Annotated in this window: 45 protein-coding genes and 1 pseudogene (1 of these 46 running past the window's edge); 25 read left to right on the forward strand and 21 right to left on the reverse strand. The window is 68.4% G+C overall.

Annotated elements, in window-relative coordinates; all coding sequences use genetic code 11:
* The first annotated feature begins 49 nt into the window (after positions 1–49).
* Positions 50–1,003 (forward strand): hypothetical protein, encoded by a 954-nt coding sequence (locus tag JM664_RS15590; RefSeq protein WP_227420863.1) that lies wholly within the window; start codon positions 50–52, stop codon positions 1,001–1,003.
* Here JM664_RS15590 and JM664_RS15595 read toward each other — a convergent pair.
* Both JM664_RS15595 and JM664_RS15600 read right to left on the reverse strand, forming a co-directional pair.
* Entirely contained in the window at positions 978–1,259 is a 282-nt protein-coding gene (locus JM664_RS15595) for a DUF2442 domain-containing protein (RefSeq protein ID WP_227420864.1), read from the reverse strand. The two genes, JM664_RS15590 and JM664_RS15595, sit on opposite strands and share 26 nt — an antisense overlap.
* Positions 1,260–1,455: 196 nt before the next feature.
* Positions 1,456–1,623 (reverse strand): hypothetical protein, encoded by a 168-nt coding sequence (locus JM664_RS15600; protein ID WP_227420865.1) that lies wholly within the window; start codon positions 1,621–1,623, stop codon positions 1,456–1,458.
* A 138-nt stretch (positions 1,624–1,761) separates the two neighbouring features.
* Here JM664_RS15600 and JM664_RS15605 point away from each other — a divergent pair, with 138 nt between their 5' ends.
* Positions 1,762–2,094 (forward strand): hypothetical protein, encoded by a 333-nt coding sequence (locus tag JM664_RS15605; RefSeq protein ID WP_227420866.1) that lies wholly within the window; start codon positions 1,762–1,764, stop codon positions 2,092–2,094.
* Here JM664_RS15605 and JM664_RS15610 read toward each other — a convergent pair.
* The 4 genes from JM664_RS15610 to JM664_RS15625 are packed head-to-tail and all read right to left on the reverse strand — an operon-like array spanning position 2,072 to position 5,612.
* The gene (locus tag JM664_RS15610; RefSeq protein ID WP_227420867.1) at positions 2,072–2,815 is read right to left on the reverse strand and encodes an SDR family NAD(P)-dependent oxidoreductase; all 744 of its coding nucleotides are present in this window, start codon (positions 2,813–2,815) and stop codon (positions 2,072–2,074) included. The two genes, JM664_RS15605 and JM664_RS15610, sit on opposite strands and share 23 nt — an antisense overlap.
* A complete protein-coding gene (locus JM664_RS15615) occupies positions 2,800–3,594 on the reverse strand; it encodes an enoyl-CoA hydratase/isomerase family protein (RefSeq protein WP_227420868.1) in 795 nt (264 codons plus the stop codon). Before JM664_RS15615 ends, JM664_RS15610 begins: the two co-directional genes overlap by 16 nt.
* An 11-nt stretch (positions 3,595–3,605) precedes the next feature.
* On the reverse strand, positions 3,606–4,394 hold the full coding sequence (locus tag JM664_RS15620; protein WP_319637548.1) for an enoyl-CoA hydratase: 789 nt from the start codon (positions 4,392–4,394) through the stop codon (positions 3,606–3,608).
* Positions 4,395–4,415: 21 nt separating this feature from the next.
* Positions 4,416–5,612 (reverse strand): CaiB/BaiF CoA transferase family protein, encoded by a 1,197-nt coding sequence (locus tag JM664_RS15625; protein ID WP_227420870.1) that lies wholly within the window; start codon positions 5,610–5,612, stop codon positions 4,416–4,418.
* 113 nt (positions 5,613–5,725) lie between these two features.
* Between JM664_RS15625 and JM664_RS15630 the strand changes: the two genes are divergently transcribed.
* The 13 genes from JM664_RS15630 (at position 5,726) to JM664_RS15690 (ending at position 33,780) form a co-directional block, all read left to right on the forward strand.
* Positions 5,726–6,400 (forward strand): GntR family transcriptional regulator, encoded by a 675-nt coding sequence (locus JM664_RS15630; RefSeq protein WP_227420871.1) that lies wholly within the window; start codon positions 5,726–5,728, stop codon positions 6,398–6,400.
* Between the two features lie 84 nt (positions 6,401–6,484).
* Complete coding sequence (locus JM664_RS15635) at positions 6,485–7,474, forward strand: Bug family tripartite tricarboxylate transporter substrate binding protein (protein WP_227420872.1); 990 nt, start codon at positions 6,485–6,487, stop codon at positions 7,472–7,474.
* A gap of 60 nt (positions 7,475–7,534) precedes the next feature.
* Positions 7,535–7,981, forward strand: a complete 447-nt coding sequence (locus tag JM664_RS15640) for a tripartite tricarboxylate transporter TctB family protein (RefSeq protein WP_227420873.1) — start codon at positions 7,535–7,537, stop codon at positions 7,979–7,981.
* A gap of 46 nt (positions 7,982–8,027) precedes the next feature.
* Positions 8,028–9,557: a tripartite tricarboxylate transporter permease gene (locus JM664_RS15645; RefSeq protein WP_227420874.1), complete on the forward strand. Its 1,530-nt coding sequence runs from the start codon at positions 8,028–8,030 to the stop codon at positions 9,555–9,557.
* Positions 9,557–9,979 carry a PaaI family thioesterase gene (locus JM664_RS15650; RefSeq protein ID WP_227420875.1) on the forward strand — a complete coding sequence of 141 codons (423 nt, stop codon included), beginning with the start codon at positions 9,557–9,559 and terminating at the stop codon, positions 9,977–9,979. The genes JM664_RS15645 and JM664_RS15650 overlap by 1 nt, the downstream gene beginning before the upstream one ends.
* Before the next feature lie 66 nt (positions 9,980–10,045).
* Positions 10,046–11,491, forward strand: coding sequence for a mannitol dehydrogenase family protein (locus JM664_RS15655; protein ID WP_227420876.1), 1,446 nt, complete (start codon positions 10,046–10,048; stop codon positions 11,489–11,491).
* Between the two features lie 121 nt (positions 11,492–11,612).
* Entirely contained in the window at positions 11,613–12,530 is a 918-nt protein-coding gene (locus JM664_RS15660; protein WP_227420877.1) for a methylenetetrahydrofolate reductase, read from the forward strand.
* Between the two features lie 220 nt (positions 12,531–12,750).
* Positions 12,751–13,254 (forward strand): invasion associated locus B family protein, encoded by a 504-nt coding sequence (locus tag JM664_RS15665; RefSeq protein ID WP_227420878.1) that lies wholly within the window; start codon positions 12,751–12,753, stop codon positions 13,252–13,254.
* A complete protein-coding gene (locus JM664_RS15670; protein ID WP_227420879.1) occupies positions 13,251–14,771 on the forward strand; it encodes a ShlB/FhaC/HecB family hemolysin secretion/activation protein in 1,521 nt (506 codons plus the stop codon). The genes JM664_RS15665 and JM664_RS15670 overlap by 4 nt, the downstream gene beginning before the upstream one ends.
* A gap of 18 nt (positions 14,772–14,789) precedes the next feature.
* Positions 14,790–15,380, forward strand: a complete 591-nt coding sequence (locus JM664_RS15675) for an invasion associated locus B family protein (RefSeq protein WP_227420880.1) — start codon at positions 14,790–14,792, stop codon at positions 15,378–15,380.
* A gap of 74 nt (positions 15,381–15,454) precedes the next feature.
* Entirely contained in the window at positions 15,455–32,473 is a 17,019-nt protein-coding gene (locus JM664_RS15680) for a leukotoxin LktA family filamentous adhesin (RefSeq protein WP_227420881.1), read from the forward strand.
* A gap of 75 nt (positions 32,474–32,548) precedes the next feature.
* Positions 32,549–33,142, forward strand: coding sequence for an exopolysaccharide biosynthesis protein (locus JM664_RS15685; RefSeq protein ID WP_227420882.1), 594 nt, complete (start codon positions 32,549–32,551; stop codon positions 33,140–33,142).
* Positions 33,143–33,276: 134 nt separating this feature from the next.
* Positions 33,277–33,780 carry a YciE/YciF ferroxidase family protein gene (locus tag JM664_RS15690; protein ID WP_227420883.1) on the forward strand — a complete coding sequence of 168 codons (504 nt, stop codon included), beginning with the start codon at positions 33,277–33,279 and terminating at the stop codon, positions 33,778–33,780.
* 18 nt (positions 33,781–33,798) lie between these two features.
* Here JM664_RS15690 and JM664_RS15695 read toward each other — a convergent pair whose 3' ends face one another.
* Both JM664_RS15695 and JM664_RS15700 read right to left on the reverse strand, forming a co-directional pair.
* Complete coding sequence (locus JM664_RS15695; RefSeq protein ID WP_227420884.1) at positions 33,799–34,917, reverse strand: AbrB family transcriptional regulator; 1,119 nt, start codon at positions 34,915–34,917, stop codon at positions 33,799–33,801.
* Positions 34,911–35,111: a SlyX family protein gene (locus JM664_RS15700; protein ID WP_227420885.1), complete on the reverse strand. Its 201-nt coding sequence runs from the start codon at positions 35,109–35,111 to the stop codon at positions 34,911–34,913. Before JM664_RS15700 ends, JM664_RS15695 begins: the two co-directional genes overlap by 7 nt.
* Before the next feature lie 109 nt (positions 35,112–35,220).
* On the opposite strand from JM664_RS15700, the gene hisS reads away from it, so the two are divergent.
* Genes hisS through hisG form a run of 3 tightly spaced genes read left to right on the forward strand, consistent with a single transcriptional unit; the run spans position 35,221 to position 38,508 of the window.
* Complete coding sequence (gene hisS / locus JM664_RS15705) at positions 35,221–36,705, forward strand: histidine--tRNA ligase (protein ID WP_227420886.1); 1,485 nt, start codon at positions 35,221–35,223, stop codon at positions 36,703–36,705.
* 19 nt (positions 36,706–36,724) lie between these two features.
* Positions 36,725–37,816, forward strand: a complete 1,092-nt coding sequence (locus JM664_RS15710; RefSeq protein ID WP_227420887.1) for an ATP phosphoribosyltransferase regulatory subunit — start codon at positions 36,725–36,727, stop codon at positions 37,814–37,816.
* Positions 37,813–38,508: an ATP phosphoribosyltransferase gene (gene hisG, locus JM664_RS15715; RefSeq protein ID WP_227420888.1), complete on the forward strand. Its 696-nt coding sequence runs from the start codon at positions 37,813–37,815 to the stop codon at positions 38,506–38,508. Before JM664_RS15710 ends, hisG begins: the two co-directional genes overlap by 4 nt.
* A gap of 3 nt (positions 38,509–38,511) precedes the next feature.
* Here hisG and JM664_RS15720 read toward each other — a convergent pair whose 3' ends face one another.
* Positions 38,512–38,940, reverse strand: coding sequence for a DUF1489 family protein (locus JM664_RS15720; RefSeq protein ID WP_227420889.1), 429 nt, complete (start codon positions 38,938–38,940; stop codon positions 38,512–38,514).
* A gap of 99 nt (positions 38,941–39,039) precedes the next feature.
* On the opposite strand from JM664_RS15720, the gene JM664_RS15725 reads away from it, so the two are divergent.
* Positions 39,040–41,550, forward strand: a complete 2,511-nt coding sequence (locus JM664_RS15725; protein ID WP_227420890.1) for an adenosylcobalamin-dependent ribonucleoside-diphosphate reductase — start codon at positions 39,040–39,042, stop codon at positions 41,548–41,550.
* A 138-nt stretch (positions 41,551–41,688) separates the two neighbouring features.
* Here the strand turns inward: JM664_RS15725 and JM664_RS15730 are convergent, their stop codons facing one another.
* The 3 genes and pseudogenes from JM664_RS15730 to JM664_RS19050 all read right to left on the reverse strand — a co-directional run.
* The gene (locus JM664_RS15730) at positions 41,689–41,898 is read right to left on the reverse strand and encodes a hypothetical protein (RefSeq protein WP_227420891.1); all 210 of its coding nucleotides are present in this window, start codon (positions 41,896–41,898) and stop codon (positions 41,689–41,691) included.
* A gap of 216 nt (positions 41,899–42,114) precedes the next feature.
* On the reverse strand, positions 42,115–43,395 hold the full coding sequence (locus JM664_RS15735; RefSeq protein ID WP_227420946.1) for a tetratricopeptide repeat protein: 1,281 nt from the start codon (positions 43,393–43,395) through the stop codon (positions 42,115–42,117).
* Positions 43,396–43,464: 69 nt separating this feature from the next.
* Positions 43,465–43,758: pseudogene (locus JM664_RS19050) on the reverse strand (winged helix-turn-helix domain-containing protein); the annotation flags it as partial.
* 91 nt (positions 43,759–43,849) lie between these two features.
* Between JM664_RS19050 and JM664_RS15745 the strand changes: the two are divergent.
* Positions 43,850–44,425, forward strand: a complete 576-nt coding sequence (locus JM664_RS15745; protein WP_227420892.1) for a nickel-binding protein — start codon at positions 43,850–43,852, stop codon at positions 44,423–44,425.
* 404 nt (positions 44,426–44,829) lie between these two features.
* On the opposite strand, the gene JM664_RS15750 is transcribed toward JM664_RS15745, so the two are convergent.
* Positions 44,830–45,633 (reverse strand): class I SAM-dependent methyltransferase, encoded by an 804-nt coding sequence (locus tag JM664_RS15750; RefSeq protein WP_227420893.1) that lies wholly within the window; start codon positions 45,631–45,633, stop codon positions 44,830–44,832.
* A gap of 126 nt (positions 45,634–45,759) precedes the next feature.
* Here JM664_RS15750 and JM664_RS15755 point away from each other — a divergent pair, with 126 nt between their 5' ends.
* The gene (locus JM664_RS15755) at positions 45,760–46,533 is read left to right on the forward strand and encodes a winged helix-turn-helix transcriptional regulator (RefSeq protein WP_227420894.1); all 774 of its coding nucleotides are present in this window, start codon (positions 45,760–45,762) and stop codon (positions 46,531–46,533) included.
* 156 nt (positions 46,534–46,689) lie between these two features.
* On the opposite strand, the gene JM664_RS15760 is transcribed toward JM664_RS15755, so the two are convergent.
* Positions 46,690–47,070, reverse strand: coding sequence for a hemerythrin domain-containing protein (locus JM664_RS15760; RefSeq protein ID WP_264465754.1), 381 nt, complete (start codon positions 47,068–47,070; stop codon positions 46,690–46,692).
* On the opposite strand from JM664_RS15760, the gene JM664_RS15765 reads away from it, so the two are divergent.
* The 4 genes from JM664_RS15765 to JM664_RS15780 all read left to right on the forward strand — a co-directional run bounded on the left by JM664_RS15765 (position 47,035) and on the right by JM664_RS15780 (position 52,681).
* On the forward strand, positions 47,035–47,391 hold the full coding sequence (locus tag JM664_RS15765; protein ID WP_227420896.1) for a hypothetical protein: 357 nt from the start codon (positions 47,035–47,037) through the stop codon (positions 47,389–47,391). The two genes, JM664_RS15760 and JM664_RS15765, sit on opposite strands and share 36 nt — an antisense overlap.
* Before the next feature lie 74 nt (positions 47,392–47,465).
* Positions 47,466–47,909 (forward strand): hypothetical protein, encoded by a 444-nt coding sequence (locus tag JM664_RS15770; RefSeq protein WP_227420897.1) that lies wholly within the window; start codon positions 47,466–47,468, stop codon positions 47,907–47,909.
* A 96-nt stretch (positions 47,910–48,005) separates the two neighbouring features.
* Positions 48,006–49,082, forward strand: coding sequence for a hypothetical protein (locus JM664_RS15775; RefSeq protein ID WP_227420898.1), 1,077 nt, complete (start codon positions 48,006–48,008; stop codon positions 49,080–49,082).
* Between the two features lie 692 nt (positions 49,083–49,774).
* Positions 49,775–52,681, forward strand: a complete 2,907-nt coding sequence (locus tag JM664_RS15780) for an insulinase family protein (protein ID WP_227420899.1) — start codon at positions 49,775–49,777, stop codon at positions 52,679–52,681.
* Here the strand turns inward: JM664_RS15780 and JM664_RS15785 are convergent.
* The 7 genes from JM664_RS15785 to JM664_RS15815 all read right to left on the reverse strand — a co-directional run.
* A complete protein-coding gene (locus tag JM664_RS15785; RefSeq protein WP_227420900.1) occupies positions 52,659–53,609 on the reverse strand; it encodes an alpha/beta fold hydrolase in 951 nt (316 codons plus the stop codon). The two genes, JM664_RS15780 and JM664_RS15785, sit on opposite strands and share 23 nt — an antisense overlap.
* The gene (pqqE, locus tag JM664_RS15790) at positions 53,606–54,769 is read right to left on the reverse strand and encodes a pyrroloquinoline quinone biosynthesis protein PqqE (protein WP_227420901.1); all 1,164 of its coding nucleotides are present in this window, start codon (positions 54,767–54,769) and stop codon (positions 53,606–53,608) included. The genes JM664_RS15785 and pqqE overlap by 4 nt, the downstream gene beginning before the upstream one ends.
* Positions 54,766–55,077: a pyrroloquinoline quinone biosynthesis peptide chaperone PqqD gene (pqqD, locus tag JM664_RS15795; RefSeq protein ID WP_227420902.1), complete on the reverse strand. Its 312-nt coding sequence runs from the start codon at positions 55,075–55,077 to the stop codon at positions 54,766–54,768. The genes pqqE and pqqD overlap by 4 nt, the downstream gene beginning before the upstream one ends.
* Positions 55,074–55,820 carry a pyrroloquinoline-quinone synthase PqqC gene (pqqC, locus tag JM664_RS15800; RefSeq protein ID WP_406675823.1) on the reverse strand — a complete coding sequence of 249 codons (747 nt, stop codon included), beginning with the start codon at positions 55,818–55,820 and terminating at the stop codon, positions 55,074–55,076. Before pqqC ends, pqqD begins: the two co-directional genes overlap by 4 nt.
* 8 nt (positions 55,821–55,828) lie before the next feature.
* A complete protein-coding gene (gene pqqB, locus JM664_RS15805; protein WP_227420903.1) occupies positions 55,829–56,743 on the reverse strand; it encodes a pyrroloquinoline quinone biosynthesis protein PqqB in 915 nt (304 codons plus the stop codon).
* 38 nt (positions 56,744–56,781) lie between these two features.
* On the reverse strand, positions 56,782–56,862 hold the full coding sequence (gene pqqA, locus JM664_RS19055; RefSeq protein ID WP_227420944.1) for a pyrroloquinoline quinone precursor peptide PqqA: 81 nt from the start codon (positions 56,860–56,862) through the stop codon (positions 56,782–56,784).
* A gap of 188 nt (positions 56,863–57,050) precedes the next feature.
* Positions 57,051–57,671: the 3' portion of a LysR family transcriptional regulator gene (locus JM664_RS15815; RefSeq protein WP_227420904.1), read on the reverse strand. Its footprint extends 435 nt past the window's final position; 621 of the gene's 1,056 nt are visible here — the last part of the coding sequence; the start codon falls outside the window, past its right edge; its stop codon occupies positions 57,051–57,053.

Genomic DNA, 57,671 nt, shown 5'->3' on the forward strand with positions numbered 1-57,671 from the left:
GATGCGCTCGCCTCGCGAGTTCATCGCAGCTCAAACCGCAACCGCCTGAGTGTCCGGCGAAACGGGGGCAAGATCAGACGCCATAAACAGAGAGTTCTCATGCAACCTTTGGTATGAAGATAATACACAACTTACGGTTTCGACCTATGATCAATTCTTCGCTACTGAAGAGCCGACACACGAAGACCCAAGGGCGTTGGAAGCAACGATCTCGTATCTGATTGGCTTCAATCGGGAAGGCGACCAGAAAAGCTACGAGAAGCAGATAATCACACTTATCTTCATTTCTGGCGATACCGGGTCAGCTCGCATTGGCGTAAGGTCCACTGACATTACTTGGCCTACAGGCGTGATTAGTCTTTTGACTTCAGAAATCCTCAAGCTTGAGAAGAAAACTACTGGGAGTAATGCGCCGAAGATGAGGCTTCTCTTGGCTCCCGCTGCGTTCTTTAGAAAAGAGATCCTCGCAGGAATCACAGAGGGAAAAATACTGCGATTAAAGATCGCTGGCCATGTTGGTCTCATCCTGACTCTGTCTATCTCAATGATAGCAATGCTACTCATGATCGGGAGCGTTCGGGCGCCGGCCATCTATGATCCAGCGACAAATGCGCTCATTACGGCAGATGTAGTCCAGCTAGTAGAAGAACACGGTGTAGACAGTGCGGTTGAGATGCTCCGGGCAGGAAGCACATTGAGAGTGGCTGGATTGAGCTTCGCGGACGGCCATAGTCCCTTGGTCGGCGCGGTGTTGGGTCTGATCGAATATGCAGGAAGGGTGTCCGCAGTAGTCGGCTTAGTGACCTTTCTGTATTGTCTTGTGTGCTTTCGTCATGCGCGCGCGCTGGACAGCCATTACTTCGCTCGGATCCTGTTCTCTGGTGATACTCCTCCTCCGAGGCCAAGAGTCTCGGCTAAAGACGGGGTGCTTACCTCAGTCGCATTAGGGGTGACAGGAAGCTTGTTCGCAACTTTGATCATGGGTCTGCTAGGTTTCCCTTGATCGTTGTGCGCGAGGAGACAAGATACTTGCCCCCGGCGCTGTCTGCCTTCCGCCCAGCGAGAACGCTCACGACGGAAACGCCCTCGTCCAGCGTCTCCCCTGGGAGGCCGAAGGCGCTGATCTCCACCGCCTCCCGCGCCTCCGCCGACGCCCGCACCAGCCGCGGAAACCACGCGAGCGGCACCCCGAGCCGCCGCCCGTCGGAGAGCGCCACCCACAGCCGCTCCGCATCGCACCACGCCGCCGCGATCTCCACCGCCGACACCTCCCGTAGGGCGGGCTTCAGCCCGCCAGCCCCAACCGGGGACCGGAAGCGCCCGCGCCCCGCGCGCCCCTCATGTTCCCCGAAGGTTCCAAAATGTACATGTCATGCAAGACCGGGATTTCTTGCATGAACTTGTAAAACCGGGGGTCGAGACTTGCACGAACTTGCAAAAATCCGTGCACCGACCCTACCGCCGGCGCTTGCCATCCCGCGGCATCCAGGGGAACCAGAAGGCCATCCAGGCCTCCATCATCGCCTTCTGCTGCCGGCTCGCCTCCGCCGCCATCTGCCCGCGACCGGCCGAAGTCGCCGTGTTCGCGGCCGAAAGCCACGCGCTCATCCATGGATTTTTCATGCAAGACTCCAGTATCCTGCGGAGCACCGGCCCCGCTTCGAGCACGATAACGCGTAGCCACCGCCGGCGGTTGCGACATCGTTAACCCTCTGGAACTAAGACAAATCTTGGCGACATCCGCCGCCCGGAGGACGTTTCTTGCTCATCCCGCTGGCCCTCTTCGCCGTTCTTGCAACTCCAGCCGAGGCGCAGGCCGCACACTGCGACGCCCGCGCAACGCTCGCCGGCCGGATCATGGAACTGCGCCAGAACCGCACCCCCCGCGAGGACGTCGCGCTGCTGGCCGGCGAGACAGCCGACCCCGCCCTCGCCGCCAACCTCATCGCCCGCGCCTACGCCGAAGCGCCGGGGCAGGGGGCCGACGCACGCGCAGCACAAAGCTTCCACTTCGCCGCCCGCGTGCATGAGGAATGCATCCTGGGCAACTCACTGGCCACAAAGGGGGAATTCAGGTCTGTCCGCCGCCGTTGACCGCGATCATCTGCCCGGTGACGAAGCGCCCGCCCTCGCCGGCGAGGAAGCCGACGATGCCCGCGATGTCCTCCGGATCGCCCTTGTGTCCAAGCGGCACCGGCGCCTCGCCCCCCGGCGCCTCGTCTTCCTTCCGGATCGGACCGGGAGAGATGGCGTTGACGGTGACGCCATGTGGCCCAAGCTCTTTCGCCAGCGCCTTGGTCAGCCCCCAGACGCCGTGCTTTGCGGCCGAGATCGGCGCACCCTCGAAATAGCCGTGCATCGCCTTCATTCCGGTCATGCCGATGATCCGCCCCCAGCCGCGCTCCACCATCGCCGGAGCGAAGGCGCGGCAGGTGAGGAACGAGGCGTCGAGGTCAAGGGCTAGCACCTTGCGCCAGTCCTCAAAGGTGTTCTCGAGGAATGGCTTGTGGGGGCGGACGGCCGCGTTGTTGACGAGGATGTCGACTGCGCCGAAGCGCTCCACCGCTTCGCGGGAAATGCGCGCGACGTCCTCGGCCCGGCTCACGTCGCCCATCGCGACGAGGGTCCCGGCGCCGGTGGCCGAAGCGGCCTCGGCCGTCGCACCGCAGGCTGCGCGGTCGGATGAGCCGTTGACGATGACGTTGCACCCCCGCCGGGCGAGCTCCAGCACGATCGAACGGCCGATGTTGCGGCCGGAGCCCGAGACGAAAGCCGTCTTTCCTGCGAGATCCCGTTCCATCACGTCCCTGTCCATTGCGGTGGCCGCTTGGCGAGGAACGCCTCCATGCCTTCGCGGAAGTCGTTGCTGTTGTAGCAGAGCCGGACCAGATCCTCGCCGGCGCCCTTGGGCATCCGCACCTGGAGCCGCAGAAAAGCCGTCTTGGCCGCTTGCAGTGTCAGAGGCGCCATCGAGGCGAGATGCCGGGCGAGTTCGTCGGCCCGTGTCATCAGCGCGTCGTGATCAGGCAGGATCTCGGTGAGGAGGCCCAGGGCCAGCGCCTCGTCGGCCTGCATCAGTCGCGCGGTGAAGATGAGCTCCTTCGCGCGGGCACTGCCGATCAGGTCCTTCAGACGCGCGAAGTTGTTCATGGAGAGCGTGTTGCCGAGCGTGCGGGCGACCGGATAGCCGATGCGCGTGCTGGCGGCGCCGATCCGCAAGTCGCAGCAGGCAGCGATTGCGGCGCCGCCGCCGGTGCAGGCACCCGATATGGCGGCAAGGGTCGGCTGCCGCACCGTTTCGACAGCCTCGAGCACCCGGTCGATCCGCGCCTCGTAGTCGAAGACGTCCTTCTCGGTCTTGAAAGCCCGAAATTGCGAGATGTCGGTGCCGGCGGCGAAGGCCTTCTCGCCCGCGCCAGTGATCACCAGCGCCTTCAGCGTCTTTGACCCGTTGGCGCCCTCGCAGATCTCGGCCAGCCGCTCGTACATCGCGAAGGTCATCGAGTTGCGGGCATGCGGGCGGTTGAGGGTGATCCAGCCGATGCCGTCCCGCTCCTCGTAGAGCAGTTCGTCTGCGTGATCGGTGTCCGTCATGAACGGCCCTCCTAGTGCCCGGTGAAGACCGGCTTGCGCTTTTCGGCGAAGGCGCGGCGGCCCTCGGCATAGTCGTTGCTCTCGAAGCAGTCCTGCACGAGCCGGTCGCAAAGCGCGAGGTCGCGCTCGCTCTCCGGTTTCAGTGCCTCGTGGACCGACTGCTTGATCGCCTTCATCGTCAGCGGCGCATTGTCCACGATGGTCCGGGCGATCTCCAGCGTCTTCGCCTCCAGCTCGTCGTGCGGGACCACGCGATTGACGAGGCCCATCGCCAGCGCCTCCTCGGCCGTGAAGCGGCGTGCGGTGAAGAAGATCTCCTTGGCATAGGCCGGTCCCACGAGGTCCATCACGCGGCGCACGCGGACGAAGTCATAGCCGAGGGCGAGCCTGGCGGCCGGGATCGCGAACTGCGCCCGGTCGCTCGCGATGCGCATGTCGGCGCAGACGGCAAGGTTGGTGCCGCCGCCGATGCAGTAGCCCTGGATCATCGCGACGGTGGGCTTGGGCGAGGTCAGGACCGCCTGGTAGGCGCCCTCGGTCGCGTCGTTGTAGCGGGCGACCGCGTCGGCCTCGGCGCGCTCGTCGTCGAACTTCGAAATGTCGGCGCCAGAGACGAAGGACTTTTCACCGGCGCCGGCGATGATGATGACGCGCACGTCGTCGTCCGAAGCGAAGTCGCCCATGATGTCGATGGCGGCCAGCCACATGTCGAGCGACACGGCGTTGTGCCGCTCAGGATTGTTGAAGATCATCCAGCCGAACCCGTCGGCCTTCTTCGCGATCATCTTATCGGTCATCAGTGGCGTCTCCTCACGCGTCGTTCAGACGACGCCGTTCTCGTGGAAGCGGGCAATCTCTTCCTCGCCGTAGCCGAACTCGGCCAGGATCTCGTCGGTGTGTTCGCCGCATTCCGGCGGCGGCACCGCGATCCCGCTCTCGGTGCGGCTCATCCTCACGGGCTGCGCCACGAGGTCGATCTTGCGGTCGAGCGCCGGCGATTGGACCGACCAGGACATTCCGAGATGCTGCACCTGCGGATCGGCGAACATCTCGTCGATCGTGTAGATCGGGCCGCAGGGCACGCCAGCCTCGTTGAAGATGTCGACCCATTCCTGCGAGGTCTTCTGCGCCGTCTTCTCGCCGATGGCGGCGTTCAGCGCCTTGCGGTTTTTCGACCGCGCGGCGCCGTCTGCATAATCGGGGTCGCCGATCAGTTCCTCGGCCTCGATCGCGCGGCAGAGCCGCTCCCATATCCGCTGGCCCGTCGCGGCGATGTTGATGTGGCCGTCGGCGGTGGCGAAGACGCCGGTGGGGATGCTGGTCGGATGGTCGTTGCCGGCCTGCCTCGCGACCTCGCCATCCATCAGCCAGCGGGCTGCCTGGAAGTCCAGCATCGCGATCTGCGCCTGCAGGAGCGAGGTGTGCACCCACTGACCCTCCCCCGACTGCTCGCGCTCTAGGAGCGCGACCATGATGCCGTTCGCGGTGAAGAGCCCGGCGGTCAGATCGGCGATCGGGACACCAACGCGGACCGGCCCCTGGCCCGGCAGACCAGTGATCGACATGAGCCCGCCCATGCCCTGCGCGATCTGGTCGAAGCCGGGGCGGCGTGCGTAGGGTCCGTCCTGCCCGAAGCCAGAGATCGAGGCGTAGACGAGGCGCGGGTTGATCTTGCTAAGCTCTTCATAGTCGATCCCGAGCCGCTTTTTCACGTCCGGGCGGAAGTTTTCGAGCAGCACGTCCGCCTTCTCGACCAGGCGCAGGAGCACCTCGCGCCCTTCCGGCGCCTTGAGGTTCAGCGTGAGGCTGCGCTTGTTACGGTGGAGGTTCTGGAAGTCCGAGCCGTGGCGCGGGCCACCAGGACCGTCGCCCCCCTCGATCGCCGGCGGCATCTCCACCCGGATGACGTTCGCGCCCCAGTCGGCCAGTTGACGGGCGCAGGTCGGGCCGGAGCGTACGCGGCTGAGGTCCAGGACGGTGAAGCGGGACAGCGCCGTTGCGGCGGGCTTGAATGACACGGCCGATCCTCCCTTGGGTTTTGGGGAGAGTGCGTCAACGGCACGAAGATTGTCAACAACATGCAGTCTGAAAACCGTTGACAACGTCCCATCCGAAGCGGGAGAGTTGGCGCATGTCGAGCGAAAGCATCCTCGAGGCGATCTCGCAACGCCGCAGTCAGTCCCTGACGGCGCTGGTGCGTGACGAGTTGGAGCGGCTGATCCTGAGCGGCGAACTCAGGGGGGGCGAGCGCCTCAACGAGGCTGCGCTCGCCTCTCGGCTTGGGGTCAGTCGCGGCCCCGTGCGCGAGGCGGTACGCCTGCTCGAGCGCGACGGCCTGGCGACCAGCGTCATCAACCAGGGCGCCTTCGTGCGCCAGGTCTCGATCGAGGAAGCATCCGAGCTCTACGACCTCCGCGCCGTGGTGGTCGGCTATGCCTGCGGCCGCCTGGCGGAGCGGATCACGCACGAGGAGGAGCATGAGCTCGAGGTGCTGGTCGACGCGATGGACGAGGCTGCGGAAAACGAGGCGCCGGAGGATTATTATTCGCTGAACCTCACGTTCCATGACAGGATCATGGAGGTGTCGGCCTGCCCACGTTCGACGCTGCTCTACCGGTCCATCGTGAAGGAGGCGCACCTCTTCCGGCGGCGCGCGCTAACTTCTGCAGACGCGATGCGCGAATCGAACGCCGAGCATCGGCGCATCGTTGCCTCGTTGAAGCGGCGGGATGCGGAGGCGGCGCGCGAGGCGGCAGAGCGCCACCACATCAGCGGCAAGCGCAGGTGGCTGAGGACGATGGACTGACGAAATGCCGGCGGTGCGGACGGCAAGATCGGAGAGATGCGACACCGGATCCGCACGAAACCAGAAACTCAAGGGAGGATGAAGATGATCGGAATGACCGGAAAGGCTTGGAGCCTCATCAAGGCCGGCGCCATGGCGGGAGTCGTCGCCGCGCCGCTGGCGCTGCCGCAGCAGGCGGCGGCGCAGGAGGACTACCCCAGCGAACAGCTCGAATGGACGATCGCCTTCGGGCCGGGCGGCGGCAACGACATCATGTCCCGCACGATCGTCGACATCCTGCAGAAGTACGACATCTATCCGGCCGAAATCGCGGTCGAAAACCGTGCGGGCGGCAGTGGCGCTGTTGGCTGGGGGTATCTCTACTCGCAGGCGGGCAATCCCTACGCCATCTCGACGACAAGCGGCAGCTACATCACCACGCCGCTGCAGGCCGACACGCCTTGGGGCCCGAGCGACTTCACGCCGGTCGCGCTCCTCGCGTCGGACGACCTCGTGCTGCTGGTCAACGGCGACTCTGAAATCGACAGCTTCGAGGAGTTCATCGAGAGCGCGCGCGAGAACCCGCCGACGATCGGCGGCATCGGCACCATCAACGTCGACTTCATCGTCGCCAAGATCCTGTCGGATCAGGCTGACTTCGACTTTGACTACGTGTCGTTCAACGATGCAGGCGAGATGAACACGGCCCTCCTCTCCGACGCGCTCGACGCGATGATGGCGAACCCGGCCGAGATCCTCGGCCTCGTCGAGTCGGGCGACATGAAGGCACTGGCCTTCAGCGGCGACACACCGCCCAGCGCGCTGGGCGACGTGCCCACTATGGCCGAATCCGGCTACGAGATCGGCGTATCTCTTCCGCGTGGACTGATCCTCGCACCGGACGTCTCGGAAGAGGCGCAGAACTGGTGGATCGAGGCGATGAAGCAGGTCGTCGAGACCGAGGAGTGGAAGAACTACATCGAGACGAACCAGCTGACGGAAAACATCCAGTACGGCGACGAGTTCGAAGAGACGATCCTCAGCACACAGGAGAACTTCGAGACGATCCTCCGGGAGCAGGGCGTCATCGACTGATCTTCAAGACAAGCGAACCGGCGGCATGACGCCGCCGGTCATTCTGGGGAAAAGCGTCAGATGCGCATCGGCTTTCTATTCGCGCTGCTCCTGATCAGCGCGTTCTACACGTACGTGGCGTTTGTCGAGCTGTCGTTCCTGACGGTGAGCGGCCGCCTCGGACCAGGCTTCTTTCCCAGGCTCATCGGCGTGGGGCTGATCCTGCTCTGCCTCGTCAGCCTGCCGCAGGATCTGCGGCGGATGCGGCTCGACGATGTGATGACCGGGTACTGGTCCGTTATCGCGATGATGGCGCTGCTGTCCGGCGGGCTCGTCATGCTCTTCTCGATCGTCGGCGGCACGCTCGCCATGGCGATCTTCCTCCTGGTCACGCTCTCGATCCTCAATCGTGGGCACCACCTGCAGAACCTCGCGATCGCGGTGCTACTACCGGCAGCCATCTACTACCTCTTCGATGTCTGGCTGAATGCCTCGATGCCCGAGGGCATGATCTCGCTTCCGATCTGAAACCTGTCGTGGCGCCCTTGCGCCCTGCCACTGGAGTCCCCGCCTGATGGACCTCTTCGCCGACCTTTGGATGGGCTTCTCCGTCGCCGTCAGCCCGATCAACATCGCCTATCTGCTGATCGGCGCGATGGTCGGCATGATCGTCGGCATCATTCCCGGCTTCGGGCCCTCCGCCGGCCTCGCGATCCTGCTGCCGATCACCTTCGGGATGGATCCGATCGGCGCGGTGATGATGCTGGCCGCGATCTATTACGGCTCGATGTACGGTGGCACGATCACGTCGATCCTGCTCAACACGCCTGGCGAGTCGGCGACGGTGGCCAGCACCTTCGACGGGTTTCCGCTGGCGCAGCAGGGTCGGGCGGGGCCGGCCCTCGTGATGCAGGCGGTCGCCTCCTTTGTCGGCGGCACGATCGGCGTCATCATGATCACGCTGCTCGCGCCGGCCTTCAGCCAGGTTGCGCGCAACTTCGGTCCACCGGAGTATTTCCTGCTCGCCATCATGGGCCTGCTGACGCTGGTGGTGATGATCGGCGCCAATTGGCGCTATGGCCTGATCTCAGTGTTGATCGGTTTCGCGCTCGGCACGGTCGGCGTTGACCTCGAGACGGGGCAGGGGCGCTTCACCTTCGGCTCGGCCGAATTGATCGGCGGCATCGACTTCATTCCAATCGCCATCGGCCTCTTCGGCCTCGGCGAACTCTACTATGCCTTCTATCAGGGCCTGCACGCCTCGGGCTCGGGCTCGATCGTTCAGTACTCGAAACAGAGCCGCTTCTGGCCTGAGGCCCGGGACTGGGTAGAGACGCGCGTGACGATGTTCCGCGCCTCGTTACTCGGCTTCGTGGTCGGCGTCATCCCTGGCGCCGGCGCGACGATCGCCTCTCTCATGGCCTATTCGGTAGAGCGTTCGGTCTCCAAAACGCCCGAAAAGTTCGGCAAGGGTGCGATGGCAGGTCTGGTGGGGCCGGAGTCGGCGAACAACGCCGCCTCGTCGGGCGCGATGATCCCGCTCCTGACGCTGGGGATCCCCGGCTCGGCCTCGACGGCGGTGCTGCTGGCAGCGTTCCTGCTCTGGGGCCTGCGGCCGGGCCCGCTCCTGATGGAGCAGAACCCCGAATTCGCATGGGGCCTCATCGCCTCCATGTACCTCGGCAACATGGCGCTGCTCGCCATCAACATCTTCGCCATTCCGCTTTTCGTCTGGCTGGTGAAGATCCCCTACCGGGTGCTGGCGCCCGCTGTCGTGGTGGTCTGCACCATCGGCACCTTCAGCGTGCATGGCTCGATCACCGAGACCTGGCTGATGTTCGTGGCCGGCATCGTCGGGTTCTTCATGCGTCTCTTCGGCTATTCGCCGGCCGCGCTGGTGCTCGCGCTGGTGCTTGGGCCGCTGGCCGAGGAGGCGCTGCGCCAGACGCTGACGATCTCGCGCGGCAGCTTCTGGATCTTCCTTGAGCGTCCGGGTTCGCTCTGGATCATCGCCATCACGATCGGCATCCTGCTGCTCGTTCCGCTGATGCAGCGGCTGGGCCGCCCGCCGAAGCTCGACGCCGCCTCGGGCGAGGAGGACTGATGGACGACGCCGCAGTACGAGCGATTTTCGAAGACGCGCTCGCGACACAGGAACCGGCCTTTGGCCGGTTCTTCCTCGCGAAATTCCTCGGCTTCGACATCACCTTTCCCGACGAGACCTGCGTCGTCGCCTTCATTGTCCGCGACTACATGTTCAACCCGCAGGGCAGTCTGCATGGCGGCATCGCGGCCGTGGCGCTCGATGTGTCGATGGGGCACCTCATCCACCATGTCGCCGGGAGTGGTGGCCTGACGCTGGAGATGAAGATCCAGTACATGCGCCCGGTGCGACCGGGGCAGGTGCGCTGCACGGGTCGGTTCCTCAAGCGCGGCCGATCGCTGAGCGCCATGGAATCGCGGATGACGGACGAGAACGCGAAGCTTCTCTCGATGGCGACGTCGACCTGGAAGATGCCCGAGTAGCCTGTCACGGGTCCACTGGTGTCCGCGCGCCACCCTGGCGTAGGGTCGGCCGCGATGGAGGCAGCCATGACAGACTTACCACGCCTGATCCGGAGCGGACTTCCGCATTCGGATGTCGGCATTGTCCACGTCGGGCTCGGCGCGTTCTTCCGTGCGCACGGCGCACTCTACGTGGCCGAGGCGATGGAGGCGGACGGCGGCGACTGGGGCATTGTCGGCGTCAGCCTGCGCAGCCCCGGCATCCGCGACCGGCTCTCGCCACAGGATTTCGTCTACACCGCGGTCGAGCTTGGCCCGGACGGGAAGCATCCGCGCGTCGTCGAGGTCGTTCGCGACGTCCTCGTCGCGCCCGAGGACCCGGAGGCGGTGCTGCGGCGCATGGCGGATCCCGGCGTCCGCATCGTCTCGCTGACCGTGACGGAGAAGGGCTACTGCCACCATCCCGCCAGCGGACGGCTGAACCGCGAGCATCCCGATATCCGGCACGACGTGGAGCACCCGAAGGCACCGCGCTCCGCGCCGGGTTTCCTCGTCCGGGCGCTCGAGCGGCGCTGCGGGAAGAGGGAGCGGCCGTTCACGGTGCTCTGTTGCGACAACCTACCGAAGAACGGGCCGCTCGTGCGGGGCGTGATCCTCGAACTCGCGGAGATGGTCTCGCCGGAGCTGGCGGACTGGATCGCGCGCGAGGTGAGGTTCCCGGCGACGATGGTCGACCGCATCGTCCCGGCGGTCACGGATGAGGACGTGCGCCGGATTGCGGACCTGACCGGGCGCTACGACGCCGCGCCGGTCCTGCACGAGCCGTTCCGGCAGTGGGTGGTCGAGGACGACTTCGTCGACGGTGCGCGGCCGACTATCGAGCGGGCAGGGGCGCAGATCGTCTCCGATGTCGAGCCGTTCGAGCTGATGAAGCTGCGCTGTCTCAACGGCGCGCACTCGGCACTGGCCTATCTAGGCTTCCTGGCGGGGCACGAGACGATTGCCGACGCCGTGGCGGATCCCGTGCTCGCCGATTTCGTGCAGCATCTCTGGCGCGAAGAGGTCATTCCGACGCTACAGCAACCCGAGGACGTTGATCTCGCCGCTTATACCAAGACGCTCCTCGAGCGCTTCGCGAACCCGGCGATCCGTCACCGAACTTCGCAGATCGCGATGGACGGCTCGCAGAAGCTGCCGCAACGCATCCTCGGCCCGATCTCGGACAATCTGGAGGCGGACCGATCCATCGACGGACTCTCGCTCGTCGTTGCGGCATGGATGCGCTACGTCGGCGGCGTCGACGAAGCGGGCGGGCCCATCGAGGTGAGCGATCCAATGGCCGCGCGACTGAGGCAAGCCCTGGATCACGCGTCGACCGGTCCGGCGAAGGTCGACGCGCTTCTCGGCATCGCCGACATCTTCTCGCCGAAACTCGCGGAGGACCGCGGCTTCCGCACCGCCGTCACGGCGGCCTACGACCGGCTGACCGCGCGAGGCGCAAGGAGGACGGTGCAGGATTTCGCCGCTCGCTGACGGAGCCGCGCCACCTGTCCGCCGCTTCTTCGCAGAATCTTCCACGCAGCTTCCACGAGTCGTTGAGCGAAAAGCGCGTCCTGTATATAGAGGCGGTCGCGGCCCTCTCCTGGAGATTGCGATGGCTCTGTTCGACCTGATGTCCTGGAGGGCCAGGCGCGCCCCTCGCACTGATGCATTGAACGATGTGCTGGAAGGCTTCTCGATCGAGGTGATGCCGCGCACGGCGGCGAAGGTCGAGCAGTTCGCACAGATCTTGCCCCGCGGAACCAGAGTCTACATCGCGCACATCGACGGGACGCCGATCGATGAGATGGTGTCCACGGCGCGCCGACTGCGGGACGAGGGATTTCCGGTCATGCCGCACTTCCCGGCGCGGATCATCCCCGACGCGGCGACGCTTGGCACGTGGATCCGGCGCTATCGCGAGGAGGCGGGCGTCGACCAGGCGCTCCTGCTGGCGGGCGGGGTGAGCACGCCGAGGGGTGACTTCCACAGCTCGATGCAGCTTCTCGAAACCGGCTTCTTCGACGGGTTCCGGCGGATCCACGTCGCCGGTCACCCGGAGGGCAACCGTGACATCGACGCCGACGGTTCCTCCCGGATGGCGGACGACGCGATACTGTGGAAGCAGGCCTACGCAGAGCGCACCGATGCCGAGATGGCGATTGTAACGCAGTTCGTTTTCGAGGCGCAGCCGGTGATCGTCTGGGCGGAGCGGCTGCGTGAGATGGGGGTCGCGCTGCCGGTTCACGTCGGCATCGCCGGCCCGGCCAAGCTCCAGACGCTCATCAAGTACGCTGCGGCCTGCGGTGTCGGCCCGTCGATGAGAGTTCTGCAGAAGCGCGCGCGCGACGTGACGAAACTGGTTGTCCCGTGCGAGCCGACCGACGTCGTGGCGGACCTTGCGGCCCATTGCGCAGCGAACCCTGAAAGCCTGATCCGGCAGCTGCATTTCTTCCCGCTCGGGGGGATCACGGCCAGCGCGGATTGGGTCAGGAGCCGCACCGGAAAAACGGGTATTGCGGCCACGGCCTGACGGAACGGCCATAGGCTCATTTGACGCGGCCGGCAATAGCCGAGCCACCTCGCGTGGCTTCCCCTCCCGATAGTCATTGAGAAAATCATCGACAGGCGCAGCTTGCTCCGCCTACGATGATCGCAGTTCATGCTGTCGAGGCGTAGTCTCACGCGTCCGGCCATTTAGCGATATCCCTGTTGTCCTGATCCCAAACTCATTCTCCCGGGAAGGAAGCTTCATGGCATCGCGGCTACGGGCATCCGTCTTCGGCGCCGCATTTGCCTTTCTTTCGGCACCTCATACGGCGAGTGCCCTGGAGACGGTCGAACGGGTGGAGATCCATCGCGACTGGACGCTCGGCTGCCCCGGCGCAGGCGATCCTTGCATTCTCTCCACCACCACGTTTGCCGGCGATCGGACCTGGCTTGCCACCCTCCGCCTTCAGCCGGCGCAACGAGCGGACGCTGCGGCCGAGGTCCAGCTGCTGGTGCCCCTGCAGGTGCATCTCGCGTCCGGCATCTTCGTGAAGGTTCCGGGGGCCGAGACGTCGGCGGGTCGCTTCGTCCGTTGCGTAGAAGGCGCCTGCGAGGCGCGGCTCGCGCTCGACGCTTCGGCACTCGCGGCATGGAAGCGGGCGCGAGAGGCGCGGCTGGTCTACCGGCCGCGTGCGCAGGGGCCGCCCATCGCCTTCGATGTCTCGCTCATGGGGCTGACGGCGGGGCTGGAGGCGATGGCGCAATGATCGTCCCGCTCAGTCGCACGCTGGCTTTCGTCTTCGCTCTCTGCCTCGGCGTCCTGCCGGCGACGGCGCAGACCTTCTTGATCGACGCAGTCGCATTCGAGGACTCGACTTACCTCTCTGAAGACGAGCTTCAAGATGTGGCGCGCCGCTACGTCGGCCGGCCGATCACGTTTCCCGACCTGACGGAGATGCTTGACGATGTGGAGCAGCTCTACCTGAGGCGCGGCATCCCGACGGCGCGGGCGGTGATCCCGCCGCAGGAGATCCGCGACGGCACGCTGCGCGTCTCGCTGGTTGAGGCGACGATCGAGTCAGTCGAGTACGAGGGGCTCGACCGAACCGATCCTGACTTTCTCTCACGCACGATCTCGCTGGTGCCGGGCGAGCGGCCGGACTTCGAGCGGATCGCCACCGATTTGCGGATCTTCGACATCTCGCACGACGTCTCGCCGTCGCTGAGGTTCGCACCCGGTACCGCCGCGGGCACGACACGCGTCACCGTGACGGGCGAGGAAACGCCGCGCTGGGCCTGGACTGTATCGGCCGACAACTTCGGGCGCGAGGAGACCGGCGAGACCCGCGGCTCGCTCTTCTTTCGCTGGTCGAGCGTCACCGGCGTGCGCGACACGCTGTCGTTCCAGTACCAAGCGTCCGAGGGGGCGTCGTCCGCGTCGTTGGGCTACTCGCGCCCCGTTGGGCCGGCCGGAGGACGCGTGTTCGGCACGCTCAGCTTCAGCGAGAGCCAGATCATCGGCGGCGAGTTCGCCGACGTCCAGATCGAGTCGAGCACGCAGGCGGTGACGCTGGGCTATCGCCGCGCGTGGCGGGTGCGCCCGTCGAGCCACTGGGTGCTGGAGGGCGGGCTGTCGGCGGAGCAGTCCGAGTCCGAGATCCTGGGTCTGGCCTTCGCGGACGTGGACCTGACGGAGGTCTTCGGCCGCGCGCAGCACAGCCGCCGCTTCGGCCGGGCGGCGCTGGGGCTGACCTTCGGTCTGCGCGTGGGCCAGCTCGAAGCGATGGGCACGACCGAGACGGAGGGCACCTATTACCTCGCCTTCGGCGGTGCGACCTACAGCCGACTCCTCGGCGAGCGGCTGGTCTTCGACGCCGCGCTCAACGCGCAGCTTGCGCCAGACCAGAACCTGCCGGTTGCGCGGCTGATCCTGGCGGGCGGGCCGCAGACGGTGCGTGGCTACCCGAACGACGTGCGGGGTGGGGACTCGGGACTTATCGCCAACTTCCAGCTCTCGCCGCGCGAGGCGTGGCGGCCGGTGGCGGAGAACGAGGTGGAGGTGCGGCCCTTCGGCTTCGTGGATGCAGCGCTGATCGTGCCGTTCCGGCAGGATGGCGGGATCAATGCGGACCAGGACTACCTCGCCTCCGTCGGCGTCGGCGCGACGCTGACCTGGCGGGACAGCGCCGCGCTACTGGCGATGGTGGGACAGCCGCTGATCGAGACGCTGGGCTTCGAGGAGACCGAGCCCCGCTTCTACGTCGGCATCGACTTCAGCTTCTGAGGGAGGAAGAGGGCAGGAATGGGACGACTTGCAAAGATCGCGGGAACGGCGGCCGTCATGGCATTTCTGGCGGGCAACGCGCTGGCGCAGGACGACGCGGCCGGTGCCGCCGCGCCCGAGACGGAGGCCGGAACCGAGACCGCATCGGAGGGAACGGCACCCGCCGACATCCCGAACAACACCGCGTTCGGCGACTGGATCCTGTCCTGCGATGCCGTCACCACCAGCCGCACGAGCTGCCGCCTGGTGCAGGAGCAGTCGCTGCGCGAAAGCGGGCAGCTGGTGGCGCGCTTCATCGCCGTGCCGGTCAGTGACGGCGCGATCCTGCTGGCCCAGGTGCCGATGGGCGTCTACCTGCCTGGCGGCGCGGTCTACCGCTTCGAGGGCGATGACGCCCAGGAGCAGCGCGAAATGATCTGGCAGCGCTGCGCCGGCGAGGTGTGCGAGGCCGCCGCGCCGCTCGACGAGGAGGAGCTGGCGCTCTTCGCCGAGGTCGAGGCGCTGCTCTTCGGCTTCCGCATGGCGCCGGAGGCCGAGCCGATCGTGCTCCGCGTCGACATCAGCGAGTTCGCCGAGGCGATGGACGCGATCCGCGACACTACCGGGTGACGCGAAGCGCCGGCGCGCCGTGCCGCGCGCCGATCCATGAGGGCCCGACCGGGCCGGACTGACGAGGTGGCGACATGACGCGCAGACCCACACGCCGGACGGGACCTTCGCTTGCCAGCAGACTGGCGCGAAGGCTGATTGCAACTGTCAGCGCCACGGCGGTCGCAGTGCTGCAGGTGGCGCCGGCCTATGCGCAGGTGGTGGCGGACGGCGCGACCGCCACCGACGTCGCCACCTCTGGCGCGGTCATCAACGTCACCAGCGGGACGATCCGCAACAGCACCGCCTTCAACAGCTTCAGCCGCTTCGACGTCGGCGCCGGGTCCACGGTGAACGTGTATCAGCCGGGCGGCGCGGACCGGCTGGTGAACGTCATCCGCAACGGCGGCTCGACCATCGCCGGCACGCTGAACGCCAAGGTCGGCTCGCCGCTCGCGGACCTCGGCATCGGCGGCGACGTCTACTTCGTCAATCCGGATGGGTTCGTGGTCAGCGCGGGGGGCATCATCAACGCGGGGCGGCTGACGCTTTCCACGCCGACCGGCGCCTTCGCCGACCAGCTGGTAGCGGAGCTCGGTGGCCAGTCGGCCGCGCGGCTGTTCGCGGGGACCGAGCCGATCGATCCGGCCGCCGGCATCACCATCGGCGGCACGATCAACGCGGAGCGGCTGGAGGTCCGGTCGGGCAGCCTCAACATGATGATGAGCGGCCGGATCGCGGTGGACGCGCCGGGAACCAGCGGCACCATCGCGCCTGCCGTCAACACCGACGGCATCCCGACCGCGGGCGGGGCGACGGTCGAGGGCGGCGTAATACGCCTCTTCGCCTCGGGCGACATGCAGCTTCGCGGCCAGAGCTCGGCCAAGCGCGGCGGCGGCAGCGGCGGCCTCGTCGAGGCGCAGTCCGGTGGCGAGATGACCGTGGGCGGCACGGTCGATGTCGCGGCCAGCGGCGCCGCCGGAGGCGGTTCCGTCGTGCTCTTCGCGCAGGGCTCGGCGATCATGGAGGAGGCGCTCCGCGTGGACGCACGCTCCGTCGCGGGCGACGGCGGCTTCTTCGCGCTCGGCAGCGCGGGCGCGGTGACGGCGGCGGGCACGCTCGACACCGGCTCGGACAGCGGCGCGTCGGGCGAGGCGTTCGTCACGGGCGAAAGCGTGAGCGTGACCGGCGACATCGTGACCGGCGGCGGCGACCTCGCACTCGTGGCGGCGCAGGCGGTGACCGTGGCCGAGGGCGTCGGCCTCTCGACCCGCGCCATCGTTCCGGGCGGCGGGCAGGACGCATTCGCCGGAGCGGCGGGCGCGGGTGCGGCAGGCGACCTGCTGATCGCGGGCACCAACGTCACGGTGTCGACCGGCGCGCGGCTGAGGGCCGACAGCGCGGCCGCGGAAGGTGGCGGCCTGATCGGCATCTTCACCCGCAGCGAGAATGAAGGGATCGCCTGGGCGATCAATCCCGACGCAGAAGTCGCGAGCGTCTCGATCGACGGCGCCAGCGTCACCGGCGGGGCGGTGGCCATTACCGCGGTCGCCAGGGTCGCCAACGCGCTGGGCAGCGACGACGAGGCGGTGGAAGGGGCGCAGGTCGACGCGGCCGAGAGCTCGGCCACGGAAGAGCAGATCCAGCAGCTCCTCGACCAGGCGGTCGATACCGTCACCGGCGTCTTCGAACGCACCCTGCAGACCGCGAACGGTTATGTCCCCCTGCAGGTGCAGGTGCTGACGGCGGACGCCAAGGTCACCATCACCGACAGTCAGATCGAGGCGCAGGGCAACTGGACCGACGCAGGCCAGGCGCCGGAGACGCCGGACGACGCCACCGCCTTCGCCGTCAACGGCCAGCTTGCCTCCACCGGCCTGCGCGAGGACGGCTATCGCTTTCTCGGTGAGGGTGTCTATGCGCTGAACGCGAAGCTGCCGACCGCGTGGGACAGCGCCAGCGACAGCCTGCTGATCCAGTCCCATGCGGACACTTCGCTGACGATCGCGCCCAAGGCCTATCTGCTGGGAATCGGCATCGCCGCGACCGAGACGCACTCGCGCGTGGAGGTCGCGAACAGCTCGCTCACCACGCGCGCAGGCGGCGTCCGTTTGGCGAGCACGGCGTTTGAGAACCACAACGTGACGGTCGCTTCCACCGCCGTCGCCAACCTTGCCGGCGCGCTGATCGTCACGGTGCGCGACCTGACGAACCAGGTTCTGGTCCGCGGCGGCACCCTCAACTCGGCAGGCCCGCTGCGGATGGCGGCGCTGACGGGCAAGTCTCACGCCAACAGCGCTACGGCCAACGCCGGGATGCAGGGCACTGCGGCGGTCGCGGTCAACATCGGCGTCTCGCAGGCATTGACCGAGGCGGCGCTGGGCGGCACGACGACGGCGGGCGGCGCAGTCGCGCTCGATGCCGAGACGCTCTACTTCAAGAAGTCGCACGCGACCTCGGCGACCATGGGTCTCGCCAACGTCGAGAAGCTGATCCGCAGCCGGGTGCTCAACAAGGCACCGCTGACCGGTTTCGCCGCCACGATCCGCGGCAAGGCCACGGGCAAGCCCGCCGACCCCAACCGCAAGCCGAGCTTCGGCTTTGGCATGTCGGTCGACGTGCAGGTCGACGACGACGACACCTTCGCCAGGCTGGGCGGGGGCTACCACGACCTGAGCGCCGACGCGCGCCCGCTGACGCAGCTCGGCACCACCAGCGTGACCGCCATCGGCGCCAACGTAGCCGTCAACGCCGCCTACCGCTTTGCCGACGACGACGGCGAGGGAGGCGCCGGTCTGAAGCGGGCGACGAGCGCGGCGTTCGGCGTGCTGACTCAGGTGCTCAAGCGCCAGGTCCAGATCCACAACCAGGCCAACCCGAGCGACCCGATCACCGAGGACGAGATCCTCGGCCGCTACTCCAATGCCACGATGATGAATGTTGGCGTCTCGACGATGCTGGGCGAGACGCGCGCCGAGATCGGCGCCGACGCGACGGTGACGGCCGGCAGCCTCGACGTCCACGCCGTGACGCGCTTTCCGAACGCGGACCCGCTGAACGAGATCCGGCAGGAGTGGCGCGACTTCACCGCCCAAGTTTCGGACTACAACCCGCTCGGCCAGCTCAACGACGACCCCGACGACGACCAGGTGCCCGAGGTCTCGGAGCTGATCGCGGCCGTCAATCCGTTGACCTACCAGACGAGCGACGCCAAGGCGAAGGGCGAGGCGGCGCGTCCTGGCGACGATTCACGCGCCGTCGTGCCGGGCGAGGAGCAGAAGCTCGCGCTGGGCATCACGGTCATCTACTTCAACACCGACAGCGAGACGAGCGCCGTGATCCGCGACGGCGCCAAGGTGACGCTGGACGCGCGGGCGGACGTGACGGCGCGGCAGGAGGCGCTGTTCCTGCACATCGCCAACCTGCCGAAGAGCCTGCCGCTCTTCGGCGAGGCCAAGGTCAATGACGCCATCGGCGGAGCCATCAACATCGCCCGCGTGCGCAGCCGGGTGGAGGCGCTGATCGAGAGCGGGGCGGAGGTCACCGTCACCGGCGGCGACCTGACGCTGGAGGCGACCACGCGCAACTTCGTCGGCAACCTCGCCTATTCCGGCGGCAACGGGGCCGAGGTGGCGATCAACGCCTCGATCTCGGCCAACATCGCCGAGGCCGAGACCATCGCCCGCATCGGCGAGGCCGCCACGGTGTCGGCGGGCGCGGTGTCGCTGACGGCGCGCGACAGCTCGATCGACTGGGCCGCCGCGGGCGCTGTATCCGCGTCCGAGAACATCGGCGTCGGCGCGTCGGGCAACGTCAACTTCGCGACCCGCCGGATTTACGCCGGCATCGGCCCGGCCGAGGGCGTGGAGCCTGTGGCGCCGGACGGCCACACTGTCGTCGACGCCGGCTCGCTCACCATCCTCGCCGAGAACGACACGCTGGAGATCGGCGTCGCGGTCGCCGGCTCCAAGGTCGCCGGCAAGCCCACGACTGAGCCACCGCCGGAGGAGAACGAGGAGGACATGATCATCCCCTCGTGGTTCTTCGACGAGGACGAGAACGACGCCATCGGCCAGCAGGCGGAGGTCGACACGCCGCCCGATGCCGAAGGCAACCAGCAGAAGGCTGGCTGGTCGGTCTCGGCCGCGGCGTCGCTGAACCTGATCCTCGGCAACTCCACGACGGCGGAAATCGCTACGCCGGCGCGGGTCGACCTGCCGGGCGCGATGGGCGTCACGGCGCGCAACCGCGGCGTCGGCGTGACCGTGGGCGGCGCGGTCGCCGCTGGCCTAGGCAAGACGCAGGACACCAACGCGCTCGCGGGCGCCTTCGCGATCCACGTCGACACGCGCGAGATCGACGCCCGCGTCTCCGGCGCCGCGGTCGAGGCCGGCGGTGTCGTGACGCTGCACGCCGACGACCAGGCCACCGTGGTCAACGTCGCCGTCGGCGGCGCGGGCACGTCGCGCGGGGGCATGGCGCTCGCCGGGTCGGTCGCGGTCGCGGTGCTGGAGGGCGGGGCCGAGGCCGAGGTAGCCGACGCTGGCATCACCGCTGAGAGCGTGAGGGTCGAGGCGGACGACGCCTCGCTCACCGTCGGCATCGGCGGGGCGGTCGGCATCAACATGGACAAGACGCAGGGCTACGGCGTCGGCATCGGCATCGCTGTCAACACCGTCGACCGCAGCGCCACGGCAGGCGTCACGGGCGCGAGCAGCGTCACGACAGGCGCGCTTTCAGTCCTCGCCGACACGACGCAGTCGATCTACGGCTTCGGCGTCTCGGCGGGCGTCGGCAAGACCGGCATCGCGGGATCGGTCGCGGTCAACACCATCACCGGTGGCGCGAAGGCGGCGGTCGTCGGCGCCGAGGGCGAGCGGGTCGAGCTGCGCGCCTCTTCGGTGAATGTCGACGCCACGGAGACCAACACGATCTTCTCGCTCGGCGGCGCGCTGACCGGCGGCCAGACGGCGGCGGTGGGCGGCGCGGCGACGGTCAACGTGGTGACGGCCGACACCGCCGGCCGGCTGGAGCAGGTGGACCTCGCCCGGCGCGACGGCGGGCCGGAGCTGGGCGCGGTCAAGGTCGATGCCGACAGCACCAGCGACATCTTCAGCATCGCCGTCGCCGGCGCGGCGGCGCGCGAGGGCACGGCGGTCGGCGTCGGCCTCTCGGCCAACGAGATCACCGCCGACGTCACCGTCTCGCTCGCAGGCAGCACCGTGGCCCAGGCGGCGAGCCTGACCGCGCGTGCCGACGCGACGCGGATCATCAAGAGCATCGGCGGCGGCGCAGCGGCCTCCGGGCGCGGGGCGGGCGGCTTCGCGGGCACGGTGAACCTGCTCCTGGCGAACAACACGCGCGTCCTGCTCGACGGCGCCACGCTCAGCACCCGCGATGGCGGCGACATGACCGTCGAGGCGCTGGCGGGTGGCGAGTTCGCGTCGCTGGCCGCCGCGCTCAGCGCTTCGCGCGACCTGAGCCTCGGCGGTGCGGTGACGGTGAACGTCACGACCGCAGAAACGTTTATATCGGCTGTGGGCGCGGACCTGACGGCCGGCGGCGCGCTGGCGCTCAGGGCGCGGGACACGGCCAGCGTCGAGAGCCTGGCGGGCGGCGCGGCGGTCAGCGTTTCGGGCACCGGTGTCGCGGGGGCGGTGGCGGCGAACTTCATCGCCCACGAAACCGCAGTGACCGCGGACGGAGCGATGCTCGAGGGGGTCGGCGTCGAACTCCATGCCGGCAACGAGAGCGAGATCGACAGCATGGCCGTCGGGCTCGCCGGCGGCGGACAGAACGCGGTGGCGGGGTCCATCGCCATCGGCGACATCGGCAACACCACGCGAGTGCAGGCGGCGAATGCGAGCCTCGACGCCGGAACCGGCGCCGCGGTGCTGGCCGCGAGCCGCAGCGGGTCGATCGAGATCCTCTCGGGCTCGGCCGCGATCGGCGGCAACAACGCGGTGGGCATCGCGCTGACGGTCGCCACGATCCACGGCGGGGTGACGGCGGACCTGGTCACCGCCGCGCCGGTGACGGCGGGGTCGCTGTCGGTGCAGGCGACCAACGCCGCCACGATCGACGCCATCGCCGCCGGGGTCGCGGGGTCCGGCGCCACCTCCGTCGCCGGCTCTATGGTCTACTCGCAGATCGGGCGGCCGGGCGATGACGGCCCGTCGGTCGAGCCGCTGCCGGGTCCTGCCGAAGAGGACCCGTTGAGCGAGGCGCAGGACACCGCGGCAGATCGGCGCGACACGGCCGTCTCGGACCTCGTGGGATCTACCGCGACGACCACGGCCGACAGCCTCAGCGCCGACCAGATGACGCTGGAACTCGACAGCGACGACATCGTGCGGGCGCGGGTGCAGCTGACGGGCGCGTCGCCGGTGCTGCCGGCCACGACGATTTCCACCTCCGAGACCGGGGCGACGCGGGCGCTGGCGGGGGCGGCGGCGATCGGCGGCTCGAACGGCATCGGCGCGGGGATTACGGTCAACCTGATGTTCGGCAAGCTGGAGGCCGAGCTGGTGCTGCCGGCGGGCCAGGAAACGCGCGCGGCCGGGGAAGTCAATGTCAGCGCCACGCAGCTCGGCTCGATCCGGACGGCGGGCGTCTCGGGCGGAGTCGGCGGCGCGGTCGGCGGCGCGGGATCGATCACCGTCAACGTGATGAACCGGCAGGCGGACGCCCGCATCGTCGGCGCCGGGACCGGCACCCGCGCCGCGCTGCGAACCGATCGCGGCGCGGTGAACGTGTCGGCATTGCAGACGGGCACGATCAAGTCCTTCGCGGGCGCGGCCGGAGCCAGCGGCACGGCGGGGGCGGGCGGCGCCATCGTCGTCAACGTCATGTCCGACGACGGGGAGGCGGCGATCGAGGACGCGACGGTCCTGACGCGGCGCGAGACGGAGGACCCCGGCGCCCCGCTTGCCGCCGCGGGTGCCGTCGCCGTCACGGCCACGCAGACCATGACGCTCGAAGCGCTCTCCGCCGCGGTGGGCGGCGGCGCGACCGGCGCCTTCGCCGGCAGCTTCGCGCTCAACGTCGCGGACGGCCTCGTGACGGCGGCGGCGCGTCGCTCCGGAATCCAGGCGAGCAGCCTGACGCTGGCCGCGTCGGCGGCGCCGAACCTTACCGCCAATGCAGGTGCCGTGGCGGCGGACGGCGGCGCGTCGGTCGGGGTCGGCATCTCGATCAACGCGGCGCGGCAGACGGTCCGGGCCGACTTCGACGCGAGCAGCCTGCTGGCCCATGACGCCGTCAGGATCACCGCCGACGCCGTCACAACGCTCGCCGCCAACGCCATCTCCGGCGCGATCTCCGGCGGCATCGCCGTGACCGGCACGGGCATCGGCAACACGGCCGCCAACGTCGTCGAGGCACTGGTGCGTGATAAGGACAACGCGGGCGGACCCGAGCGGTCGGACATCGTCACCCGCGGTTCCATCCTGCTGAGCGCAATCGGGCGCAACAGCATCTCGATGCTCGGCGGCGAGGACGAGCTGCCGGGCGCGAACCTGTCGATCAGTGGCGGCGGCGCGGCTGGAGTCGGCGCATCGGCCTCCGTCAGCACGCTCGGGAACCGGGTTCGCGCGGCGGTGCTGGACGACGCGCGGCTGATCGGCCTCGGCCACTCCACGCTGAGCCACGTCGACGCCGACGGTGCCACGCAATTCGTCACGGGCCTCGCCGTCAATGCGCAGGGCCGCAGCGACATCACCATGCTGACCGCGAATGGGTCCGTGGGCGGCGTCGCCGGTGTCTCGGCCCTCTTCAGCTTCAACCTGATCGACGACAGCGCGCGGGTGGAGATCGGGTCCGAGGGCGACCTGACGCTCCAGCGTCTGAATCCGCAGTTCGACACCGACTACGCCAGCGCCATCGGCACGACCGACGCCGCCGCGGCGCAGGACACGGTCCTGAACGCCGACATCGACAACCGCGCCGAAAGCTATGCGGTCAACGTTGCGATCGGCGGCACGGCCGGCGTCGGTGCGGCCGCTGGCACGACGCTGGCCACGAGCGCCGCCGAAGTGGCGACATGGGCCGCCGACATCGCGGCGCGGCGGGACGTCCTCGTCTCCGCCGGAGCGGACACGGAGGTCGAGAGCTATGTGGCGGGCGCCGGTGGGGGCTTCGTCGGGGTCGCGGCCAACGCCAACGTCACGACCATCGGCGCGGACGCCCTGGTGACGCTGGCCGGCACCGACGTGTCGGCAGGGCGACACCTGCGGCTCGACACGCTGGTCGACAGCGGCGTCACCACCTTCGCGGGCGGCGCGGCAGGCGGCGCGGTCGGCGTCGCGGGCGCGGTGCAGGTCACGGTGTTCGACGGCACGTCCCGCATCGCGATCGGCTCGGCCGGGCCGAACCGCCAGAGCGACCTTTCCGCGACCGATGAGCTGACGGTGGACGCCAGGACGCAGATCGGGACCGACACCGGTTCGGCGGCGCTCGCGGGTGGCGCGGGCGCACTCGCGCTCAGCGCCAACGTCTCGCTGGTGAAGGCGACGACGGCGGTCGACGTGGGCGCGGCGCAGCGGCTCTCCTCCGGCGACGCCATGCGGCTCTCGGCGCAGGACACCGTCACGCTGCGCGGCAAGGGCGGAACGGTCGGCGTCGGCGCGGTGGGCATCGGCGCGGCGCTCGACTACGCCAGCTTCGCCGGGACCACGCGCGTCACGGTCGGCGCCGGCTCCACGCTCGCCGCCAACGCTATCGGCGCGCCGACCGACGGGGGACTGACGCTTTCGGCGAAGTCGGTGCGCGACATCTCTTCGGGCGTCGTCGCCGCCGGGACCGGGGCCGTCGCGGTCGGCGCGGCGATCAGCGTCGTGGAGCTCGGCGCACGGGCCGAGGACGACGAGGGCGAGCGCGATGGTCTGCTGGGCGACGTCGAGGGCGAGCTCGCCAGCGACCAGTCCGGCGAAAGCGGCCTCGACGGCTCGGCCAGCGCCGAGGACCGGCAGAATACCGGCGGCAGCCTCGTCGGCTTCGCCGGCGGCGCCGACACGCAGGAGAAGGTGGTCGACCGGCGCCGGTCCACGGACCTGCTGGGCGACGTGGGAGAGGACGTGGTGCGCGTGGATGTGGGCGATGGCGCCAGCCTCGCGACCCGCGGCGACCTCTCGGCCACCGCCGGCGCGGAGACGAAGGTCGTCCAGCTCGGCGGCGCCGGCTCCGCCTCGCTCGCGGGCGGCATGTCGAGCGGCACGGCCGTCTCGAATGTGGGTACGGGGGCGGCGGTGGAGCTCGGCACGAACACGCGCGTCGCGGCGGACGGCGCCGTGACACTGAATGCCGGGACCGGAGGCATTGGCGGCGAACCCGCCGTTGCCGCTCGCGCCGCGACGCTCGGTGCCTCGTTCGGCTACAATGCCGGGGTGGGCGTTGCCTTGGCACGTGTCTCGGGAACCGCCACGGTGGACGTCGGCGGTGGCGCGAGGATCGGCGGCCTGACGCGGACCCGCGCCGCCTCGGTCGACTTCGGCGCGACACGCAGCGATCGCATCACGGCCGACGTCTTCAACGTCTCGTTCTCCGGCGTCGCGGGCGCGGGGCTGGCGGTGGCGGAAACCGCCATCGAGGGCGGAACCGGCATCACGGTCGGCGCGGCCGCCATCCGCGGTGAAGATATCCGCCTGACAGCCGCCGACACGACCGACGCCGAGGCGGTCGGCGAAGGCAGCACCGGCGGCATCCTCGGCGGCCTCAACAGCGTCGTGGTCACGGCGCGCAATGCGGCGACGGGCTTGATGAACGTCAGCGGCGCTGCGCTGATCGGTGACACGGTGACGCTGTCGAACCGCAGCGCCGGGCGTGCCGACGCGACGGCCAAGGGCATCGCGGTCGGCGCCGTCGCGGTCGGTGCCTCGGTCGCCCGTGCGCGGGCCGAAATGACGCTGCAGACGACGGTCGACGCCTCGATCATCGCGGACACCGACATCGACATCGCGACGCGCCTGGCGCGGCCCGCCGCGCTCCTCGGCGTGGAGCGGGCGAATGCGCAGGCGCGGGCGAGCTCCACCTCGGGCGGGTTGCTCGCCGGGAACGGAGCGGAGGCCGAGGCATGGTTCGACTATGACGTCGAAACCTCCGTTGCGGGCTTCCTGCAGGCCGGAAACGCCATCGCAATCGCGGCTGAGGCGCAGGAGGTCTCGGCCGACGCCTTCGCCACTGGGCGGGCGCTGGCGGCGCTGGCCTTGGGCGTGACCATCGCGCGGGCGGGGCAGGAGGACGGTGCCTCGGCCCGGGTGGCGACGCTGGTCGACGGCGCGACGCTGGCCTCGACCGACGGGACCGTCGACATCTCCAGCGGCAACGCCCCGGACGTGGCGGCGCGCGCGCTCTCCGGCTCGGGCGGCCTCGTCTCCGGCGCGGGCGCCGAGGTGCGGGTCGATACCGACGCGACCACGCTGACCGACATCGCGCGGAACGCCGCCGTCCGCATCGACGTCGAGACCCTCAACATTGAGGCGGGCCACGCCGCGACGCTGGCCGGCAAGGTCGATACGACCAGCGCCGCCGCGCTCGGCGTCTCGGGCGCCGACATCCGCAGCACGCTCGGTTCGGACGTGGACCTGGGCATCGGGAGCGGCGCATCGCTTAACGCGCGCAACTTCGAGATCGCCGCGACCAACGCGATGACGCGGCCCGAGGACGGCTTCAACGTGCGCTCTGGTTCGGGCGGCGCGCTCGATGTGGCGGCGATGGTCAGCCGGGTCGACGCCTCGTCCAGCACCGACGTCTCGGTCGCTGGCGGCGCAGAGCTTATCCAGACCGACCTGCGGGACGCCGGTCAACGCTTCCGCATCGGCGCGTTCTCGGACCTCACGCTGATCGACCGGCTGAAGCTCGACTCGGGCGGCGCGATCGCGGTGCCGATCGGCGACAGCGAGGTCAGGGCCAACAGCAACACGACGAAGGTGACCGTCGGCGCAGCCCGACTCTTCGGGATGGATACGATCGAGATCTATTCGGGCGGCGACAGCGACATCGTCTCCGAGGTCGACACCAAGTCCTACGGCGCGGCGGGCGCGGCCTCGGCGCTGTCCGAGGCGACCTACAACGCGCGCAACGACATCGTGCTGCTCTCCGGGGCACAGATCGAGTCGATGAACGACGTCGAACTGCAGGCCGGATACGGCGCCGCAGCGGCGCAGCGCGTCGCGGTCAAGGCGGAATCGCGCGTCTTCAACAAGACCGCGTTCCCCATAAGTACGGACCCGAAGGCCGACGCGACGGCCGACACCGCCTCGCGCGTGACGGTGGGCGAGGGCGCGCGGGTGCTGGCGGTGCGCGACGTCTATCTCCTGGCCGAGGAGGGCGGACGCGAGGTGAAGGGCTACGGCCGCGGCAAGGATCTCTATCGCCAGGTGCTGGCCGAGATCGGCTCGGCGATTAGCGAGGCGTTCGTCGGCGAGCCGGTCAGCCTCGACATCGAGACCGGCACCACCGTGGATCGCAGGACCAACGACGGCATCAGGGTCAACGGCTACGTCCGCGCGGGCTCGCGCAACCGGCAGGTCCTGATCCTCGACGAGAACGACCGGCTCGCCAACGGGCTGGAGACTGACCCGCTGACCAGACAGCCCTATTCGAACGAGCTCGCCGGAGACGTCGAATTCTCGATCCGCGAGAACGTCAACCTCAGCAGCGAGATCGCGGCGCGGATCGCGACGCTGAACGAGCTGATTTCCGACCCGATCCTGAGCCAGGACCAGCAGGCGGTGATCGCCTGGACGGCGGAGCGGGATCAGCTGGTCGCGCGGGCGGCCACCATCAGCGGCACCGCGAACTTCGTCGACCTCGGCGACATCGTCGCGACCGAGGGCAACATCGTGATGCGGGCGGACTTCGTGCAGGGCGCCGGCACCGGCACGCTCGAGGCGCCGGGCAATGCGCGGATCATCGTGCACCTCTACTCGGACTCGTACCTGACGACCGCGGGCATGGCGATCCCGGAGAACGAGGGCGGGCGCATCCACTTCAACGACATCGCCGTCACGAATACGGGCGAGGTGCGCGCGCTTTCCGGCCAGCGGCCTGGCAGCTACGACTACGCTATGATCTCGGGCGACCAGGCGGGCGAGCCGGTGATCGAGGTGGTGACCTACGGCGACGGCTCGATCATCGTGGACGGGCCGATCGAGAACCGCGACGGGCTGATCGACATCAACTCGAACTTCGGCGACCTCGACGTGCGCGACGACGTCTCGGGCCGCACCGTGCGCCTCAGCGCCGGGCGCGACTTCGTGCAGGGCTTCACCTGGGGCTTCACCAACGTCGACGGCGAGCCCGATGAGATCTACGAGAGCTACTTCGCCCGCAACGATCGCATTGCGCGGGGTTACACGCTGGCCGGCGTCTCGGTCAGCGGCCGGGCCGGTGGCAACTTCTCCGCCCCGTTCCTCGGTCCGGTGCCGAGGTTCCAGCTGGCGCCGCGCCGGGGGCAGATCCGCGCCGGGCGGAACGTCTACATCACGGCCGACAAGCTAAACATCAACGGGCTCGTGCAGGCGGGGACGGGGCACTACGACATCGCCATCAACGCAGGCTTCGACGGCTTCGTCCGCGACAAGCTGGGCTCGGGCGACCTGCCGCGCACCGGCCGGACGCTGGTCTACGACACGGCGACGCCGGTCACCGACAACGTGGTGCGCAACGCGCACATCACCTCGAACGTACGCATCTATTACGATGCCGGCGACGGCACCCTAGGCGACGGGCGTATCGTGGTCGACCCGATGGTGGTGCAGGGCGGCCGGGTCGAGCTGACCGGGCAGCTCCTGTCCACCGGCTCGGGCGAGATCCAGTCGCTCGACGGGTTCGGTGCCATCGACGTCGTGAACGACTCGAGCCTGCCCATCGTCTTCGACCGCATTGACCTGGGCGAGTCGGGCGAGGGCCAGCAGGGCATCGAGGGCGTGGTGCGGATCAGCGACACGGATCCCTCGCGGATGCTGTCGCCCACCCGGCCGCTGATCACGGAGTACCGGCGCATCGGCGACCGCCTCGAGGTGCGCGACAACAGGTCGTTCGAGCTCGACGAAATCGACTTCGACGACGACGGCGTGACCGACGTGACGCGCGAGATCCCGACGCGGCTCGTGTCGACGTCGGAGGCGGCGGAGGGGCGGAACGGCTCGTTCCAGCCGGTCGCGAACCGCGACTTCATCGTCGTGCGCGGCGAGACGGTGACGCAAAAGACGAACTACACCCAGAAGACATTCTACTTCTGGGCGCCGCTCAGCGACAGCGTCAATTCGCGGACCGATCCAGCCGTCGCGACGCCGCTCGACCCGGTGACGACGCCGGGACTCGACGGTCCGTACCTCGGCGCGAGTCTCGGCGGCGGCGACTACCCCTATGCCTTCAGCAGCCGGCGGACGAAGAACTCCAACTCGGGCCGTCAGGAGGAGAAGACCGACGACGGGCGCTTCCTAGGCATCGGCACCGTCACCAAGACCTGGTCCGAGACGCAGACGGCCGAGCACCTCTACACTCACCGGCTGAAGGCGGACTACCCGATCGCGATCACCTTCCAGGGCGCCGACACCGGCAAGCTCGACATCCAGAGCGTGGGCGACGTGATGTTCGGCGATCTCGTGAGCAACCAGATCGGCGACAGCGAGATCCGCTCGACCGCAGGCTCGGTCATGACGACCGACAGCTCGGTGACGCTGGCGGTCGCAGACCTCGACCTCGCGTCGAACGTCGGCAGCGTGCGGTCCCTGGCGAGCCCGATGCGCATCGACCAGGCCGAGGGCGCGGTCCTGTCGGTCGTAGCTCGGGAGGAGATCGACATCTACGAGGTGTCGGGCAACATGCTGGTGGGCGAGATCCGCACGACGGAGCGCAGCGCGAACCCCAACACCGACCCGGTGGGCGAAGTGCGGCTGCAGGCGCAGGACTCGATCCTAATGGCCGACGGCGGCGCTGGCGTTACGGGCTCGGAGATCGAGCTGAGGGCTCATGGCGGCACGATCGGCGCCGACGGCGCACCCCTCCGCGTGAACGTCGACGATCTGAGCCTGACGGCCCGGGCGCGCGGCGACGTCTTCATCGCGGAGACGAGCGGCGACCTGCCGGTGCGCGAGGTCGTCTCCGACACCGGCAGCGTGGCCCTCTTCGCGCCCACCGGCTCGATCACCGATCGCAACGACGTCGAGGTGCGCGACATCCGCAGCGAGGCGCAGCTCGTCTCGCTCTGGGGCGACCAGCTCGGCCTCTATGGCGACGAGGCGACGGATGCGCGGCGGGCCGAGCAGCTCGGCGCGCTGAAGGAGGAGCGCGAGCGGACCTACGACGACTACTGGCAGGAGCGCCTGGCGGACGGCAACGCTTCGCAGACTTTCGCGCTCGACGCCGCGACGCGGCAGTCCCTGGCCGACGCCGGCTGGACCGAGGCTCAACTCGACGCCTACGTCGACGACCGGCAGAGCCTCTACGACCGCTGGAACGCCGAGGCAGCCTACGATCCGGGCTACGAGTACCTGCCCTCCGCGGACGAGGCGGCGAAGGTGCTGGACGGTCTGGAGTGGAGCCAGGACGAGCTGCAACAGTGGGTCCGCGCCGGCCTGATCCGCGGCACCGGCGACACGCAGGTGCGGATCGAGGACCCCAACGTCTCGGCCTTCGGCGACATCAACCTCTACGCCCGGGACCAGGTCGGCGAGCTGCTCGAGCCCTATACGCTGGGCGAGGGCAGCGGCCTGGCAGAGGACCTGCGGGTGCTCGCTGGCGCCGAGCGCACGGACCTCAGCTTTGAGGGCGACAAGGTAATCGTGCGGCGCGACGAGGACGTGAACTTCGCCTTCACCGGCGTCGTCGAGGGCGTCGCGCAGGGCAACCTCAGGGCGCGGGCGCAGAACTTCGAGGTGTTCCTCGGCGCCGAGACGCCGGCGACGATCGCCGAGGTCATCGGCACCAGCGACGTCAGCATCAAGATCGACGGCGAGATGCGCGACAACCGCGACGGCGCCGCCGCAGTGACCGGCAGCGCGATCATCGTCGAGAGCGGCGAGGACGCCTCGATCGGAACGGGCGACGATGCGCTGACGGTGGACGTGCTGCCCGGCGGATCGCTCATCGCCCGTAGCGGGGTGGAGGTGAACGTCCGCGCGATCGGCGACATGCCGCTGGCCGAGATCTTCGCGGGCGACATCGCGCGGCTGACGGCGGCCGGTGCGATTACCGACCAGGTCGGCTCAGGCGCGGTTCGTGTGCGGGCCGGAGACCTGGAGATCGACGGCGGCTCGGCGGGCACGGAGGATACGCGGCTCGTCGTCGAGCTGACGGACCTCGAGAACGGCCGGCTCAACCTCGAGACCCGCACGGGTGACGCATGGCTGCACGGCATTGGCGGCCTGCCGGTGGAGCGGTCGCGGATTGCGGCGCGCGGCGGTCTCTCGGCCACCGGCGCGCTGACGGTGCACGAGGGGCCGGGCGTGGTGAGCCACGGCGACCTCTGGGTCGACGCGGCGAGCCTGCTGCAGCGGGCGGATATCCTCAGCAACGGCGGCGCGATCACGGCGCGCACCGTTGGCGAGCTGCGGCAGGTGGCCGACACACGCATCTACTCGGGCACCGGCACGATCGCCGTGGAGACCGGGGCGGAACTGATCCTTGCGCGGCTCGAGACGGAGAACGCCACGGCGCGCGCACTTTCGGTGACGACGGGCGGTGCGCTGACCGTCGCGCCGGGCGAGGCGGGACAGGGCCTCGTCGCAAACGAACCGGGGGCCGGCGCGACGCTGCGCCTCGCGTCGTTTGAGCCGATCGGGCCGGAGGGGCTGCGCGTGGCGCTCGCCACGCTCGACGCGGAGGTGACGAGCGGTGCGCTGCACCTGCAGGAGCAGGACGGCCTGATCCTTGAGCGGGTGGTGACGAGTGACGCGCTGATCGACGTCGTCACGAACGGTGACACGGTCGTCCGCACGCTCGATTCCGGTACGGGGCCGTCGGTGATCTCGGCTGTCACGGGCGACGTCATGGCCGACGCGGCCAGCCTCGCGGGCGGCGACATCCGCCTCTTCGCCTTCGGCGGGGCGCTCAGGGGTGAGAGCGGCGCGACATTCACCGGTGATGCGGTGCCTGGCGCGGCGCTGCACTTCTACGCGCGCGATAACGTGCGCTACAGGGAGACGGCGGGCGACCTCCGCGTCGGCTTCGCGCTCTCCGAGACGGGCGACGTGGCGCTTGAGCCGGGGCCGGGCCGTGCGCTGGAGGTGGGCGTCCTCGGCACGCCGAACGACCTGACCCTGACGGCGACGGGCGAGCTCCGCCTGAACGTCGTCGGGTATGCGCTGGTCGACCTCGCCGACGAGGTGGCGCTGCAGCTGGTGCGGCCCGAGCTCTATGGCACGCGCGAGGCGCAGTCGCCGGACGAGGCGGACCTGACCGTGCTGGGCGATCCGGGGCGGCTCCATGTCGGTCTCATCAGCCTGCGCGAGAAGCTGGGGCTGCACGCCGAGGATATCGACGTGAACTTCTACGACCTCACGGCGGCGGACGGGATGGACCTCGTGGTCGAAGACCCCGAGGGCGACTTCGCCGACAGGGTCGACGTCGACGGCATCGGCGACGGGCCGCGCCTCTTCATCGCGGACTACTTCCGCGACATCCGATCCCGGCTGCGCGGCCGCGACCGCTCGGGCGGCGAGCTGCGGCTGACCTATGGCCGCATCGGCACCGGGCAGATCAGCCATGCCGGCCCGCGCTTCATCGGTCAGGACGTGGTGATCGACGGCGACGTCTGGTTCCGCCAGCGCAGCTTCGACCTGCTGGCGCAGGTCGAGTTCGACCGCCTGAGCACCGTTGCCGACGCGCAGGTGCTGGCCAACCAGGGCGGGCGGATCGGGTTTTCGATCAGCGACGAGATCGTGCTGGTGACCGAGCATGTGCTGGTGCTGAACCGCCGCCTGGGCGGGGTGGACCTGAACGGCGGGCAGGGCTTCGCGTTCGGCGTGGGCGTCGAGACCGACTTCCTCGGCTTTCCCTTCACCTTCGAGGAGGACGAGGGCGGCGTCACCCGGACCGCCGCCATGCCGAAGGTGTCGGTCGGTGCAGGAGACGCAGTGCGCGTCCCGCTGATCCACTCCTCGGCGGACTGACGCACCGGCATCTCGCGTCTGGAACGGTCCCCGGTGGTGCGGGGTTGTACCCCGTCGCGGCACGGGACGGTCAACATGGCAAACCGGGATCAGCATGCCGTCGAGAGCATCCTCGACGAGCTGAAGGGCACGGCTAAAGAGGGGGACCGAATCTCGGTGGGCGAGAGCGTCGAGGCGCTGGGGCACAGGGGGTATGGTCCACTGCTCTTCGTCCCCGCCCTGATCGAGATCTCGCCGATCGGCGGCATTCCGGGGGTGCCGACCATACTCGCGCTGATCATCTTGCTTTTCGCCGTGCAGATCGCCTGGGGCCGGGATCACATGTGGCTGCCTGGCTTTCTCGAGCGCCGAAGTGTGTCGACCGATCGCATGAAGGGAGCGGTGGACAAGTCCCGGCCGGTGGGACGCTGGCTCGACCGCTGGTTCCACGGGCGCCTGCCGCGCCTGACCGGCAAGCCCGCACGCCGCATTGCAGCTTGCGTCGTCATCCTGCTCTGCCTGTCGGTTCCGCCGCTTGAGCTGATTCCGTTCGCCAGCACCGCGCCGATGGCGGCGATCGCGGCCTTCGGCCTCGCCATCACGCTCAGGGACGGCCTGCTCATGATGCTGGGCTTCGCGCTGACAGTGGTCGCGGCGGGCGTGGGCCTCGGAATGCTGGGGGGGTCGTAACGCTTGGCGACCAGGCGCCGACGCGAGCCGATGCGACGAGGACGTCGCGGAACTGGCGACCGGCGCATTCGTTGACTGACCAACGACGCCGAGGCCGAAGGGTCGGTTGAGGCAAAAGATAAATGGAGGGCCACATGGCACTGTTTTCCAAAGACATCCAGACGATGAACGATCTCTTCGTGCATACGTTGCAGGACGTCTACTACGCAGAGCACCAGATCACCGAGGCGTTGCCGAAGATGATCGAGAAGGCGACCTCGCCGCAGCTTCGTCAAGGCTTCGAGACCCATCTGCGGGAGACCGAGGGTCAGATCCGCCGACTGGAGCAGGTGTTCGAGATGCATGGTGAGAAGCCGAAGCAGGTGACCTGCCCGGCGATCAACGGCATCATTAAGGAAGCGAACGAGATCGCGGGCGACGTCGGCGACAAGGACGTGCTCGACGCCGCACTCGCAGCGGCCGCGCAGGCGGTGGAACACTACGAGATTTCGCGCTATGGCTCGCTGGCCGCATGGGCGAAAGAACTTGGCCGTCACGACTGTGCCCAGCTGCTGGAACAGACGCTTGCCGAGGAAAAGGCGACCGACGCCAAGCTGACCGAGATGGCAGAGGCGCGGCTGAACCGCCAGGCGGCCTAGGTCACGCGCAGTCGAAAGTCAGGGCCGTCCCGCGGGGCGGCCCTTTTCATTTGCCAGCACCCGCGCAGAGAACACCTTCGCGATCCCGATCGACAGCACGATGCGCAAGAGGTGGTGTGCGGTAACGTAGAGCACCGCGATGTCGAGCGACAGCGCCACCAGCGACATCTCGGCGACGCCGCCCGGTGCGAAGGCGAGCACCACGGCCTGCCACGGCTCGCCGGTCAGCCGCGGCAGGACCAGCGCGGCGACGGCGGCAAGCGCCAGCACCAGGGCCACGTTGGTTCCCGCAAGCCGCGCCGCCCGCAGCACCGCGGCCGGTGCGCTGCCGGCAAAGCGCGTTCCGAGGCTGACGCCCACGACGAGTTGCACGATCTGGATGAGCCAGCTGGGTGGCGCACCCTCGACCAAGCCGACGAGATGGAAGATGGCCGAGATCAGGATGGGACCCGTCAGGAACGCGGCGGGAAACCGCAGCCATTGGCCGACGAAGTACCCAATGATTCCCGCAAGCGCGAGCACCGCCCAGTCCAGCAGGGCCAGCGCCGCGCCGTTGCCCATCTCGACGCCCGCCGAGGATCCGACGGCGTGGCCCGTCACCAGTGTGAAGCCGAGGGGAACCACGATGATGCAGAGGATCAGCCGCAGGAACTGCAGCATCGTCAGCATGGCGACATCCGCGCCCGCCTCCTCGCCCATCATGACCGACTCGATCAGGCCGCCTGGGACGGAGCCCCAATAGGCCGTGACGGGCTCGATCCCGCCCTGCCTGAGCATCGTGAAGCCGATGCCGTGGGCGAGCGGAACGAAGAAGAAGAGCGCGAGGAGGCTCGGCCACCAGCGCCCGATGTCGTTGAGTATCTCAGCCGTGAAGGCAGAGCCGATAGAGACGCCGATGATCGGGATGAAGAAGGTCCGCAGTCGCCCCGGTATCGACGGCAGCAGTCCCCCCGGTAGCGGACCGAACATCGCGGCGGCGCCGACGGTGACGACCGAACCAAGCAGCATGGGCAGCGGCAGGCCGATGAGCGCCGCCGCGAAACCACCAGCCGCGCCGAGGGCGAAGGCATAGAGGAACGAGCGCGTGTTCCATCCCGCGCCGCCTGGCCGCGGGAGACAAAGGCGCAGGCCTACCAATGCGGCGGCGGCCGGTCCGCGATCGGTTCGGCTCCTGCGTTGGCCTGACGCTCGGCCTCTCGCTCCATCAGGAGCAGGACGCGCTGCTGCAGCCGCTCGATCTCACGCTCCTGCCGTGCGGCGACGTCGGAGAGATCCTCGACGGCGCGGGTCAGGTGGGCAATGCGTTCTTCGAGCGCGAGAAGGTCGTTCATCGCGTGGCCCGTAGCACGACCGGAGCGCGTCTGCCAGACGGCCGCTTGCTCCGTCCCGGGGGTTGGTCTAGACCCCGCGCCGACTGCAGACCCCCGAGGGACACGGCGCATGGCGAAGGACAGGAAAGGCCGCCCCAGGGCTGAGACGCCCAAGGGGTTCCGCGACTATTTCGGCGCTGACGTGACCGAGCGGGCCGAGATGCTGCGACGCGTTGCCGATATCTACCACCGCTACGGCTTCGAGGCGCTGGAGAGCAGCGCGGTCGAGACGGTGGAGGCGCTGGGAAAGTTCCTCCCCGACGTCGACCGCCCGAACGAAGGCGTCTTCGCCTGGCAGGAAGAGGACGACTGGCTGGCGCTGCGCTACGACCTGACGGCGCCTTTGGCTCGCGTGTACGCCCAGCACCGCAACGACCTGCCCACGCCCTACCGCCGCTACGCCATGGGTCCGGTCTGGCGCAACGAGAAGCCGGGACCGGGCCGCTTCCGCCAGTTCTACCAATGCGATGCGGACACCGTGGGGGCCCCCTCCGTGGCGGCGGACGCAGAAATGTGCGCCATGCTCTGCGACGCGCTCGAGGCGGTCGGGATCGAGCGCGGGGACTACGTTGTGCGGGTGAATAATCGCAAGGTGCTGAACGGTGTAATGGAGGCCGCCGGCGTCCTGGACCCCGCCGATCGTGACCGCTTCAAGCACGAGCGCGGCATCGTCCTGCGCGCTATCGACAAGCTCGACCGTCTGGGCGACGCGGGCGTCCGCGCCCTGCTTGGAGAGGGGCGCAAGGACGAGAGCGGCGACTACACTGCGGGCGCAGGATTGAGCGGCGATCAGTCGGACATCGTGATGGCGTTCATGTCGGCGAAGCGGGCGGACGCCGCGACGACGGTCGCGCGTCTGCGTGAGCTTGTCGGCGGGTCGGGTATCGGCGCTGATGGCGTGGCCGAACTGGAACTGATCGGCGAGCTGTCGGCGGAGCAGGGCTATGCCGATGACCGGATCGAGATCGACCCTTCGGTGGTGCGCGGCCTTGGCTATTACACCGGGCCGGTATTCGAGGCGGAGCTGACGTTCGAGATCACCGACGAGAAGGGGCGGCCGCAGCGGTTCGGGTCGGTCGCGGGCGGGGGGCGGTATGACGACCTCGTCAAGCGCTTCACCGGGCAGGCGGTGCCGGCGACGGGGGTGTCGATCGGGGTGGACCGGCTGCTTGCGGCGCTGCGCGCCAAGGGTCGCACGGGCGGCGCAGCGCGCGGGCCTGTGGTGGTGACCGTGATGGACCGGCAGCAAATGGCCGAGTATCAGAAGATGGCGGCCGATCTGCGGGCGGCGGGGGTCCGGGCGGAGGTCTATCTTGGCAACCCGAAGAACTTCGGCAACCAGCTCAAGTACGCGGACCGGCGCGGCAGTCCAGTCGCAGTGATCCAGGGCGAGGACGAGGCGGCGCGCGGCGTGGTGCAACTCAAGGATCTCGTGCTCGGCGCGCGTCTCGCGTCCGAGGCTACGCATGAGGAGTGGAAGGCGCAGCCGGCCCAGCGCGAGGTGCCGCGCGGCGAACTGGTCGCCGAGGTGCGCCGCCTGCTCGACAGCCACTGATGCGCGAGAGGCCCGACGGATGATCGCCCCCGGCACACAGAAGGCCGCCGCGCGGGTCGAAGCGGCGCGTCTGCTCGACGCCTTCGCGGCGGCGGGCGCGTTGTTGGTCGAGGCTGACATCCTGCAGTCCGCCGACACGCTCCTCGACCTTTACGGCGAGGAAATACGGGCCCGCGCCTTCACCACCTGGGACCCGCTCCGCGGCGAGATGATGTTGCGGCCGGACTTCACGGTGCCGGTGGTGCAGGCGCACATGGCCGACGGCGCGGAACCCGCGCGCTACACCTACGCAGGCGAGGTCTTCCGGCGGCAGGAGGTCGATCCCGAGCGCGCGGCCGAGTACCTGCAGGTGGGCTTCGAGATCTTCGACGGCAGCGACCCGGCGGCCTCTGACGCCGAGGTTTTCGCGCTCTTTGCCGAGCTGCTGGCCCCGCTGGGGCTGAGGGCCGCGACGGGCGATATCGGGCTGCTGGCCGCGGTCGTCGGCGGCCTGCGGACCACGAAGCGGCGGCGAGCGGCGCTCCTGCGGCATATCTGGCGGCCGCGGCGCTTCCGGGCGCTGCTCGACCGCTTCGCCGGGCGGGCGCCGCCGGTGTCGGGCCGGGCCGCGCTGCTGGCGGTGGCCGACCCGTTTGAAAAGGCGGGACCGGAAGTAGGGCTGCGCGATCGCGCGGAGATCGAAGGCCGCCTGGCCGTGCTGCGGGAAGACGCCGCGCAGCCGCCGATCGGCGCGGGCGAGGTCGCGCTTCTCGACGACATCCTGCATCTGCGCGAGGCGGCGCCCGCAGCGCTGGGCCATCTGCGCGACCTGCAGGTGGATGCGCCCGCCCTGGCGCCGGCGGTCGACCGTTTCGAGGCGCGGCTCGCGGCGCTCCAGGCGCGCGGGGTGGACGTGGAGACGCTGGACGTGGAGGCGAGCTATGGCCGCACGTCGCTCGAGTACTACGACGGGTTCGTCTTCGGCTTCTACGCCGAGGCGCGGCCGGACCTGCCGCCGGTGGCGACCGGCGGGCGCTACGATGCGCTGACCCGCGCGTTGGGCGGCGGGCGCGGCATACCGGCGGTCGGGGGCGTGATCCGGCCCGGACTGGTGCTGGAGGTGCGGCGATGACGCTGAAGCTCGCGGTGCCGTCCAAGGGCCGGCTGATGGAGAAGACGTTCGCCTGGTTCGGCGAGCGCGGCATCCGGATGGAGCGCACCGGGTCCGAGCGCGAGTACGCCGCCGCCGTCGAGGGCGCGCCGGTCGAGATGGTGCTGCTATCGGCGGGTGAGATCCCGCGCGAGCTGGCGGCGGGGCGTGTGCATCTCGGCGTCACCGGCTCGGACATGGTGCGCGAGCGGCTGCCGGCATGGGAGGGCCGCGTGACCGAGATCGAGCGGCTGGGCTTCGGCCACGCCGACCTCGTGATCGCCGTGCCGCGCTTCTGGGTCGATGTCGAGACGCTGGACGACCTCGACGCCGCCGCCTGGGACTTCCGTCGCCGGCACGGACACCGTCTGAGGATCGCGACGAAGTACCACCGGCTGGTGCGCGAGTTCCTCAAGGAGTCGGGGGTGGCGGACTACCGGCTGGTCGACAGCCAGGGCGCGACCGAGGGGACGGTGAAGGCGATGACGGCCGAGGCCATCGCGGACATCACCTCGACGGGCGAGACGCTGCGGGCGAACCACCTCAAGGTTCTGCGGGACGGCGTCGTGCACCGCAGCCAGGCAACACTGTTCCGCTCGCTCAACGCGGATTGGGACGATGCGGCGCGCGAGGCGCTGCACAGGCTCGAGGCGCGGATTGGGACGCGGCGCTGACGCTCAGCGCACGCCGATATCGGCGAGCGCGGCGGCCAGGGCAGGGGGCAGGGCCGCCTCGGACCACCGTGCCGAACCGAGGTCTGGCGGCGCGTCGGCGGCAGCGAAGTAGCGCCAGCCCTGGAACGGCCGCCGCGTACGCGCCTCGGTCCGCACCACCTCGGGGTCGAGCACGAGCGCGCAGCGGAGCACGCCGTCGCCCCGGTCGATCTCGTCCATCCTGAGGATGCGCTGGCGCGCCATGAGCACGCCCTTGAAGACCCAGTAGATCGAGCCACCGTCCAGCACCTCGTCCGCGCGTTTCGGCCGGACTCGTGTGACGTGGCGCGGCAGGCCATCCGGGCCTTGCGCCTGCGGCCGCTTCTGCCAGTCGAGCAGGTCCTCGGGCGTCGCCGCGCCCACGCAGAGCTTGATCAGGTGCAGATTCCCCATGTCGGGCAATTTCGGACAACCCGTTGTAGACGGCAAGGGCGCTTTACGCGACATCTTGGCAAGGCTATCTTGGGAACTCCCCGTCTTCCGGAGAACCGAATGACCCGCTTCGCCGCACCCATCGCCGAGCAGATCTGGGACATGAAGTACCGGCTGAAGCGGCCGGACGGCACTGTCGCGGACGCCACCGTCGCGGACACCTGGCGGCGCGTCGCCCGCGCGCTTGCCGCGGTCGAGGCGGAGCCCGAGGCGTGGGAGCAGCCGTTCTACGAGGCGCTGGAGGACTTCCGCTTCCTGCCCGCGGGCCGGATCACGGCGGGGGCGGGGACCGGTCGCGCGGTCACGCTCTTCAACTGCTTCGTCATGGGCACGATCCCCGACAGCCTCGAAGGTATCTTTCAGGCGCTCAAGGAGGCGGCACTGACGATGCAGCAGGGTGGCGGCATCGGCTACGACTTCTCGACCCTGAGGCCCAAGGGGGCGGCGGTGCATGGCGTGGCGGCCGACGCCTCCGGCCCGCTGTCGTTCATGGACGTCTGGGACGCGATGTGCCGCACGATCATGTCGGCAGGCTCGCGCCGTGGCGCGATGATGGCGACGATGCGCTGCGACCACCCGGACGTCGAGGACTTCGTGGCGGCGAAGTCCGATCCGCAGCGGCTGCGCAACTTCAACGTCAGCGTGCTGGTCACCGACCCGTTCATGGAGGCGGTCAAGGTCGACGCGCCGTGGGACCTGGTCTTTGGCGGCGAGACCTACCGCACGATCCGCGCCCGCGACCTCTGGGACCGGATCATGCGCGCCACCTACGAGTATGCCGAGCCGGGGGTGATCTTCATCGACCGGATCAATGCGATGAACAACCTCGCTTACGCCGAGACCATCGCTGCGACCAACCCGTGCGGCGAGCAGCCGTTGCCGCCCTATGGCGCGTGCCTGCTCGGGTCGATCAACCTCACGCGGCTGGTCGAGCGGCCGTTCGAGGCGGACGCGCACATAGACGAGGAAGGGCTCGAGCGGCTGGTCGCGACGGCGGTGCGGATGATGGACAACACCGTCGACGCCTCGCGCTTTCCTTTGCCGCAGCAGGCGGAGGAGGCGCGGGCCAAGCGGCGGATCGGCCTCGGCGTGACCGGGCTGGCGGACGCACTCCTCATGGTGGGCGAACGCTACGGCTCGGAGGGCGCGGCGCGACGGACCGAGCGCTGGTTGCACGCGCTCGCCCGCGCCGCGTATCGGGCGTCGGCGCATCTGGCGGCGGAGAAGGGGGCGTTCCCGCTCTTCGACCGCGACGCATATCTGACGAGCGGGTCGCTGACGCACATGGACGAGGACGTGCGGGCGGCAATCGCCGGGAACGGCATGCGCAACGCGCTGGTGACCTCGATCGCGCCGACGGGAACCATCAGCCTCTATGCCGGGAACGTGTCGTCCGGCATCGAGCCGATCTTCGCGCCGGCCTACACGCGAAAGGTGCTGCAGAAGGACGGGACCCGCGTGGAGGAGGAAGTAGTCGACTATGCGGTTGCCGCCTGGCGCGCTCACGCTGGGGAGGAGGCGGACCTGCCGGACTGGTTCGTGACGGCGCAGGACCTCTCGCCGCTCGACCACGTGCGGATGCAGGCGGCGGCGCAGAAATGGGTGGACTCGTCGATATCGAAGACGATCAACTGCCCGGCGGACATCGCCTTCGAAGACTTCAAGGACGTGTACATGGCGGCCTGGGACAGCGGCTGTAAAGGCTGCACAACCTATCGGCCGAACGCGGTGACGGGCAGCGTGCTGAGCGTGGCGGAGTATCCGGCTCAGAGGATCTCGGCCTCGGACGTCTCAGCTCTTGAAACAACCAGCTTTAGGGAAGCCCTTCTCCGGCACATGGAGGCAGCAGAAACGAAGACTACGGAGCTTGCGCTCAAGTCGGGTGTAAGCGTCGATGTGATAAAAAAGCTCCGGACTAGGGCGAGTTCATCGACTCAGGCAGAAAACGCGGTCCGCCTGGCAGCGGCGTATGGGAAATCGGTTGAGGAGTTCATCAGGGCGGAGAAGTTGGAAGCCGTGCCATTGAGCCCGGCGCCAGTGCAGAGCGGCGACGTCGTCTACATGACCGAGCCGCTGGACAGGCCGCAGGCGCTCGAGGGGCAGACCTACAAGCTGAAATGGCCGGGGTCCGAGCACGCGATCTACATCACCATCAACGACATCGTGACGGAGGGGCGGCGGCGGCCCTTCGAGGTGTTCATCAACTCCAAGAACATGGAGCACTTCGCTTGGACCGTGGCGCTGACGCGGATGATCTCCGCCGTGTTCCGGCGCGGCGGCGACGTCTCGTTCGTGGTGGAGGAGCTAAAGGCCGTGTTCGACCCGCGCGGCGGCGCGTGGCTCGGCGGCAAGTACATCCCGTCGATCCTCGCCGCGATCGGCGGCGTCATCGAGCGCCACCTCATTGCCATCGGCTTCATCGAGGGCGAGGGCCTCGGCCTCAAGGCAGACCCCCGCGCGATGGCCGCCGCTCCGTCAGGGCTGCCATGCCCGAGCTGTGGTCAGTACGAGATGCACATGGTCGAAGGCTGCATGACCTGCGCGGCCTGCGGCCACTCCAAATGCGCATGAGCTTTTCCTCCGCCACCATTGTTCCGCCAAGCAATATTTGGCCATTTTCGGGGTTAGCCTGGCCATTTTACAGCCACAAGCTGGCCATCTCCCGTTTTTCGGCGTCGCGGGGCGTGGTGTAGCGCCTCGAATCTGCCGTCAGCGGAAGAGGTGGCCCTGGATGTCGATGAAGGCGTTGCGGATGTTCCCGACGGAGCCTAGGGCACGCTTAGCGTCGTTCGTTCCGACGTACCGGATGCGCAGGAAGTCGGCGAGCTTGCTCGGCGCCAGCTCGTCGATGCCGTGAGTTTCGTAGGCACGGCCGGCTCCGGGAAGGCGCGCGCACGGCCCAAAGCCGACAGTCGGCACCGTCCGGCGCCGTCCGGCGCCGCCGCGCGGCAGCGGCGACTGCGGACATTGGCGAGTGGCGCAGCGAGAGCTGGGGTTCGACGCGCTCTCCGCGGACGCGGAGCTGACACAGGTCGCGGAGGAGACGACGATCGTATATCTTCGTTCGATGCCTCTGGCTCGGCTACACTGATCAGTTGGGGGAGCGGAGCTCCTCCGCTTGAATCCACTCGCGGCTCACCCCTCGAGCCCGGCCACCTTTAGGCCCTCAGCAAGCCGTTCGCGTCGTGCGGCGAATTGGTACTGGGCCTTTTCGGCCTCTCCGCTCAACGTGATGTCCGGATTGATGGTCCGGGCTTCCGCCAGCACGGCGGATGCCGCGGCGCGATCCGACTGCTGCCCGTAGTTCGCAGCCAGGGTGATCAGTCCCCGGTAGAAGCCGGGGTTGCCGTCGGCGACCCGCTGAAGGAGCGGTTGCGCCTTATCGTAGTGGCCGAGTTGAAACAGCGTATGGCCCTCGATCCAGTCGTACCAGAACGGATAGCGCGGGTGGAGGAGCTTGGCGTGGCGGATGGCGGCGAGGGCCTCGTCCAGGTTGCCGCCATGCACGCCCACTTCGGCAAGAAGCGCATAGCCGTCCGAGAAGTTCTCGTCCAGGCGGATCGAATGACGTGCCGCCGCCAGCGCGTTGTCATGCTCTCCGATGACCATGTTCAGGACGCCGAGGGCGAAGTAGGCGTCGGGGAGGTTGGGGTCCAGCCGGATGGCGGTGATCGCCGCCTCCAGGCCTCGGGTCACGGACTCCGGAGCAGGCTCGTCGGCGTAGAGAAAGACGTACTCTCGCCCGTACGTGATGGCGATGTTGGCGTGCGCCCGGGCGTACTCGGGGTCGAGTTCCAGCGCGCGTTCGAAATATTCCCGCGCTTCCAGGTTGCCGGCGGCCGTGTGCGCGCGCAGCGGCTCCAGGCCGCGTAGCAGCATGTAGTACGCGTCGGTCTCGACGCGGCGCTGAACCCCGTCCTCGGCGCCGAGCGTGAGCGAGAGTGCGTCGACGATCTGCCGAGTGATCTCCTCCTGCACATCGAAGGGATTGCGGCTGTCGCCGTCAAATCGCTCCGCCCACAGGTTGGCTTCGCCAACCGGGTCGACCAAGGCCACGTTGATCCTGACGCGGTCAGCGTGGTGCCGCACGGTTCCGCGCACCAGGTAGCGCACGCCGAGGTCATCCGCGATGCTTGCGAAGCCGCGTTCCGCGTCCCGGAAGTCGAAGCTCGAAGCATGCGAAATGACCGTCAGTCCCTCGACCTTGGAGAGGTCGGTGGTAAGATCCTCGCTCAGCCTGTCACTGAAGTAGCGCAGGCCAGGGTCTTCGCTCAGGTTGACGAATGGAAGGACCGCGAGCGGTCTTCCAAGCTCGACGGTCGGCGGAACGATAGGTTCAGAGAGGGCAGTGACCGGGCTGCGCTGGAAGGCGAGGAACGCCGTGGCCGCCAGAGCTGCCGCAAAGCCCGCGGCCAAGCCAGCCCATCGCCATCTTGCGGAGCCCGAGCGCAGAAGCGGCGATGCGCCAGGACGCAGCCGGTAGCCCTTCTTGGGGAAGGTCTCGACGACATCGCGGCGGAGGTTCCTGCGGATGTCCGCGATGCACTGGATCAGGGAGTCATCCGTCGTCGCTATTCCTGGCCAGACAGCCTCGATCAGCCGCTCCCTGCTGACGATCTCACCTGCGTCTTCCGCGAGGACCGAGAGGACCGATTCCGACTGCCGGCGAAGGCGCACGATCTTCCCATCCGCGTCGGTGATCTGGCCGCTGGCCCGATCGTAGAGAAACGCTCCGACAGCAAGGACTTCCTGTCTTTTCGGGTCTTCTTCGTGTTTCATTCAGGACGCTCCGCGGCCCTGGTGGCAGGATTCTACACGTCAGCAGCCTGCTGGCCCAAGCGCGAAGCGCTTCACGACTGGAGGCACCGACATGCACAGAGCCCTTCCGCCGTTCCTCGCCGCCCTGTTCGCGGCCAACGCCGCCGTCGCCGGACAGTTCGTTGTCGAGCTGGATGCGCCGCTCGTCGCGCCGTCGGCCGACCTGCTGGCGAGCCATGGGGTTTCCTTTGACGAAAGCCTGTCGGCGGGCGCGGATTCCTATGCGGTCTTCACTGCCGGCGATTCCGACGCGCTTGCCGGGTTCTTCGCGGAAGCCTCGGTCCATCCGGAGAAGGTCATGGAGGTCCTCTTCGTGAACTCCCCGACCGTGGATGGAGGAGAGCCCGTGTCGGCCGAGCTTCGCCCCGGCCACCGGGTCTACGTCATCGAGCGTCTGATCCCGGGCGTCGGTTTCTTCGGCCTTGAGAAGAAGCAGGCAATTTCGGCGAACTCCAACTCCGCGATCACCAAACTCGGTGAGGCCATCGAGTGGGATCACTCGTACCTGACGAGCGAGGGGACGTACTGCGTGTACCGCGCAGACTCGCCGGAAACGCTCCGCGAGCACGGCGCGCTCGCAGGGGCGCCGATCGGCAAGATCACTCCGGTCGAGCAGCAAGTCCACTGAACATCGAGGACTGCTCGAAGCCTTCAGGCTCGGCAGTCCGCCTCAAGTACACGAAGATGCAACGGGCCTCGGCTCGGACGCTCCAACGGCTTCGAACAGCGGGTCGTTGACTTGCGTGTCGTTCAAGGCGAGGCGTAGCGACTTGCGGAGACGCAGACCTCTGCTGCCTTGTGCAGTCGGTTCAGAGCCGGCGTTCCCAAAGCAGCAAGATGCTGCACCGCGGCGGCGGAAGCCGACGTTCTACTGGAGCGTAATCGGCGCTCTAAGTGCACTGGGGGCGCAGGAGGGTGTGCAGGACGGCGCAACGATCGCGCGCCTGCCTCGCGCGCCGCCACGACCTGTGGAGAGCTCGCGCCTCTCCAATCAAGACCGCGGCGAATGTCCTTCAAGTGCCGGCGATTGCGTCAAAGCCTCAAACCTCGCACGAGCAAGGCGCTACGGGGAATGACGAGACCTACTGCCGTCTGGTACGGTCGGTGAAGGGCTTCGAACGCGGTGCGGAACTCCTCGCGTCGATCCTGAGGTAAGGCGGCGTGGGTGGCTGCCACCGGGCCGAAGCCGCGCAGGTACTCCTCCCAGACGGTCGCAGGGTCAGGCGCGTAGAGCACGGTAGTCTGCTCGCGGCAGGCGATCTCGAACCGCCCTGCCGTCGTCTCGGTCAGCCAGTCGGCCCGGCCCCAGTCGAACGGCGAAGCCGCTGGCGGTGGAGCCTCGGACCAGCGCGCGAGCAGGCCGAAGAACTGGGCGATGTAGCCGTCAGGCTCGTCGGCCCAGGTCGCGAGCGCCATCCGGACGCCGGGCCGCAGCACCCGGGCCATTTCGGCGACTGCGGCGGCAGGGTCCTCGGCGAAGATCACGCCGTAGGTCGAGATTACGCCATCGAACGCGGCGTCGTCGAACGGCAGCGCCTCCGCCGATGCCCGGATGAAGTCCGGCCGCGGCTCGACGCCCTGCGACAGCCGCTCGGCCGCCTCCAGCATGCCCGGAGCTATGTCCACGCCCGCGGCCCGGGCGCCGCGGCGCGCCGCAAGACGCGCGGCCCATCCCGTGCCGGTGCCGATGTCGAGCACCCGCTCGCCAGGGCGCGGCCAGAGCAGCTGCACCGCGTGCGAGATCGTGTCGGAGAGACCGAACGAGATGCCGTCGTAGGCCGCGCCCGGGTCGCCCCACATGCGCGCCATCGGGCTGAGATCAATTGCGGTGTCCATGGCCGCCTCCTCTCTGTCGTTCGCAGCAGACCCTGCGCGGCGAAGACGCTGGCGGATACTCCACGATCTGGAGTATTCGACCGCCCCCCACCTGCGCTATTCTTGCGGCAGTCGAGGGAGGTGCGGATGAAGGGCTACGGCCAGTTCTGCCCTGTCGCCAAGGCCGCCGAGATCTTCTGCGAGCGCTGGACCGCGCTCGTCATCCGCAACCTCGGCGCCGGCGCGGAGCGCTTCAACGACATCCACCGCGGCGTGCCGCACATGTCGGCGACGCTCCTGACGCGCCGGCTGCGCCAGCTCGAGGCAGAGGGGCTGGTGACGCGCCGGCGGAGCGCCAGCGGCAAGAGCTGGACCTACCACCTGACCGAAGCCGGCGCGGAGTTCCTGCCCCTTGTTGGCGCCCTCGGCGTCTGGGGCCAGCGGTGGACCCGACGGGATCTCGCGGAGGGCGAGATCGACCTCGGGCTCCTGATCTGGGGCCTTGAGTACTCGGTCGACCCTGCGGCATTCGGGCCGGAGCGGCATGTCTTACGCCTCGACGTCATCGACCAGCCTGAAAGCAAACGGCTCTACTGGTTCATCTGCGATGGGGGCGATCTCGAGCTTTGCGTGTCCGACCCCGGCGGCGAAACGGACCTCTTCCTGGCCGCGACGCTGCGCGATCTCATCCACATCTACCGCGGCGAACTGTCCCTCGCGGTGGCGCTCGGAACTGGTCGACTAATCGCCGACGCCCCGCCGCGTCTGGCCCGACGCCTGCCGGCGTGGTTCAACTTCGACACCATGGCCGCGACGCCGCCGGCGCCTGGAGGGCCCGCACGACGGCAGTCACAGCGCGACGCGGGTACGGCTCAGTCCGACCCGCCGGCAGCACAATCAGCGAACGAACAAGCCTCATGAGCCTGAACAGAGCGATGCGACCGAACGGCCCAGAGCTTCATTTCGGCAGATGCTACGGCTGCCGCGTCGCAGCGGCCGAAGCCGCCGTTGTTGCGCGCCGCAGCGACAGAGATCAGAGGAACCGCATCCCGCTGCTCCGCCGTCTTCCGGACAAGTTCAAGCGCCTTCGAGCAGGCGGATCTTGAGGTCGCGGAAGGCACTGCGAGCGCGCGACTCGCGCTCGTGGTCGAGCATCGCCTCGATCTCGGCACCGAGATGGCGGAGGCGGGCGTCGCCGAGGCGTTTCGCTTCCTTGAACATCGAGCGCTCTTCCGAGCTCGCGTGGTGGTCGACGGCCTGGTGGAGGGCGCGCAGCTGCTCCTCGAACTCCGGGGTCGAGGGGCCGAGGCGCAGAGTGACCGCAAGCATGTCGGCGAGTTGCTGGTGCTCGGCGTGGGCCACGGGGACGTCCTCGCTGACCGGGCGGACGGCGGGATAGAAGATCTCGTCCTCGACGTGTTCGTGGATCTCGAGCTCGCCGGCCAGGAGGCGCATCATGTCGCGACGCTCCGGATCGTCTGGCGCCATCGCCTCGAGGCCCACGTCATTTCCTGCGGTATCTACCTCGAGACGGCGAGCCACGTCGGCGGCGAGATCCGGCGCGATCTCATGGCGATCCACCGGTTGCTCCGCCTTCACGACGTCGGCGATGCCGACCTGCTCGAGACCGACCTGTTCTCTCAGATCGATCCTGCATCGCCGGAAGTGGAAGAGATGTGCCTGCTCGCCGATCTCCTCGAAGACCTGCTCCAGGTCATCGACGAGAGCCCGACCGACATCGGCGTCGCGGCAGAACATCGCGGAGCCTTCGCCGCCTGAGCCTCGCTCGATCCCCCCGGGGGTCGAGCCTTGACGCCCGGTGATCGTGGCCCGGGCAAACCCGTGAGGTTCACATGAAGACTACATTACCAGACCCGCCGTCGCTCGACGACCTGGCGAGCACTGCCGTACGCCTCGGGCGCGAGCTCGAACGGACGGCGCATGCCGTCTGCGCCGGCGGCAATACCGGCGATTTCGGGATCGTCGCCCGGACCCTGCGACGGATCGGCGAGCGCGAGGCTTTCGAGGTTCGCGACGATGCGTCCCTTCAGGCGCTCCGCGGCATTCTCGAGGCCGACCTGCGCTCGGAGATCGTCGGGCAGGAGCGGCGTTTCATCGAAACGCATTACGACGCCGACGGACAGCATGGCGAGATCCGCGACTGCCCGATCTACAGCGAGAGGGGTCAGGAGCTCCTCCTGGTGCGCGACACCCTGTCCCGGTTCATGGCGGCTCGAGATGCGACGCTCGAACGGATCGCCGCGGAGCGCGCCGTACTTCGGCTGTTGCGGGCGTAGGCGCTCTCGGCCGCTCATCTCTCGTCCTCGGAATTTGAGCGGCCACATGCGGCTCGCGCAGGCCAAGTCTGTAGGCTGGAACAAAGGCTTCGGAGATTGTTCGAGATTTTTCTTCCGGTCGAGCCGAACGCGCCAAGCTTCTCCGCAGGACGAGTGCCGAGCCGCAACGGGATCGAGAGCCTCAAGAGATGCCCTGCGCCAGTGAAGAGTACCAGAGCGACCAACGGGACTTCAGCGGTCCTGACGGAGATGGAGTGCTTTCGCCATCAAGCCTCGCCGCGCCCGACACTCAACAATCCGACCAGGCCCGAACCTGATCGACGCTTCGAAACGGAAACCCCGACCATGTACGAGACCCCGACCGGCGGCATCCTGTTGCCGCAGCCGCCCTCCGCCGCCCGCAGCATCAAGATGGGTGTCCAGAAACACTTCACCGGCGCGCTGGTCTGCGGCGAGGACGAGGGCCGGGCGATGGAGATGGAAAGCCACACGGAGATGCAGATCGCGCTGATCATGCTGGCGCGCCGCGAGGTCGTGGAGGTCGAGAACCAGGTTCCTTTCCCTTGGAAGGACGAGGAGGGTGCGCTACGCACCCACTTCTTCGACCTCCGGGTCTCGCTTCGCGACGGCACTCGCGTCGCCATCTTCGCGAAAAACTCGCGGGACGCGCAGTGCCGGAAGTTCACGAATGAAAAGCGCCAGATCGTCCCTCAGGTGACGGCGGACTTCGCGGACCGCGTCTGCCTTATGAGCGTCATCATCGAACGCACCTGCCTCGTACTTGTCGACGCGCCGAATGTATACGTTCGACCGGATCAGGTTCCGGGAGATATCGTGACGCTTCGCCAGCCCGTGCAGGGTCTCGCCGGCCAGGCACTCCTGCGCGACCTGCCGCTTGAACTCGACGCTGTGGGATCAGTGCTTTGCCATGGCTTCCGTCCTTCGAAAGCCCGGCGCACCCGGTCAATTCTTTCCGCTCCAACCGTCCGCCCCCAGGGGCCCACTCCAATAGGAGGTTCCGATTGGGAGCCGATTGACGACAGGGCTCGGTCGTTCGGCGGACGCCTGTCAGTGAGCTCGGCAAGGCCTCGGGCTCCGCCCGCTGCCGGGCCAGCTTTCCACGAACGCCTCTTGCTCTCGATTGCGGGCGGAACGAGCGCGGCTGCAGCTTGAACTTGGAAAGGCGATGACGATCGGGAGATAGAACGCTTCCTCGGTGCGCAGGAGGGAATGCAAGGGACGGCATGGCTTTACAACCGACTATCGAGCAGGCGTGCGGAGCACGGAGATGCTCGGGATGCGGATCGAGTTCGGGTCCAGGCTGCGCGCGTGAAATCTGCGCCGCCTTGCTCCAGATCCAGAGGAATCCCGGGGGGAAGGGCGGAAAGCCCGGCTGCCGGAAGATTCTCGAGCCGTTATACGACACGATTACCTTTGAAAAGGCCAGAAAGATCCAGGCGACATCAAGCGGATCTTGCGGGAGCAAACCTTCGGCGCGGTGGACTTCGCCCCTGGTAAGAGGTTCTCGGCGCCACCCTGACCGAGCGTCGATTGCACAGCGTGCGGTCTCTCGCGCGCGAGTCCGGGCTCAACTCTCGGACCCTCCGGAATGTTCTCGCGGCCATCGCCCGCCACGCCGAGCTGATCAGGAGATCCTGGCGGAGACTTGGTGGCGCAGAATGACGGACCCGATCATGCAATATCCCAGGTTCCGCCTTCGCAAGGTCGTGCTTCTGATCGACCATGGGTCGAGGCCGAGCCCGCGTTCGGATTTCGACGAACTCCGAGCTCCCAGCTCGTGGCACGCAGCTCTGTGCGCGCAGATCCATGGCAACGATGGTCGTGCCGTCGTTGCGCTTCAGGCGATGGAAAGGCACGTTCGACTGGTCGACTTCGGAGGACGTTTCGTGACGGGCGAGTTCGCTTTACAGGCGGAACGGGAGCTGCCGGAAATACGGGGGCATGGCCGCCTACTTCGCCATGCGAGCGGTGCCGAAGTCCTCTCGTTGCGCCTTGACGATCCGAACCGGGTCTTCGCCATCGCGTTTCGGACGCTGCCGGCGGACTCGACCGGGATCGCTCATGTCCTCGAACACTGCGTTCTTTGCGGCTCGCGTCGCTACCCGATCCGGAAGCCCTTCGTCGAGCTGATGAAGGGGTCGCTCCAGACCTACCTGAACGCCGTCACGATGCCCGACACCACCGTCTATCCGGTCGCGAGCCCGAACGAGACGGACTTCCGCAACCTGATGGATGTCTACCTCGACGCGATGTTCGCGCCGCTCCTGACGCCGGAGACCTTCCTGCAGGAGGCTTGGCGGCTCGAGCCAGACCCAGAGGGGCGCCCCTCGTTTCAGGGCGTCGTCTACAACGAAATGAAGGGCTACGTCTCGTCGCCGCTCGGCGTGCTCTCCGAAGCCACGCGGCGCGAGCTTTTTCCTGATACGGTCTATGGTCACGGCTATGGCGGCGACTGGAGCGCGATCCCCGACCTGACGCACGAGGCCCTGCTGGCCTTTCACCAGCGCTATTATGCGCCAGCCAACGCCCTCGTCGTCCTGACTGGTCCCGACGATCCGACATGGGAGCTCGAGGTACTGGCGCAAAAGTTCGATGCGCTGCCAAATGGGACATTGGCGCCGGCGGTGGCGGAGCAGCCTGCGTTCGCGGCGCCGCGCGTCGTTCGCGCGTCCTATCCGGGCACGCGCGGAGCCCGCCGGCGGGACGGATTCCTGGCGCTCGCGTGGGCGCTCGGCGCTGGACCTGACCTGGACGAGCGGCTCGCGTGGCAGGTGCTGGACCGGCTCCTCGTCGGGAGCCTGACGTCGCCACTGCGCCGCGCGCTCGTGGAGAGCGGGATTGCCGAGGACATGCTCTCCGGCGGCTATGCCGAGGGAGGGTTGCAGCCGACTTTTCGCGTCGCGTTCTCGGGCCTCGATCCGTCAGCGGTCGATGACGCGCAGGCGGTCGCGCTGGATGCTCTCGCCGGCGCGGCCGAGTCGCTGGATGCCGCCGAGATCGAGCCGGCCATCAATAGCGTCGAGTTCGCTCTGCGGGAGGGGGCAGTGGGGCCGGTGCCGGCGGGAATCCAGCACATGCATCGCGCCCTTCCGTCGTGGAGGCACGGCGACGATCCGCTGGCGGCGCTGAACTTCTCGGACGCGCTCCTGCGTCTTCGGCAGCGTCTCATCGGCGGCGAGCCGGTTCTGCAACGGATGATCGCGGGACTGATCCGCTCCCCGCACCGCGTCACGGTCGTCCTCGAGGCCGATCCCGGCCGCGCCACGCGCGACGCGGTGGTGGAGCGGCGTCGCGCGGAGCAGGTGGGGGATGCTCGCGAAGGAAGGGAGCGGGCCATCGATCTGCGGGGCACGCAGGCGGAGAGCCCGGAAGCGCTCGCCGCCATCCCGCTCCTTCGCCGCACGGACCTTCCCGAGCGGCTGCCGCACGACCCGGTCGAGGCTCGGCGGACGGGGGTGCATCTGTGGCTGGCGCAGCCACTCGCGACGCAGGGCGTCGTCCACGTCGACCTGGGGCTCGACATCGCCGATCTTCCACCGGCCCAGGCCGCCGCGGCGCGGCTGCTCGGCGCAGCGCTGCTGGCGACGGGGACGGCGAGGCGGGATCACGTAGCCCTCGGGCGCTGGATCGGCAGGGCGACCGGCGGCATCGCCACCGAGCCCTGGGCGGCGACGTGCCGCAATGGCAGCACCGCGGCCCGCCTCTTCCTGCGCGGCAAGGCACTGGCCGAACGGGCGGGCGAACTCTGCGAGATCCTGTCGGAGATCCTGCTGACCGCGAGGCTAGACGACGTCGCAAGGCTGCGCGAGGTGGTCCTGCGCGAGAAGGCCCGCCTGGAGGCGCGGCTCGTCCCTGCCGGTCACGAGTTCGTGGACCTGCGCCTTCGCGCCGGTTTCGGCCCTGCAGGACCGCTGGCCGAGGCGACGGCGGGTGTGACTTACCTGGAGTACTTGCGCGACGCGGCGACGGCGCTGGACGAGCGGCCCGAGACACTGACGGCGGAGCTTGCGTCGCTGCGGGATCACCTGCGCGGCAGGGCGCTCGTGTGCAACGTCACGGCGGACCCGGCCTCGCAGAGCGCGACGGAGCCACATGTCGCGCGCCTGCTCGACACGCTCGAAGGCTCGACGCCGACCGTCCCCGCGGCGCAGGACGCGACGGTACCGCTGTCTCGAACCGAGGCCATCGAGGTGCCTGCGCAGGTGAATTTCGTGGGCTTGGGCGGCGATCTTCACGCCGCCGGTCTGACGCCCTCCGGCGTGACTGAGGCGGCGGCTCGGCACCTCGCCAACGCCTGGCTCTGGGACCAGGTGCGGGTTGAGGGTGGTGCCTACGGGGCGCTCTGCAGGTTTGACGCGATGAGCGGCGTCGTCACCATGCTGTCCTACCGCGATCCGCACGTCCTGCGCACGCTGGGGACCTACCGTGCCGCCGCTGCGCATCTGCGGGCCGGGCCGTCGCCGCGGGATGTCGATGCCGCCGTCATCGCGACCGTGGGCGCGCAGGACCGCCCCTTGCCGGCCGGACCACGCGGCTTCGCTGCACTCCGTCGCTACCTGTGCGGCGAGGACGAGGCGTGGCGCAACGCGCGGCGGTCGGAGCTTCTCGGCGCGACGGCAGCCGACTTTGCGGACGTCGGTGCGGCGCTCGAAGAGGTGGCGACCCGTGTCGTAGTGCTTGGCGGCGCCGAGGCGCTCGACCGGGTCGAGGTTGCGCGGCCGAAGTGGCTTAGCCGGACGCGGTTGACGTGAGGCGGGCAACCATCCGCGCCACCTCTGCCTCCACCGCCGCGAAGAGGGCGGGATGGTCGAGCCCGTGGCCGGATTCCTCGACGATGCGCACGCGGGCGTCGGGCCAAGCCGCGGCCAAGGCCCACGCCGTGGATGGTGGGCAGAGCAGGTCGTACCGACCGTGCACCACCGCTCCCGGAATGCCGTCGAGCCGCGGTGCACCGTCGATGAGTGGCGCGTCGAGAAAGCAATCCTGCGAGAAGTAGTGGGCTTCCATGTAGGGCGATGCGGGGCCGGGCGTCTCGGCGGCACGAATGGCATCGGCATCGAGACGGTCGTTCGCGGGAGCGAGCTGCGACAGGATGCGCTCGGTGTCGTGCCAGGCCCGGGCGAAAGGGGCATGCACGGCCGGATCGGGATCGAGAATGCGGCGCCAGTAGGCGGGCAGGGGGTCTTCGCGCTCCGCCTCCGGCAACATGCCGAGGAAGTCGAAATGAAGCGCCGGGTGAACCGTCTGCAGCCCCGACCCGAAGGCCCGCTCTAGCTCCGCCCGCGTGCCGAGAAAGGTCGCGCGCAGAACCATACCCAGCACCCGCTCGGGATGCGCCTGCGCATAGGCAAGTGCCAGCGTCGCGCCCCAAGACCCGCCGACGACGAGCCAGGCCGAGAAGCCGAAGCTCTCGCGCAGGAGCTCCATGTCAGCGACGAGGTGCGCCGTTGTGTTGGCCTTGCGGTCGCGTTGCGGCCGGCTAAGGCCGGCGCCGCGCTGGTCGAACGCAACGATATGGCAGGTCGCCGGATCGAAAATGCGCAGGTGGCTTGACTGCACCCCGCTGCCCGGGCCGCCATGAAGGGACACCACCGGCACCCGGCCAGGCGTGCCGTAGCTGCGCACGCAGAGCTCGTGCCCGTCGCCGACGCGCACCATCTCGTCGGTGAGCGGCGTCAACCCTGCGGCTCGAGCGTGCCTCCGGCGAAGTTGCGATAGACGAAGCGGGTGTCGCCCCCTGTCGCCTCCTCACTCGCCAGCCGAAAAATCTCCTCGTGCTTCGGCGAAAGCGCGCACGCGGGATCGGTCGCCGCGGCGTTGCCGGTCAGGGCGAAGGCCTGGCAACGGCAGCCGCCGAAATCCTCTTCCTTGAACTCGCAGCTCCGGCAGGGCTCCGGCATCCAGTCGGTGCCGCGATAGAGGTTGAAAGCGTCCGAGTGCTCCCAGATCCAGGCGAGGCTGTGGTCGCGAACCGAGTCGAAGCGCAGGCCGGTGATCGACTCTGCGGCGTGGCAAGGCAGCACGCGGCCCGCCGGCGATATATTGAAGAACTGACGCCCCCAGCCGCCCATGCACTTCTTCGGTCTGAGCGCGTAGTAGTCCGGCACCACGTAGTCGATCGCTAGGATGCCGTGCAGCCGCTCCGTCGCCTCGGCCACAACGCGATTGCACTCCTCGATCTGCGCCTCGGTCGGCATCAGAGCGGCGCGGTTCTTGAGCGCCCATCCGTAGTACTGGACGTTCGCCACCTCGAGCCGGTGGGCGTCGAGTTCTACCGCCATGTCGATGATCTGCGGCAATTCGTGCAGGTTCTGGCGGTGCATCACGGCGTTGACCGTCAGCGGCAGCCCCTCCTGCCGCACCCACGCCGCGGCCTCGAGCTTCTTGCCATGACCGCGCTTGTGCCCGCCGATCCGGTTCGCGAGCGATGGATCCTTCGCTTGAAAGCTGATCTGCACGTGGCTCAGCCCGGCATCGGCGAGTTCGGCAACCTTTTCCCGCGTCAGCATCACCGCCGAGGTGATGAGGTTGGAGTAGAGCCCCACTTCCGACGCATGCCGCACCAGCTCGACCAGATCGGTCCGCGCCGTCGGCTCACCGCCGGAGAAGTGGATCTGCAGGACGCCCAGATCCGCCATCTCTCCGATGACGCGCTTCCACTCGTCCGTGGACAGCTCGGCGTTCGCGCGGTCCATTTCTACCGGATTCGAGCAGTAGGGGCACTGCAGTGGGCAACGATGGGTGATCTCGGCCAGCACTGCGATGGGGATGCCGTGGGTCGCGGCGGCATCGGGGTCAAGCCCGCCCGCCGGCCGTGTCTCGTCGAGGACGTCGGTCATTTCGGCTGCTCCTGCATTTCGGCGAGAAACCCCTTGTCCGCGAGATCCTGAAGCATGGACTCGACGTCCGTCACGATCTGTTCGGTCGGGGCCTTATACTTTTGCGCCAGTTCCTCAGCGATGTCCCGCACGCTGCGCGTGCCGTCGCACAAATGCAGAACCTCGACGGCGATGTCGTCCGGCGTCAATACCCGCTCGGGTGCGAGCAGGAGCCACATCTGCCGAGCCTTGTCGAAGCGCAGGCGCGCGTGGCGAGGCAGGACGGGCCGGCTTTCCGGCCCGACGAACATTCGCTGCCGGCCCGTCACCGACCCTCCTCGGGCACGAAGGCGCCCGGCGGCGGAAAGCCCGAGACATACGCATGGTAGAGCGCGTCGAGTTGCACCCAGAGGACGTTTGTCTTGAACGTCAGCGCGTCGCAGACCGCCTGCCGCTCCTCCGGGGTCCGCGCATGCGACTTGACGTAGTCCAGCGCGAAGTTCGCATCGCGCGGCGCCTGCTCCAGCCGGCGCTGGAAGTAGGTCATGATCGAGGGGTCGATGAAGTCGTAGTGCTCGAGCATGCCCGCGATCCGCTCTTCGTGCAGCGTGGGCGCGAACAGCTCGGTCAGCGACGAGGCAATGGCCTCGAGCGGCGTCTTCGTGCCGACAAAATTCAGGTAGGCGTCCACCGCGAACCGCGTGGCTGGCAGAAGGCCGGCCGTCGACTCCACGTAGGCGCGGTCGAGGCCGAGGCCGTCGGTGAGCTGCAGCCAGCGCTCGATACCGCCCTCGCTGCCCTCCGAGCCGTCGTGGTCCTCGATCCGGTGGCGCCACTCGACGCGAATGGCGCGGTCGCGAAAGCGGGAGACGACGATCGCATCCTTCAGCGGGATCGAGCTCTGGTAGTAGTAGCGGTTCAGCGCCCACGCCTGCACCTGGCCGCGGTTGAGCTTGCCGCCGTGAAGCATTGCATGGAACGGATGCAGGTTGTGGTAGCGGGTCGCACCGATCTCGAAGAGCCTGCGCTCCAGGTCCTCGGCGCTCTGCAGTGGCGCTTCCGTCATCGGCATGTCGAGTGTCACAGCCTTACCTCCTGGCCCGGGCTCGGGATTTCCCAACCTGCCGCTTCCAACTCCTGCCTCTCCGGCGAGTGCGGCAGGTGTGCGGGATTGGAATTGTTGACGTGGATGAAGAGCTTTCGGTCGATCTCGAGATCGGCGAGCGCCGCAATGGCGCCAGATTCACCGGACATCGAAACATGTCCCATCCGCTGCCCCGTCTTCCGCCCGAGGCCGGCCCGCACGATCTCGTCGTCGCTCCAGAGCGTGCCGTCGAAGAAGACGGCGGATGCGCCACGGAGTCTCGCGGCGAGTTCCGGCGTGACGCCGCCGCAGGCGGTCAGGATGTAGGCTCCGGTGCCGTCGCGTGTGTGGACGTAGAGGCCGAGCGTATCTCCGGTCGCTTCGTCGGTGCCCGTCTCCTCAAGGTACCAAGCGGGCTTCCCTGGCACCTCGAACGCCTCTATGACGAGACCCGAAGGTCGGCCGTCCTGCAGCACGGGCTCGAAAGGCCGGCCCAGCTCGATCGGTCGGCGCGGCACGCGCTCCCGGTCCAGAACGTTGAAGATGTTGTTCGCCTCCAGCGTTTCCAGGACACGGGTGTGCGCCCAGATACCGAATGGAGATCCTTCGCGGAGCGTCAGCAGGCCGGCAATGGCATCGACTTCACCGTTCGTCAGAATTACACCGGCGATTGGCGAGTGACGCAGCTGGTCCGCACGCGGATGCAGTTGCGGCGTTTCGATGATCTGCTGCCGGATGTCCGGCGACGCGTTCACCAGAAACCAATTCTCGCCGTCGGCGCTGAGCGCGAGCGACGCTTGCGTGTCTCGCAACTGCGGATCCTCCCACGCAGCGCGGCACGTCGGGCAGTTGCAGTTCCACTGCGGCAGCCCTCCGCCCGCCGTGGTTCCGAGCACGACGATGGTCAGCATGGTCGGCCTTTCGATCGGCTGGCGGAGGGCTTTATTGCTTACTTCTGCTTCGCGCAGGCGTACATGTTGATTTCCATGCCGACTGGCACTTCGGAAACTTTGGGTGCATTCCAAGCCATGCGAAACTCTCCCTGGATACACGGCGACCCATTCGCCGCTGGATTGAAGAGTAAGCAGACCGTGCGCGACCTCCATCTATGGAAACCATAGGGCTTCCTGATGCGGTGCCGCTCCCGATCCTTGTGCTTCTCGCCCGGCTGCAAGAAGGTGAGGGCCAGGCGCTGACCTCACGGAACCGAAAGCCGCTCTAGGTCGCCAGCACGGCCTCCTTGTCGCGCAGGAACGGGGGCGTCTCGTTCACCGTCGGCGGCGCGTGGAGGCGTCCCACCTCCTGCAACGCCTCGAGGAGCGCGGCGTAGGGCTCCTGCCGGGCGTACTGTGATGGCAACAGGGCTACGATCTGTCGCGGCGGGAAGTTCACGCGATAGAGCCGAAGGCCGGGGATCGGCTTGTCGCCCACGACGCTTGACAGGGCAGGGGCAAGGCAGACACCGAGCCCGGACCGCACCATCCCGAGTGCAACCTCGAAGCTGCGGGCCTGTGTGAAGGGCCAGTTCCCGGGGATGGCCTCGTCGTACCAGGCCTGCACGCGATGCGCGTGCGGGGTGCCGAAGACGAACTGGATCGACCGCATCAGTATGTTCCGGTCCTCGCGGCGCAGGTCGACGGCAGGATGGGTCACGCCGTCGAGGTTCAGGCGTTCCGGCACCGCGAGCACATACGGATCGTCGAACAGCGGCACATGCAGGAACCCGGCGCTCGCGGGCGCGATCGAGTTCGCGGACAGGAGCCCCAGATTCACCCGTCTTCCGTAGAGCATCTCGAGCACCTCGGCGGGGCCACTCTCATGAATGTCGTAGTCGATGTT

Source organism: Roseitranquillus sediminis (genome assembly GCF_016918935.1).
Classification (GTDB): Bacteria; Pseudomonadota; Alphaproteobacteria; order Rhodobacterales; family Rhodobacteraceae; genus Roseitranquillus; species Roseitranquillus sediminis.

What these genes read in the sequence shown, in the direction of transcription:
- JM664_RS15600 (WP_227420865.1), bottom strand. Translation starts at nt 1,623, where the DNA reads ATGAAAAATCCATGGATGAGCGCGTGGCTTTCGGCCGCGAACACGGCG.
- JM664_RS15610 (WP_227420867.1), bottom strand. Translation starts at nt 2,815, where the DNA reads ATGGACAGGGACGTGATGGAACGGGATCTCGCAGGAAAGACGGCTTTC.
- JM664_RS15615 (WP_227420868.1), bottom strand. Translation starts at nt 3,594, where the DNA reads ATGACGGACACCGATCACGCAGACGAACTGCTCTACGAGGAGCGGGAC.
- JM664_RS15630 (WP_227420871.1), top strand. Translation starts at nt 5,726, where the DNA reads ATGTCGAGCGAAAGCATCCTCGAGGCGATCTCGCAACGCCGCAGTCAG.
- JM664_RS15635 (WP_227420872.1), top strand. Translation starts at nt 6,485, where the DNA reads ATGATCGGAATGACCGGAAAGGCTTGGAGCCTCATCAAGGCCGGCGCC.
- JM664_RS15640 (WP_227420873.1), top strand. Translation starts at nt 7,535, where the DNA reads ATGCGCATCGGCTTTCTATTCGCGCTGCTCCTGATCAGCGCGTTCTAC.
- JM664_RS15645 (WP_227420874.1), top strand. Translation starts at nt 8,028, where the DNA reads ATGGACCTCTTCGCCGACCTTTGGATGGGCTTCTCCGTCGCCGTCAGC.
- JM664_RS15650 (WP_227420875.1), top strand. Translation starts at nt 9,557, where the DNA reads ATGGACGACGCCGCAGTACGAGCGATTTTCGAAGACGCGCTCGCGACA.
- JM664_RS15655 (WP_227420876.1), top strand. Translation starts at nt 10,046, where the DNA reads ATGACAGACTTACCACGCCTGATCCGGAGCGGACTTCCGCATTCGGAT.
- JM664_RS15660 (WP_227420877.1), top strand. Translation starts at nt 11,613, where the DNA reads ATGGCTCTGTTCGACCTGATGTCCTGGAGGGCCAGGCGCGCCCCTCGC.
- JM664_RS15665 (WP_227420878.1), top strand. Translation starts at nt 12,751, where the DNA reads ATGGCATCGCGGCTACGGGCATCCGTCTTCGGCGCCGCATTTGCCTTT.
- JM664_RS15670 (WP_227420879.1), top strand. Translation starts at nt 13,251, where the DNA reads ATGATCGTCCCGCTCAGTCGCACGCTGGCTTTCGTCTTCGCTCTCTGC.
- JM664_RS15675 (WP_227420880.1), top strand. Translation starts at nt 14,790, where the DNA reads ATGGGACGACTTGCAAAGATCGCGGGAACGGCGGCCGTCATGGCATTT.
- JM664_RS15680 (WP_227420881.1), top strand. Translation starts at nt 15,455, where the DNA reads ATGACGCGCAGACCCACACGCCGGACGGGACCTTCGCTTGCCAGCAGA.
- JM664_RS15685 (WP_227420882.1), top strand. Translation starts at nt 32,549, where the DNA reads ATGGCAAACCGGGATCAGCATGCCGTCGAGAGCATCCTCGACGAGCTG.
- JM664_RS15690 (WP_227420883.1), top strand. Translation starts at nt 33,277, where the DNA reads ATGGCACTGTTTTCCAAAGACATCCAGACGATGAACGATCTCTTCGTG.
- JM664_RS15700 (WP_227420885.1), bottom strand. Translation starts at nt 35,111, where the DNA reads ATGAACGACCTTCTCGCGCTCGAAGAACGCATTGCCCACCTGACCCGC.
- hisS (WP_227420886.1), top strand. Translation starts at nt 35,221, where the DNA reads ATGGCGAAGGACAGGAAAGGCCGCCCCAGGGCTGAGACGCCCAAGGGG.
- JM664_RS15710 (WP_227420887.1), top strand. Translation starts at nt 36,725, where the DNA reads ATGATCGCCCCCGGCACACAGAAGGCCGCCGCGCGGGTCGAAGCGGCG.
- hisG (WP_227420888.1), top strand. Translation starts at nt 37,813, where the DNA reads ATGACGCTGAAGCTCGCGGTGCCGTCCAAGGGCCGGCTGATGGAGAAG.
- JM664_RS15720 (WP_227420889.1), bottom strand. Translation starts at nt 38,940, where the DNA reads ATGGGGAATCTGCACCTGATCAAGCTCTGCGTGGGCGCGGCGACGCCC.
- JM664_RS15725 (WP_227420890.1), top strand. Translation starts at nt 39,040, where the DNA reads ATGACCCGCTTCGCCGCACCCATCGCCGAGCAGATCTGGGACATGAAG.
- JM664_RS15745 (WP_227420892.1), top strand. Translation starts at nt 43,850, where the DNA reads ATGCACAGAGCCCTTCCGCCGTTCCTCGCCGCCCTGTTCGCGGCCAAC.
- JM664_RS15750 (WP_227420893.1), bottom strand. Translation starts at nt 45,633, where the DNA reads ATGGACACCGCAATTGATCTCAGCCCGATGGCGCGCATGTGGGGCGAC.
- JM664_RS15755 (WP_227420894.1), top strand. Translation starts at nt 45,760, where the DNA reads ATGAAGGGCTACGGCCAGTTCTGCCCTGTCGCCAAGGCCGCCGAGATC.
- JM664_RS15760 (WP_264465754.1), bottom strand. Translation starts at nt 47,070, where the DNA reads ATGATGCGCCTCCTGGCCGGCGAGCTCGAGATCCACGAACACGTCGAG.
- JM664_RS15770 (WP_227420897.1), top strand. Translation starts at nt 47,466, where the DNA reads ATGAAGACTACATTACCAGACCCGCCGTCGCTCGACGACCTGGCGAGC.
- JM664_RS15780 (WP_227420899.1), top strand. Translation starts at nt 49,775, where the DNA reads ATGGAAAGGCACGTTCGACTGGTCGACTTCGGAGGACGTTTCGTGACG.
- pqqE (WP_227420901.1), bottom strand. Translation starts at nt 54,769, where the DNA reads ATGACCGACGTCCTCGACGAGACACGGCCGGCGGGCGGGCTTGACCCC.
- pqqC (WP_406675823.1), bottom strand. Translation starts at nt 55,820, where the DNA reads ATGCCGATGACGGAAGCGCCACTGCAGAGCGCCGAGGACCTGGAGCGC.
- pqqB (WP_227420903.1), bottom strand. Translation starts at nt 56,743, where the DNA reads ATGCTGACCATCGTCGTGCTCGGAACCACGGCGGGCGGAGGGCTGCCG.
- pqqA (WP_227420944.1), bottom strand. Translation starts at nt 56,862, where the DNA reads ATGGCTTGGAATGCACCCAAAGTTTCCGAAGTGCCAGTCGGCATGGAA.